At 59.3% G+C, this 57,671-nt stretch carries 53 protein-coding genes (1 of these 53 running past the window's edge); 41 read left to right on the forward strand and 12 right to left on the reverse strand.

Translation table 11 applies throughout. The features are described from left to right. The first annotated feature begins 259 nt into the window (after nt 1–259). Both LAT62_RS00875 and LAT62_RS00880 read left to right on the forward strand, forming a co-directional pair. Complete coding sequence (locus LAT62_RS00875; RefSeq protein ID WP_293377479.1) at nt 260–1,489, forward strand: argininosuccinate synthase; 1,230 nt, start codon at nt 260–262, stop codon at nt 1,487–1,489. Between the two features lie 112 nt (nt 1,490–1,601). Beyond that, on the forward strand, nt 1,602–2,540 hold the full coding sequence (locus LAT62_RS00880) for a trypsin-like serine protease (RefSeq protein ID WP_293377482.1): 939 nt from the start codon (nt 1,602–1,604) through the stop codon (nt 2,538–2,540). Nucleotides 2,541–2,542: 2 nt separating this feature from the next. Here the strand turns inward: LAT62_RS00880 and mltF are convergent, their stop codons facing one another. Further along, nucleotides 2,543–3,994, reverse strand: a complete 1,452-nt coding sequence (gene mltF / locus LAT62_RS00885; protein WP_293377485.1) for a membrane-bound lytic murein transglycosylase MltF — start codon at nt 3,992–3,994, stop codon at nt 2,543–2,545. 122 nt (nt 3,995–4,116) lie between these two features. Here mltF and purL point away from each other — a divergent pair, with 122 nt between their 5' ends. The 3 genes from purL to LAT62_RS00900 are packed head-to-tail and all read left to right on the forward strand — an operon-like array spanning nt 4,117 to nt 9,401. Further along, on the forward strand, nt 4,117–8,079 hold the full coding sequence (gene purL, locus LAT62_RS00890; RefSeq protein WP_293377488.1) for a phosphoribosylformylglycinamidine synthase: 3,963 nt from the start codon (nt 4,117–4,119) through the stop codon (nt 8,077–8,079). Nucleotides 8,080–8,083: 4 nt separating this feature from the next. Continuing rightward, on the forward strand, nt 8,084–8,431 hold the full coding sequence (locus tag LAT62_RS00895; RefSeq protein ID WP_293377491.1) for a hypothetical protein: 348 nt from the start codon (nt 8,084–8,086) through the stop codon (nt 8,429–8,431). Continuing rightward, nucleotides 8,412–9,401, forward strand: coding sequence for a tRNA-dihydrouridine synthase (locus LAT62_RS00900; protein ID WP_293377494.1), 990 nt, complete (start codon nt 8,412–8,414; stop codon nt 9,399–9,401). Before LAT62_RS00895 ends, LAT62_RS00900 begins: the two co-directional genes overlap by 20 nt. 233 nt (nt 9,402–9,634) lie before the next feature. On the opposite strand, the gene LAT62_RS00905 is transcribed toward LAT62_RS00900, so the two are convergent. The 3 genes from LAT62_RS00905 to LAT62_RS00915 are packed head-to-tail and all read right to left on the reverse strand — an operon-like array spanning nt 9,635 to nt 12,342. Continuing rightward, entirely contained in the window at nt 9,635–10,168 is a 534-nt protein-coding gene (locus LAT62_RS00905) for a TIGR02281 family clan AA aspartic protease (protein ID WP_293377497.1), read from the reverse strand. A gap of 4 nt (nt 10,169–10,172) precedes the next feature. Continuing rightward, complete coding sequence (locus LAT62_RS00910; protein WP_293377500.1) at nt 10,173–11,246, reverse strand: proline racemase family protein; 1,074 nt, start codon at nt 11,244–11,246, stop codon at nt 10,173–10,175. Beyond that, nucleotides 11,239–12,342: an alcohol dehydrogenase family protein gene (locus tag LAT62_RS00915; RefSeq protein WP_293377503.1), complete on the reverse strand. Its 1,104-nt coding sequence runs from the start codon at nt 12,340–12,342 to the stop codon at nt 11,239–11,241. Before LAT62_RS00915 ends, LAT62_RS00910 begins: the two co-directional genes overlap by 8 nt. A gap of 188 nt (nt 12,343–12,530) precedes the next feature. On the opposite strand from LAT62_RS00915, the gene LAT62_RS00920 reads away from it, so the two are divergent. From LAT62_RS00920 to LAT62_RS00930, 3 genes are read left to right on the forward strand one after another with little or no spacing between them, the layout of a single operon-like run. Next, nucleotides 12,531–12,875: a hypothetical protein gene (locus LAT62_RS00920; RefSeq protein WP_293377506.1), complete on the forward strand. Its 345-nt coding sequence runs from the start codon at nt 12,531–12,533 to the stop codon at nt 12,873–12,875. A 19-nt stretch (nt 12,876–12,894) separates the two neighbouring features. Next, nucleotides 12,895–13,734 carry an alpha/beta hydrolase gene (locus LAT62_RS00925; protein ID WP_293377866.1) on the forward strand — a complete coding sequence of 280 codons (840 nt, stop codon included), beginning with the start codon at nt 12,895–12,897 and terminating at the stop codon, nt 13,732–13,734. 58 nt (nt 13,735–13,792) lie between these two features. Then, nucleotides 13,793–14,386 (forward strand): DUF3105 domain-containing protein, encoded by a 594-nt coding sequence (locus LAT62_RS00930; protein ID WP_293377509.1) that lies wholly within the window; start codon nt 13,793–13,795, stop codon nt 14,384–14,386. Here LAT62_RS00930 and LAT62_RS00935 read toward each other — a convergent pair whose 3' ends face one another. Next, the gene (locus LAT62_RS00935; RefSeq protein WP_293377512.1) at nt 14,387–15,151 is read right to left on the reverse strand and encodes an alpha/beta hydrolase; all 765 of its coding nucleotides are present in this window, start codon (nt 15,149–15,151) and stop codon (nt 14,387–14,389) included. A gap of 280 nt (nt 15,152–15,431) precedes the next feature. Here LAT62_RS00935 and LAT62_RS00940 point away from each other — a divergent pair, with 280 nt between their 5' ends. Both LAT62_RS00940 and LAT62_RS00945 read left to right on the forward strand, forming a co-directional pair. Continuing rightward, nucleotides 15,432–15,701, forward strand: a complete 270-nt coding sequence (locus LAT62_RS00940) for a hypothetical protein (protein WP_293377515.1) — start codon at nt 15,432–15,434, stop codon at nt 15,699–15,701. Nucleotides 15,702–15,712: 11 nt separating this feature from the next. Then, nucleotides 15,713–17,986, forward strand: a complete 2,274-nt coding sequence (locus LAT62_RS00945) for a mechanosensitive ion channel domain-containing protein (RefSeq protein ID WP_293377518.1) — start codon at nt 15,713–15,715, stop codon at nt 17,984–17,986. 3 nt (nt 17,987–17,989) lie between these two features. Here LAT62_RS00945 and mgtE read toward each other — a convergent pair whose 3' ends face one another. Then, nucleotides 17,990–19,354 carry a magnesium transporter gene (gene mgtE / locus LAT62_RS00950; protein ID WP_293377521.1) on the reverse strand — a complete coding sequence of 455 codons (1,365 nt, stop codon included), beginning with the start codon at nt 19,352–19,354 and terminating at the stop codon, nt 17,990–17,992. Nucleotides 19,355–19,396: 42 nt separating this feature from the next. After that, the gene (locus tag LAT62_RS00955) at nt 19,397–20,164 is read right to left on the reverse strand and encodes an alpha/beta fold hydrolase (protein ID WP_293377524.1); all 768 of its coding nucleotides are present in this window, start codon (nt 20,162–20,164) and stop codon (nt 19,397–19,399) included. A gap of 47 nt (nt 20,165–20,211) precedes the next feature. Between LAT62_RS00955 and LAT62_RS00960 the strand changes: the two genes are divergently transcribed. Beyond that, entirely contained in the window at nt 20,212–20,472 is a 261-nt protein-coding gene (locus tag LAT62_RS00960) for a YkgJ family cysteine cluster protein (RefSeq protein ID WP_293377869.1), read from the forward strand. On the opposite strand, the gene LAT62_RS00965 is transcribed toward LAT62_RS00960, so the two are convergent. Together LAT62_RS00965 and LAT62_RS00970 are read right to left on the reverse strand one after the other, a co-directional pair. Further along, the gene (locus tag LAT62_RS00965; RefSeq protein WP_293377527.1) at nt 20,457–21,287 is read right to left on the reverse strand and encodes an HDOD domain-containing protein; all 831 of its coding nucleotides are present in this window, start codon (nt 21,285–21,287) and stop codon (nt 20,457–20,459) included. The genes LAT62_RS00960 and LAT62_RS00965 overlap by 16 nt on opposite strands. A gap of 23 nt (nt 21,288–21,310) precedes the next feature. Beyond that, nucleotides 21,311–22,198, reverse strand: a complete 888-nt coding sequence (locus LAT62_RS00970; protein ID WP_293377530.1) for a hypothetical protein — start codon at nt 22,196–22,198, stop codon at nt 21,311–21,313. A gap of 146 nt (nt 22,199–22,344) precedes the next feature. Between LAT62_RS00970 and LAT62_RS00975 the strand changes: the two genes are divergently transcribed. Next, nucleotides 22,345–22,602: a succinate dehydrogenase assembly factor 2 gene (locus tag LAT62_RS00975; protein ID WP_293377533.1), complete on the forward strand. Its 258-nt coding sequence runs from the start codon at nt 22,345–22,347 to the stop codon at nt 22,600–22,602. Beyond that, nucleotides 22,602–23,081: a hypothetical protein gene (locus LAT62_RS00980; protein WP_293377536.1), complete on the forward strand. Its 480-nt coding sequence runs from the start codon at nt 22,602–22,604 to the stop codon at nt 23,079–23,081. Before LAT62_RS00975 ends, LAT62_RS00980 begins: the two co-directional genes overlap by 1 nt. Here LAT62_RS00980 and nadB read toward each other — a convergent pair. After that, complete coding sequence (gene nadB, locus LAT62_RS00985) at nt 23,007–24,641, reverse strand: L-aspartate oxidase (RefSeq protein WP_293377539.1); 1,635 nt, start codon at nt 24,639–24,641, stop codon at nt 23,007–23,009. The genes LAT62_RS00980 and nadB overlap by 75 nt on opposite strands. 145 nt (nt 24,642–24,786) lie before the next feature. On the opposite strand from nadB, the gene LAT62_RS00990 reads away from it, so the two are divergent. From LAT62_RS00990 to acpS, 12 genes are all read left to right on the forward strand, one after another. Next, on the forward strand, nt 24,787–25,461 hold the full coding sequence (locus LAT62_RS00990) for a sigma-70 family RNA polymerase sigma factor (protein ID WP_367120511.1): 675 nt from the start codon (nt 24,787–24,789) through the stop codon (nt 25,459–25,461). A 3-nt stretch (nt 25,462–25,464) separates the two neighbouring features. Beyond that, the gene (locus LAT62_RS00995) at nt 25,465–26,001 is read left to right on the forward strand and encodes a sigma-E factor negative regulatory protein (protein WP_293377542.1); all 537 of its coding nucleotides are present in this window, start codon (nt 25,465–25,467) and stop codon (nt 25,999–26,001) included. Then, entirely contained in the window at nt 25,998–26,945 is a 948-nt protein-coding gene (locus LAT62_RS01000; RefSeq protein WP_293377545.1) for a MucB/RseB C-terminal domain-containing protein, read from the forward strand. The genes LAT62_RS00995 and LAT62_RS01000 overlap by 4 nt, the downstream gene beginning before the upstream one ends. Before the next feature lie 21 nt (nt 26,946–26,966). Continuing rightward, on the forward strand, nt 26,967–27,467 hold the full coding sequence (locus tag LAT62_RS01005) for a SoxR reducing system RseC family protein (RefSeq protein ID WP_293377548.1): 501 nt from the start codon (nt 26,967–26,969) through the stop codon (nt 27,465–27,467). A gap of 97 nt (nt 27,468–27,564) precedes the next feature. After that, a complete protein-coding gene (locus tag LAT62_RS01010) occupies nt 27,565–28,980 on the forward strand; it encodes a DegQ family serine endoprotease (protein ID WP_293377551.1) in 1,416 nt (471 codons plus the stop codon). Nucleotides 28,981–29,165: 185 nt separating this feature from the next. Then, nucleotides 29,166–30,965, forward strand: coding sequence for a translation elongation factor 4 (gene lepA, locus LAT62_RS01015; RefSeq protein WP_293377875.1), 1,800 nt, complete (start codon nt 29,166–29,168; stop codon nt 30,963–30,965). Between the two features lie 76 nt (nt 30,966–31,041). Then, the gene (gene lepB, locus LAT62_RS01020) at nt 31,042–32,052 is read left to right on the forward strand and encodes a signal peptidase I (RefSeq protein WP_293377554.1); all 1,011 of its coding nucleotides are present in this window, start codon (nt 31,042–31,044) and stop codon (nt 32,050–32,052) included. Between the two features lie 10 nt (nt 32,053–32,062). After that, nucleotides 32,063–32,449 carry a DUF4845 domain-containing protein gene (locus LAT62_RS01025; RefSeq protein ID WP_293377557.1) on the forward strand — a complete coding sequence of 129 codons (387 nt, stop codon included), beginning with the start codon at nt 32,063–32,065 and terminating at the stop codon, nt 32,447–32,449. Nucleotide 32,450: 1 nt separating this feature from the next. After that, nucleotides 32,451–33,134 carry a ribonuclease III gene (gene rnc, locus LAT62_RS01030; protein ID WP_293377560.1) on the forward strand — a complete coding sequence of 228 codons (684 nt, stop codon included), beginning with the start codon at nt 32,451–32,453 and terminating at the stop codon, nt 33,132–33,134. After that, nucleotides 33,131–34,063 carry a GTPase Era gene (era, locus tag LAT62_RS01035; protein WP_293377563.1) on the forward strand — a complete coding sequence of 311 codons (933 nt, stop codon included), beginning with the start codon at nt 33,131–33,133 and terminating at the stop codon, nt 34,061–34,063. The genes rnc and era overlap by 4 nt, the downstream gene beginning before the upstream one ends. Then, the gene (locus tag LAT62_RS01040) at nt 34,060–34,746 is read left to right on the forward strand and encodes a DNA repair protein RecO (RefSeq protein ID WP_293377566.1); all 687 of its coding nucleotides are present in this window, start codon (nt 34,060–34,062) and stop codon (nt 34,744–34,746) included. Before era ends, LAT62_RS01040 begins: the two co-directional genes overlap by 4 nt. Further along, the gene (acpS, locus tag LAT62_RS01045; RefSeq protein WP_293377569.1) at nt 34,743–35,129 is read left to right on the forward strand and encodes a holo-ACP synthase; all 387 of its coding nucleotides are present in this window, start codon (nt 34,743–34,745) and stop codon (nt 35,127–35,129) included. The genes LAT62_RS01040 and acpS overlap by 4 nt, the downstream gene beginning before the upstream one ends. 17 nt (nt 35,130–35,146) lie before the next feature. Here acpS and LAT62_RS01050 read toward each other — a convergent pair whose 3' ends face one another. Further along, entirely contained in the window at nt 35,147–37,915 is a 2,769-nt protein-coding gene (locus LAT62_RS01050) for a response regulator (RefSeq protein WP_293377572.1), read from the reverse strand. 165 nt (nt 37,916–38,080) lie between these two features. Here LAT62_RS01050 and cysM point away from each other — a divergent pair, with 165 nt between their 5' ends. Genes cysM through LAT62_RS01075 form a run of 5 tightly spaced genes read left to right on the forward strand, consistent with a single transcriptional unit; the run spans nt 38,081 to nt 42,907 of the window. Continuing rightward, entirely contained in the window at nt 38,081–38,983 is a 903-nt protein-coding gene (gene cysM / locus LAT62_RS01055; protein ID WP_293377575.1) for a cysteine synthase CysM, read from the forward strand. A gap of 18 nt (nt 38,984–39,001) precedes the next feature. After that, on the forward strand, nt 39,002–41,254 hold the full coding sequence (gene relA / locus LAT62_RS01060) for a GTP diphosphokinase (protein WP_293377578.1): 2,253 nt from the start codon (nt 39,002–39,004) through the stop codon (nt 41,252–41,254). Beyond that, complete coding sequence (gene mazG / locus LAT62_RS01065) at nt 41,251–42,087, forward strand: nucleoside triphosphate pyrophosphohydrolase (RefSeq protein WP_293377581.1); 837 nt, start codon at nt 41,251–41,253, stop codon at nt 42,085–42,087. The genes relA and mazG overlap by 4 nt, the downstream gene beginning before the upstream one ends. Before the next feature lie 59 nt (nt 42,088–42,146). Further along, entirely contained in the window at nt 42,147–42,596 is a 450-nt protein-coding gene (locus LAT62_RS01070) for a hypothetical protein (protein WP_293377584.1), read from the forward strand. After that, complete coding sequence (locus tag LAT62_RS01075; protein WP_293377587.1) at nt 42,596–42,907, forward strand: hypothetical protein; 312 nt, start codon at nt 42,596–42,598, stop codon at nt 42,905–42,907. The genes LAT62_RS01070 and LAT62_RS01075 overlap by 1 nt, the downstream gene beginning before the upstream one ends. Before the next feature lie 96 nt (nt 42,908–43,003). On the opposite strand, the gene rpsT is transcribed toward LAT62_RS01075, so the two are convergent. Continuing rightward, nucleotides 43,004–43,273, reverse strand: coding sequence for a 30S ribosomal protein S20 (rpsT, locus tag LAT62_RS01080; RefSeq protein ID WP_293377590.1), 270 nt, complete (start codon nt 43,271–43,273; stop codon nt 43,004–43,006). 221 nt (nt 43,274–43,494) lie between these two features. Here rpsT and murJ point away from each other — a divergent pair, with 221 nt between their 5' ends. The 11 genes from murJ to LAT62_RS01135 form a co-directional block, all read left to right on the forward strand. Then, a complete protein-coding gene (murJ, locus tag LAT62_RS01085; protein ID WP_293377593.1) occupies nt 43,495–45,033 on the forward strand; it encodes a murein biosynthesis integral membrane protein MurJ in 1,539 nt (512 codons plus the stop codon). A gap of 53 nt (nt 45,034–45,086) precedes the next feature. Continuing rightward, on the forward strand, nt 45,087–46,025 hold the full coding sequence (gene ribF / locus LAT62_RS01090) for a bifunctional riboflavin kinase/FAD synthetase (protein ID WP_293377596.1): 939 nt from the start codon (nt 45,087–45,089) through the stop codon (nt 46,023–46,025). A gap of 11 nt (nt 46,026–46,036) precedes the next feature. Continuing rightward, entirely contained in the window at nt 46,037–48,844 is a 2,808-nt protein-coding gene (gene ileS / locus LAT62_RS01095; RefSeq protein ID WP_293377599.1) for an isoleucine--tRNA ligase, read from the forward strand. Further along, on the forward strand, nt 48,844–49,392 hold the full coding sequence (gene lspA / locus LAT62_RS01100; RefSeq protein WP_293377602.1) for a signal peptidase II: 549 nt from the start codon (nt 48,844–48,846) through the stop codon (nt 49,390–49,392). The genes ileS and lspA overlap by 1 nt, the downstream gene beginning before the upstream one ends. Before the next feature lie 4 nt (nt 49,393–49,396). Next, nucleotides 49,397–49,843, forward strand: coding sequence for a peptidylprolyl isomerase (locus LAT62_RS01105; RefSeq protein WP_293377605.1), 447 nt, complete (start codon nt 49,397–49,399; stop codon nt 49,841–49,843). Nucleotides 49,844–49,864: 21 nt separating this feature from the next. Beyond that, nucleotides 49,865–50,851, forward strand: coding sequence for a 4-hydroxy-3-methylbut-2-enyl diphosphate reductase (gene ispH / locus LAT62_RS01110; RefSeq protein WP_293377608.1), 987 nt, complete (start codon nt 49,865–49,867; stop codon nt 50,849–50,851). 187 nt (nt 50,852–51,038) lie between these two features. Beyond that, nucleotides 51,039–51,542 carry a GspH/FimT family pseudopilin gene (locus LAT62_RS01115; RefSeq protein WP_293377611.1) on the forward strand — a complete coding sequence of 168 codons (504 nt, stop codon included), beginning with the start codon at nt 51,039–51,041 and terminating at the stop codon, nt 51,540–51,542. After that, complete coding sequence (pilV, locus tag LAT62_RS01120; RefSeq protein WP_293377614.1) at nt 51,542–52,030, forward strand: type IV pilus modification protein PilV; 489 nt, start codon at nt 51,542–51,544, stop codon at nt 52,028–52,030. Before LAT62_RS01115 ends, pilV begins: the two co-directional genes overlap by 1 nt. Beyond that, nucleotides 52,027–53,160, forward strand: coding sequence for a PilW family protein (locus LAT62_RS01125; RefSeq protein WP_293377617.1), 1,134 nt, complete (start codon nt 52,027–52,029; stop codon nt 53,158–53,160). The genes pilV and LAT62_RS01125 overlap by 4 nt, the downstream gene beginning before the upstream one ends. Before the next feature lie 19 nt (nt 53,161–53,179). Beyond that, nucleotides 53,180–53,713, forward strand: coding sequence for a PilX N-terminal domain-containing pilus assembly protein (locus LAT62_RS01130; RefSeq protein WP_293377620.1), 534 nt, complete (start codon nt 53,180–53,182; stop codon nt 53,711–53,713). Between the two features lie 17 nt (nt 53,714–53,730). Continuing rightward, a protein-coding gene (locus tag LAT62_RS01135; RefSeq protein ID WP_293377623.1) for a PilC/PilY family type IV pilus protein crosses the window boundary here: on the forward strand, nt 53,731–57,671 show its 5' portion. 700 nt of this gene lie beyond the right edge of the window; the window shows 3,941 of its 4,641 coding nt (coding positions 1–3,941); it begins with the start codon at nt 53,731–53,733; its stop codon lies beyond the right edge, outside the window.

Raw genomic sequence — 57,671 nt, forward strand, 5'->3', positions numbered from 1 at the left:
ACGTGCAAGGATGCACTAATGTCGCGGGCGCATGGATGCGCAGGAGCGACCGGCGACGACAGCCGCCCAGTCAGGGTACCCCGCAGAGGTGGCTTTGCTTCCAGCCAGACGCAAGCTTGGTGACGGTCCAATCAGCACTCAACCCTCAGGAAGCATTTGCAGGCGCACGCCCAAACAAACCATCCGTTGAGTTGCTGCGGGCGGCTCCGTACAATAACGCGTCTAATCATTGAGCAATTGAGCAGCAGGAGCCCCGCGCATGTCCGATATCAAGAAGGTTGTACTCGCCTACTCAGGAGGCCTGGACACCTCAGTCATCGCCAAATGGATTCAGGAAACCTATGACTGTGAGGTTGTCACCTTCACCGCGGACCTGGGGCAGGGCGAAGAAGTGGAGCCCGCGCGCGCCAAGGCCAAGGCGCTGGGCATCAAGGAAATCTATATCGAAGACCTGCGCGAAGAATTCGTGCGCGACTATGTATTCCCCATGTTTCGCGCCAACACCATCTATGAAGGCGAATACCTGCTCGGCACCTCCATTGCCCGTCCGCTGATTGCCAAGCGCCTGATCGAGATTGCCAATGAAACCGGCGCCGATGCCATTTCGCACGGTGCCACCGGCAAGGGCAACGACCAGGTGCGCTTTGAACTGGGCGCCTATGCACTCAAGCCTGGCGTCAAGGTAATCGCCCCCTGGCGCGAATGGGACCTGACCAGCCGCGAAAAGCTGATGGCCTACTGCGAGCAGCACGACATACCGGTCGACTTCAACAAGCAGGGCAAGAAGTCCCCCTACTCGATGGACGCCAACCTGCTGCACATCTCCTATGAAGGCGGCATTCTGGAAGACCCCTGGGCAGAAGCCGAAGAAGACATGTGGCGTTGGTCGGTCAGCCCCGAAGCCGCACCGGATCAGCCCGAGTACATCGAACTGACCTACGAGAAAGGCGATATCGTCGCCATCGACGGCAAGAAGATGTCCCCCGCCGAAGTGCTGACCTACCTGAACCAGGTGGGCGGCAAGCACGGCATCGGCCGGCTGGACATCGTCGAAAACCGCTATGTCGGCATGAAATCACGCGGCTGCTACGAAACCCCCGGCGGCACCATCATGCTGCGGGCGCATCGCGCCATCGAATCCCTGACGCTGGACCGCGAAGCCGCGCACCTGAAAGACCAGTTGATGCCCAAGTATGCCGAAGTCATCTACAACGGCTACTGGTGGAGCCCCGAGCGCCTGATGCTGCAGGAAATGATCGACGCCTCGCAGCAGACCGTGAACGGCGACGTGCGCCTCAAGCTCTACAAGGGCAATGTTATCGTTGCGGGCCGCCGCTCCGACGACAGCCTGTTTGATGAAAGCATCGCCACCTTCGAAGACGATGCCGGCGCCTACGACCAGAAAGACGCCGAAGGCTTCATCAAGCTTAACGCCCTGCGCCTGCGCATCGCCGCCAGCAAGGGCCGGAGCCCGCTGCGCTTGAAGTAAGTGCAAGGTGCTGAGGTGACGCGGGTTATCCCGGTGCGCTAGAATCTTTGCAAAAGGAAAGGCAGGCCGTTCGGATTGGTGTTCGGCCCTTGACTAGAGGATCAGCCCGTCTATGAAACGAATCGGCCTGCTGTTGTGTATCCCGGCTTTTTGGATACTGCTCTCCGGTTTCTACCTGCTGGAACCCAAGATCATCGGTGGCGAGGATGAGACCGACCCGCCGCCTTACCTGGCCTTCATGCTTGTCGAGTTCTCCAATGGAGGATTGCAGCAATGCGGTGCCAGCTATATTGCTGATCGAGTGGCGCTGACCGCCGCGCATTGCCTCTACAACTCGAGCAATGAAAAAGCCACCTCGGTACGCCTGGCCTTCAATGTGCCGGACGGTGACCTGAACAACCTGACGTCCGAGGATCTGATCGATGCGTCCTGGTTCGATATTTTCCCGGAATACGACAACTCCAGGTTTTCCTCGAACCCCACACGGGATGCGGCGCTGATCTACCTGGAGGAAGCTCCATCTGGCGCCCAGCCCATATCGATGGCCAACTCGGCACTGACCAATTCGCTGGAGCAGAATCGTTCCGATGTGGTGGCCTACGGCTGGGGTCTGACCGAAAACAACGGGTCGCCGGCCGATGTGTTGCAGACCGTCACCTTGCGCATGGACAACCGCCAAAGCTATGACAGCAGCTCAATCTGGGATCTGCTCGAAGAGTGGGTGGTTTTCGCCGGCAGCACCGATGACGGCCAGGATACCTGTCAGGGCGACAGTGGCGGCCCTCTGGTCTATTTCGATGACGGCGTGCCGGTGCTGGTCGGCATTACCAGCTTTGGCCCGCAGCAGTGTGCTTCGGATAATCAGCCCGGCGGCTATACCCGTGTCTCTCGGGTGCGCAGTTGGGCCGGGGATCTCGACCTAGGTCTGTTCGTGCTGCAGGATACGGTCCTGTCCCGGCGGGTCAATGAATCCAGCGGCGCCATGTCACTGTTGGGCCTGTTGTTGCTGGCGCCGGGTGGCATCGCCTTGCGCCGCCGGCTGCGCGACTGAACTCAGGGGCCGTGCAATTGCAGCAGGGGCGGCAATACGATGCCCGGGTTGTCCGGTTCCAGCCCGGGCAACAGTAATTCAGCTTCGTCTTCCGTGGGGAACATCCAGCGCAACAGATCATAGTAGCGTCGGATGTTCTGCACATAGACTACAGGCTCATCTCCCCGGGCGAAGCCATACCGGGTAAAGCGATAGTAGTCCGGGTCGCGCAGTAGCGGCAGGTACTCTCTCAGATCGGTCCAGTAATCCGCCTCTTCGTCCACCGCTGCAGCAATGCGCCGCGCGTCCATGACATGGCCCATGCCGACATTGTAGGCGGCCAGGGCAAACCACAGTCGATCCGGATCTTCGATATTGTCGGGTACGCGCCCATAGAGGCCGGCCAGATAACGGGCGCCGCCTCTGACGCTCTGCTCGGGATCAAGCCGGTTGGTCACACCCAGCTCGCCGGACGTGCGCAGGGTCAGCATCATGACGCCACGCACCCCGGTGGGAGATACCGCATCGGCTCGCCAGTGAGATTCCTGATAACCGACTGCGGCGAGCAGTCGCCAGTCCAGGCCGGTCTCTTCGGCTCCGGCTTCAAAAAAGTCGCGCAGTGGGGGCAGCCGGGTGTTCACATGCCGCTCAAAACGTCTGACGCCGACATAGTCGAACTCGCGCAGATGGCCGAGGTGCTGATCAAGGACGATTTCCAGTTGACCCGTGGCCTCCACGTGATCGAGGAAATTGTTGGCAGCAGCGCGCAGACTGCCATCCTTGTTGGCATAGAATTTCCAGGCAACCGGCTGAGGCGCCGAAATATCAAAGGCGTGGCGCAGGGAAGGATAGAAGGGCCGGTAGTAGGCATGGTCATTGGAGTCGATCACGGCATAGTCGGCTTCGCCATTGCCGAGTGCCTTCAGAACGGCCTCTGTGGTGCCGTTTACCACCTGAATATCCAGTGGCTGTTCTATGGCCAGTGTACGCAGCGCCCGGTACTGAGCGGTATTGGCGCGTACCGCACCCTGCAGCGCCGGGAGTTCATCAACCACCTGTAAACTGTTGCTTTTGTAGACGACCTGCTGCAGCACATCCATGTAGGGCCGTGAATACACCATGTCCGGCGGACCCTGACCGAGGTCCGGGACAACTATGCCACCCACCGCCATATCGGCCAGGCCGAGGCGCAGGGCCCGGCGCAGTTCCTCTTGAGAGTCAACCGTGTGGAATCTGAGTTCCAGGCCCAGGTGATCGGTGAATTTCCTCGCCAGGGTCATCTCCAGCGTGTCACCATGAGCATTGAAGTGCCGCGGGTCATTGGCAATCACCACCCGCAGTTCGCCGGCGCGCTCAATGGTGTCCATGTGACCAATGCGGGAAAAGCCGAACAGGAACACCGTAACGGTGATTAAACCGACGCACGCCCAGATGATGGTGCGCTTCAGTAGTCGCTGTCGAGCCAAAATATGCATGCGAACAATGAAAATCCCGGGCTGATTGAGTATGATACCGGCGCTCAGAAAGCTACCCAAAAAGTCCTTGGGAGCGTTGCACGTTTAACGCGACACCCAAAAGCTACAGAGGCTTCCAGATCATGCAGGTTCTTCGCGGGGCGCAAGCCCTCTCGTCATTCCGCCGCCAAAAACTGCTGTCGATATTGCAGGGGGTGCTGCCGGAGATCACTTCAGTGTCTGCCGATTATGCACATTTTTTACGCACAGACGAGCCATTGACGGAATCTGAACACACGGTGCTGGAACGTCTGCTGGACTATGGCCCCGCTGCAGAACCGGCAAATGAGGCTGCCAAGGCGTCTACGGAAGTATTTGTGGTGGTGCCCAGGCCGGGCACTATTTCGCCCTGGTCGTCCAAGGCAACTGACATCGCGCACAACTGCGGCTTGAGCAAAATCCAGCGAATTGAACGGGGCATTGTTTACCATGTGGCTGGCCCCAAAGCGCTTAACGACGAGCAGCGGCAGAAGCTGGGCAGCCTCTTGCATGACCGCATGGTGGAAGCCGTGTTGCCGCAGGTGGAAGACGCCGAGCTGCTGTTTGCCCGCACCGAGCCCGCACCCCTGACCGATGTCGATATTTTGGGTGGCGGACGCGAAGCGCTTGCGTCTGCCAATACCACTTTGGGTCTGGCACTCGCCGATGATGAAATCGACTATCTGGTAGAGAACTTCCACCGCCTGAAGCGCAACCCGACCGATGTCGAGCTGATGATGTTTGCGCAGGCCAACTCGGAGCACTGCCGGCACAAGATTTTCAATGCAGACTGGGAGGTCAACGGCGAGGCTCAGCCCCATTCTCTGTTCCGCATGATCAAGTACACCTATGAGTGCAACTCGGCAGGCGTCCTTTCGGCCTACAAGGACAATGCCGCCGTCATGGCGGGGTTTCGCGCCGGGCGTTTTTATCCCGACCCGGTCACTCAGGCCTATGGCTACCATGACGAGACTGTCCATATCCTGATGAAGGTGGAGACCCACAACCACCCGACGGCCATATCGCCGTTTCCGGGGGCGGCGACCGGCGCCGGTGGTGAGATTCGCGATGAAGGCGCCACCGGACAGGGTTCCAAGCCGAAAGCCGGCCTGACCGGTTTTACCGTCAGCAATCTGCGTATCCCTGGTTTTGTGCAGCCCTGGGAGGGCCAATATGGTCGTCCGACCCGCATGGAATCTCCACTCAATATCATGCTGGAGGGCCCCATCGGTGGCGCCTCCTTCAACAACGAATTCGGCCGTCCGAACCTGACCGGCTACTTCCGCACCTTTGAAGTCAGTGCACCGTCAGTCATCGGCGATCAGCTCTGGGGCTATCACAAGCCCATCATGATTGCGGGTGGTTACGGCAATATTCGCGCAGATCATGTCGACAAAGCCTGGGATGCCCTGCCGGAAAAGGCACAGTTGATCGTGCTCGGCGGGCCTGCCATGCAGATCGGCCTCGGCGGTGGTGCGGCTTCTTCCATGGCCTCCGGCGAGGGCTCGGAAAGCCTGGACTTCGCCTCCGTGCAGCGGGGCAACCCGGAAATGGAGCGCCGCTGTCAGGAAGTGATCGACCGCTGCTGGCAGTTGGGCGAGCAGAATCCGATCCTGTTCATACATGATGTCGGTGCTGGTGGCCTGTCCAACGCCTTGCCAGAGCTGGTCAATGACGGGGGTCAGGGCGCGCGCATTGATCTGCGTGCCATCCCCAATGACGAACCGGGCATGTCGCCGCTGGCGATCTGGTCCAACGAATCGCAGGAACGCTATGTGCTGGCCGTCAGCCCGGATCGACTGGATGACTTTGCTGCCCTGTGCCGCCGCGAACGATGCCCCTACGCGGTGGTCGGGGAAACCCGTGATGACGGTACGCTGGTGGTGCACGACGAGCTCTTTGCCAACAACCCGGTCGAGATGCCGCTGAATGTCCTGCTGGGCAAGCCGCCCAAGATGAAGCGCAGTTTCCAGCGTCAGGAACGTCCGCAGCAGAAGTTCAAGCCGACCGTGGATCTGGCAGAAGCTGCAGAGCGGGTGCTCAAGCTGCCAGCAGTCGCCGGCAAAAGCTTTCTGATTACCATTGGTGATCGCTCGATCACCGGCACTGTGGTGCGCGACCAGATGGTCGGGCCCTGGCAGATTCCGGTCGCCGATGCGGCTGTGACTACCACCGGTTACCAGGGCTATACCGGCGAGGCCATGGCGATGGGCGAACGCACCCCGGTTGCGGTCATTGACCCGCCGGCTGCCGGTCGTCTGGCCGTGGCTGAGGTGATTACGAACCTGGCCAGTACCCGCATCGAGAACCTGTCCGATATCCGCATGAGCGCCAACTGGATGGCTGCCGCCGGACACCCGGGTGAAGATCAGGCCCTGTACGACACAGTGCAGGCCGTGGGCATGGAGTTCTGCCCGGCGCTGGGCATCACCATTCCTGTGGGCAAGGACTCCATGTCGATGCGCACCCAGTGGGAAGACAGCAGCGGCACCAAAAAGGCAGTGTCACCGGTCTCCCTGATCATGACTGGGTTCGCCCCGGTGACCGATGTGCGCCAGACCGTGACCCCGCAACTGCGTCTCGATCAGGGCGACAGTGAACTGCTGCTGATTGACCTCGGCCATGGTCGCAATCGTCTGGGTGGCAGCGCTCTGGCGCAGGTCTACCGCAAGGTAGGCCATACCCCGGCCGATGTGGACTATGCAGAAGACCTCAAGGTGTTCTTTGGCGCTATGCAGAGCCTGCTGGCGAAGGGCCTGGTACAGGCCTATCACGACCGCTCGGATGGCGGCCTGTTTGCCACCCTGGTGGAAATGGCGTTTGCCGGTCGCACTGGTATTGATGTCAACCTGGATGCGGCTGTGCAGCGGGCCCAATACAGCAGCACCGGACTGACCGGTGTGCTGTTCAGCGAAGAACCCGGTGCGGTGCTGCAGGTTCGGCAGGCTGATCTGGAAGACGTGGAAACCGAGCTCAATCGCTGGGGTCTGGGTGACATGATCTGTCGCATCGGAACACCGAATGAAGACGACCAGATTCGCTTCTTTGCCGCGGGCGAAGAGGTGCTGGCCAACTCCCGCACCCAGTATCTGCGCTGGTGGTGGGAGACCAGCTATCGTCTGCAGGCGGAGCGTGACAATCCAGCCTGTGCCAAACAGGAGTATGACAACCTGTTGGATGCCGCCAACCCGGGCCTGCACGCCAGCCTGACCTTCGACCCGGAGGAAAATCCGCTCGACGATCTGGATCCGACCGGGCCAAGCCCACGTGTTGCCATCCTGCGCGAGCAGGGTGTCAACGGGCAGGTGGAAATGGCCGCCGCTTTCGAACGTGCCGGTTTTGCGCCAGTGGATGTGCATATGAGCGACATCCTGGCCGGTCGTGTCGACCTGCAGTCCTTCAGCGGCCTGGTAGCCTGTGGTGGCTTCTCCTATGGCGACGTGCTGGGGGCCGGTGAAGGCTGGGCCAAATCCATCCTATTCAATGAGCGGGCCCGTGAAGCGTTCAAGGCCTTCTTTGCGCGGCCGGACAGCTTTGCCCTGGGGGTCTGCAATGGGTGCCAGATGCTCTCCAACCTGCGTGAGCTGATCCCCGGTACCGATCACTGGCCACACTTTGTGCGCAACGAGAGTGAGCAGTTCGAAGCCCGGGCCTGTCTGGTGCGGGTGGACGAGAGCCCGTCCGTGTTGCTGCGAGACATGGCCGGCTCCCGCCTGCCGATCGCTGTAGCGCACGGGGAAGGGCGCGCCGAGTTCAGGGCTGAGCAGAGTGCTGAAAAAGCGCTGGAATCCGGGCTGGTGGCGCTGCGTTATGTCGACAACTATGGCAAGACCACAGAGACCTATCCCTGTAATCCCAACGGGTCACCGCTCGGGATTACCGGCCTGTGTTCTGCCGATGGCCGGGTTACCATCATGATGCCGCACCCGGAGCGGGTGTTCCGCACGGTAACCAATTCCTGGGCACCGGATGAATGGGGCGAAGACGGCGCCTGGATGCGCATGTTCCGCAATGCGCGCCTGTGGGTGGCAGAGCAACAGGGCGTCGCGACCGCCTCGGAGGCTTAAGATCATGCTGGCCACGCTGGTTATTCTCATCGTGGTGTTGATGGCGTTTGGCGGCTTTATCTGGTTCTTTGCCCGTATCGAACGCAATCCCATCTACCGCACCAGCCGCGAGAGCATGTTGGAGCTGCTGGAGCGGGTAGAGCGAGGCGAGGCCAATGATATCGAATGGCGCACTTTTTTGTCCGTACCGATTCGTCACGACGACTATCTGGATGAACTGCGACTGCGCTGTGAATATCTGGATGATCGCTACAGCCGGCAGATCCGAGGGCAGTTGCTCAGTCGCCAGGGCCGAGAAGAGTTGGCCAAGGTGATCGAGCAACTGAAGCAGTATGATCACAAGGAATTCTGAGCCAAACGGTCGTCTGCTGCTGGCACCCATGGAGGGCGTCATGGATGCCACCATGCGCGACCTGATTACCCGCAATGGCGGCTTCGATCTCTGTGTCACCGAGTTTCTGCGTGTGGTTGATGAGCTGCTGCCACCCCGCGTGTTCCTTCGTCTCTGTCCCGAACTGCAACAGGCTGCTCGCACCCCGGCCGGCACGCCGGTGCGACTGCAACTGCTGGGTAACAACCCGGAGGCCATGGCGGCCAATGCCGCGCGGGCGGTTGAGCTGGGCTCCCCAGGTGTGGATATCAATTTCGGCTGTCCGGCGCGCACGGTCAACAAGAGCCGGGGTGGTGCTATTCTGCTGACCGAGCCGGAGACGCTCTATAGGGTAGTCCGTGCGGTGCGTGATGCCGTGCCGGGGCGACATCCTGTAACCGCCAAGATGCGTCTGGGGTTTGAAGATCGGGCCCGTCTGGTCGACAACACCCGGGCACTGCTGGACGCCGGAGCCGCCGAGATTGTGGTGCATGCCCGCACCAAGGTGGATGGCTACAAGCCGCCGGCCTACTGGGACCAGATCGGCCGGGTGGCGGAGATAGCCAGCACCCGCGGGGTACCTGTGGTGGCCAATGGCGAGGTCTGGTCACGCGCGGATTATGACCGCTGTCGCGCTGAAAGCGGGGTAGCGGATGTGATGCTGGGGCGCGGGGCGCTGGCTTTGCCCAATCTGGCGGCGGTAATTGCCCGGGGCGACACTCCCTGGAGCTGGTCGCGGACGCTGGAGGCGGTTATTGAGCTGGGCAGCATGGATATCGAAGCCGGGCGCGAGCGCTATATGCCAAGCAGAACCAAGCAGTGGTTGAAGTACCTCGAGCGGGCCTATCCCGAAGCCCGCGACTGTTTCGAGCGGGTCAAGCGGGTGCGCACCGCAGCCGAGATGCAGGAGCAGTTGTGTGCGGGCAGGCGCCGTTCGATATGTGCCGCTTGAAAACGCGGTAAGTTAGGGATCAGGCGTCCGGCAACCGCACCATCGGAGGCTAATTTCAATGGGCGGCTATCGCCGCCGAGCGCAGGCAAGCCAGCGCCTACAAAAGTGCCGCCCTGTAGGCGCGCGCCTTGGCCGCGCTTGGGGCCGGAAGGCCCCCTTAGTAGGGGTGGCGCGATAAGAGTCGCCTGGCGCCTGATCGCCAACTTGCCCTGCTGACAGCCTACAACGGAGGCTCATCTCCGAAAACGCAAGGTCAGTTCCTGCCCCTCGCGGCGCCAGTCGAGTCTGTCCAGGGCGCTCATGCCGAGCAGGATGGCGTCGCTGTCATAGCCTGGTAGTATCTGCGCCGCCACGCCATCCAGCTCGATATCACCCAAACCCACCGTGTTCAGCTCGGTCTGGTAGGCTGTCACTATCCCGTTGGCCGTTCGCACCTGAACCGGGTTGCCCCGCTGCAACCCGAGATCCTCAGCGATGCTGGCCGGTATGGCCACCTGGGTGGCGCCGGTATCCAGCATGAAAGTCACCGACTGACCATTGATGGTGCCATTCAGCAGATAATGCCCGCCCCGTGACGGCTGCAGCGTGATCTCGATGGCCTCCGCCGTATGCACGGATTCGATCTGGCGATTCGGATTGAGCAGGTTGTCCAGTTGCTCCTGAAAGGCGAGCACCATCAGGCCGGCAAAAGCAAACCAGGCCAGCAGCCCCATAACCCATCCGACGCGGCGGGTCGGGTTGGGATTGCTGTTCGCCGGGCCGTTCATGAGATCAGGCTCCACTGCGCTTGAAATGGGGTGCATCGCTGGGCAGCAGATGCGCTAGATCGGAGATGTCGACCAGCGGGTCGTCCAGATCCACCGACACGGTAGAATGGGCGAGTGTCCAGGCGCGGCCCGTAATATGACTGTCCAGCGCACGGTGACTGCCCACAGTGGCTTCGCCGATAACGGTACCGCGAAACCGGCTGTTGCGCGGTGAAATGGTCTCCAGATACTCCCCGTCGCGAATGTCTCCTTTCTCGTACATCAAAGCCAGACGCGCGGACGTGCCCGTGCCGGTCGGGCTGCGGCAGATCACACCCGGGTGCACATAGGTGGCCGAGCGGGACTCGTAGCCACCGGGCTCGATCTCGTGCACCGGGCTGGTGAAATGCGCAAAGGGCAGCGGGCCGCAATCACCGAGATCCGGGTGAATCTGTCGAAACTCGGGGCGCACGGCGCGCACAAAGGCATCGCCGAACGCGGCCAGCGCGATCTGCTCCTCGGCCACTATGTCGAAACCGAGTGCGGTGGCATCCACCAGCGCAAAAAAGGCGCCGCTCCAAACCAGGTCATAGCGCACCACACCGTAGTTCGGCACCGTGATGCTGAGGTCTCGCGCGGCCACATAGGCCGGCTCGCCCTGGGTGGTGATCGACTCTACCCGGCCGTTGCGATTGAAGGCCTTGATGCGGGCCAGGCCGGCCGGGGATTCCAGCACCAGATCTTGCTCGCCGTCCTGAATGGGCACAATGCCACTTTCAAGCACGGCGGTTGCCGTGCAGATAGTATTGGAGCCAGAGTAGAGCGGATAACCCATGGCCTCCATGATGATATAGCCCGCTTGGGCTTCCGGATGCGAAGGTTCGACGATCAGGTCGACCGACATGGCCGGATCACCATAGGGCTCCGACAGCAGCAGGCGACGCAGGCCGTCGCCATGATCCTGCAAATAACGCATCTTCTCCAGCACACTGGTGCCCGGAAGGGGCCCTATGCCGTCGATGACGATGCGACTGACATCACCACCGGACTGGGTATCAATCAGCTCAAGCGAGCGCATGCGCCCGGTGCGTTCAGGCATGGGGCGCCCCTTTTTCTTCCCATTGGCTGTCCGGTACCACGACCAGTTTGCCGATATAACGCTTGCTCATGAAGGTCTCCTGAGCCCGGTGGAAGTCGGACAACTTGAATGTCCGATCCAGCAGAGGCCTGATGCGCCCCTGTTGAATATAGTCCACCAGGCGCCGGAATGAAGTCCGGGTGCCTTGTGACGAGCCATGCAGTTCCAACTGTTTCAGATACATGGTGCGCAGGTCCAGATCGACTACGGCACCGCCGATGGCCCCTGCAGTGCTGTAGCGGCCTTCCGGCTTCAGGATGCGCAGCAGATCATTGAACAGGGAGCCGGCCACCAGATCGGCCACTACATCGACGGGTTGGCCGTTGACCATGCGCTCGACGGCGCTGACCAGGTCAGGCTCGTCACGCAGCACCACTTCTTCTGCGCCAATGTCCTTCAGAGCCTGTTCCTTGCCCTTGCTGGTCACGGCATAGGGAATGGCGCCGCGCACCCGGGCCAGTTGAATGATGGCCGAACCCACCCCCCCGGAGGCACCGGTAACCAGCACCCGCTCCCCTTCGGTGAGTCGCGAGCGCTCCAGCATCTGCTCTGCGGTCAGGTAGGCACAGCAGAAGGTGGCCAGCTCGGCATCGCTGATCTCACTGGTCACGTGATAGGCGTTTTCTGCCGGCACGGCGGTGTATTCGGCGTAGCCGCCGTCCCGACCGTGGCCGATATAGTCGATATCGGCCAGACTGTCATCACCTTCCGGTCGGTTGTAGATACTGAAATCGACAATCACCCGCTCACCGACGCGGCTTTCCGGCACGCCGTCGCCCACGGCGATGATCTCACCCACGGTGTCGGTGCCTTGGATGCGCGGGAATTCAAGCGTTGAGCGGCCCCGTCGCCAGGTGGACACGGCGGTGGGATCGGTATCGCTGCCATAGGCGCCTTCGCGAACCCAGACATCGGTGTTGTTCATGCCACAGGCACTGACCCGGATCAGTACCTCTCCCGCTGCCGGCCGGGGAACCGGCACGTCCTTCCGGTAGACCAGCTTGTCAAGGCCCCCGTGGCCGACCAGTTGCACGGCTTTCATGGTGTCTGGAATCATCGTCAGGCCCTCTTTTTCGCCCCTCTTGATGGGTGCTTTTTCGCTCCGGATGACTTTAGAAACTAGTGCCGATCGCTGTGCGGTTCAAGACTTTTCTGTGCTTTGCATGCCCGGCTTCCCGGGAAGGGTGTGCGGGTGCGTCTTGAGTCGCCTTCTGGCATCATTGACCCCCTGAAATGCTTTCGGAGGTGTCTATCAAAAGCTTTATTGGTCGCTTTCACGAAATCCGGGATCGCTCGCGCGCTGAACAGGATGTATTGCTCGAACAGGCGCGCTATGAAGTGTTTGTCAACCAGCGGCGCACCGGGCAGGTGGCGCTCTATCTGTTGGCAGGTCTGGCCGTGGGCTTTGTCATTACCATTGGTGGCTGGTGGCAGTTGCGCCTGCAGAATCCCATGTGGGGGTTCGCCTGCCTTGCTGCCGGCATCGGAGTGGCTTCATTGATTTACCGGACATTGTATCGGGGCCTGCTGCAAAAAGGCCTCAGTGAAGTACTCCGGCAGGAAGCCAGGCGTTCAATGTCCCGGTCGTGACCGGGGAGGACCTACCGTGATGATGCTCAAGTCTGCCCTGATCACCATTTTGGCTGCCTATGGTCTGATTGTGGGCACCATGTGGGTATTCCAGGGCAATCTCTTGCACCTGCCCAGCGGCGATCTGGGGCGCAGCCCGCAGGATATCGGCCTTGCCTATGACGACTTGGAATTGCACACCGCTGATGGTGAAACGCTGCATGCCTGGTGGCTGCCCCATGATTCGCCGCGTGGCACTGTGTTGTTTTTCCATGGCAATGCGGGCAATATCTCGCACCGGCTGGATTCCCTGCGCATATTCCACGATCTCGGCCAGCAGGTGTTGATCATCGACTACCGGGGTTACGGCCAGAGTACCGGCAGTCCGAGTGAAGAGGGTCTGTATGAAGACGCTCGGACCGCCTGGCAGTGGTTACAGGAGGAGCAGGGATTGGACAGTTCGGAAATCACCCTGTTCGGACGGTCTCTGGGCGCTGCGGTGGCGGCCTGGCTGGGTGCTGATTTGGGAGAGGAGTCGTCTCCCGGTGGCGTTATCCTGGAATCAGCATTTACGTCAGTGCCGGATATGGCCGCTCGTATATATCCCTTTTTACCCGTGCGCACGCTGGCCCGCTATGACTATGCGACGGAAGAGTACGTACAACAGCTTCATGCTCCGGTTCTGGTCGTCCACAGCACACAGGACGACATAGTGCCGTTCAGCCATGGTGAGGCTGTCTATCAGGCTGCCAATGAGGGTGCAGCCTCGTCGGTCGATTTTCTCGAGATCAGCGGAGACCACAATACGGGCTTCATGACTTCGGGATCGGTCTATAGACAAGGTCTGGATGACTGGCTGACGCGTATCCGGGAACCTTGAGCTCTGATAGAGGTCAGAGGCTCCTTGAAATCAACAGGTCATTCAGAGGATTAAATAGATGGGGCAGGAAAGAAACCGCCAACTCAAGCAGCAACGAGAGCAGCAGCGAAAGAAGCGCACCATTCTGATTGGCGGCGGTGTCGTTGCTGTGGTTGCTGTTGTGGCGGCTTTTATTCTGTTTTTCCCCAGTGAGCCCGATAGCTGGGAGCAACTGGTCGAAGAAGGACAGGTGGCCATGGCTCAGGTGGAGACGCCGGAAAACCAGGGCGCCAACCATGTGCCTGCAGGTACACGTGTGCCGTATGAAAGCCGTTTTCCAACCTCCGGCCCGCACTGGCCATCGCCAACCCGGCCCGGACACTATGAAACGCCACAGCCCAATGAAGCGCTCGTGCATGCCATAGAGCATGGCAACATCGTCGTGTACTACGATGAATTGAGCGAAGAAGATGAAGCCCGTTTGCGTGAATGGACTGGCTTTTACACCGGCGCCTGGTCAGCAGTGATCGCCACCCCGGAGGAAGGGCTGGGGCGCGGTGTGGTACTGACCGCTTGGGACCATCGAATGCGCCTCGACGAATTTGACGCCGCACCCATGGCCGCCTTTATCGAGGCCTTCCGCGGTCGCGGCCCGGAAAACCCGGTACGCTGATCAATAGAGCTGCCGGTTCATGAAGTCGATGGCGGCGCGGGTAGCGTCGCCACTGAACACCAGACTGGTAGCATGGCCGCGCAGGCGCATCCGATACAGTTCACTGTGTACACCGGCCTGCTGCAGGTCGTGATGGAAATCGGCACTGTGATCCGGCGGAACCAGTCGGTCCCATGTGCCGTGAAAGTGAAAGAACGGCGGCGCATTGCCATGCACATGGACCACCGGCGAGGCCTCGGCATAGCGCTCGGGCATCTGCTCCAGGGTACCACCCAAAAACTGTTCTACCAGCCGCCCCTCACTGAATTTGCGCAGATCACTGGGCGTGCCACCTGCCACCACGGCTGCAGGACGAAGCTCACTGCCCCCGTGCGGCGTGTCCAGAACCGAGTCGGTGCCGGCGACCAACGCTGCAAGACTCACCAGGTGAGCACCGGACGAAAACCCCATCATGCCGATACGGTCGCTGTCGATTGACAGGTCGTCCGCATGGTCCTGTAGCCAGCGCATAGCCAACTGTATGTCCCGGACCGGCTCAGGGTAGGGGTGCCTCGGGGCGAAGCGATAATCGATATTCATCACCACATAGCCCGCTGCCGAGAACAGGCGCGCTGTCCGGTTCATGTCATTGCGGGACCGGCCTTCCCAGCCACCCCCATGAACCAGCAGCAACGCAGGCATTAGCGCATCAGGATCATCGGCTGGTTCGGGTCGGTAAAGGTCGGCAAAAAGTGCCTGTGGCCAATCTTCCGGGCTGAACTGCATGGCCTCTTCCACCGGTACGGCTGGCAGTGTCGCCGGTGGGCCTGATGTATTTTCTGCTTCCCCCTTATTGACGTGCTGAGCACAGCCAACGAGCAGTATCAGGGCGGAAAGCATTGGCAAGACAAGTGGTGTCCTGTAACTGGGGGGCATCTGAGCTCCATCGACAAGAAATGGCAATACAGGCCAGTCTACGATTCATTTCAACGGGCGGATTGGTACTTGCACACGATTCGAAAGTGGCCTAGGTTACAAGTCGTCAAGCCCGCAACAGGAACAACCCATGATCACCACGCTGGCCTTTGTCGCCCTGCATCTGTTACTGGCAGCCATCATCGGCTTTCTGACCGTTAAAGCCGCTCCGGGCGAGGGCTGGAATCACCGCCTTGGTGTGCTTCTGGGGGTGGCAGTATCAACCCTGCCTCCGGTCGGCTGGATACAGTGGTGGCTCTTTCGCAACACTCGCCCGGCTTACGGTGAAAGCTGCATGCTGCAGTCACTCGCAGGTATCGGCTATCTGCTGCTCACCGCCTATGGATTGGAAATAATTTAAGGAGACGCGTCTTGTCTGCAGTACTTCTGTGGCGCTCCAAAGGTGCCTTTGTCAGTATCCTGGCATCCCTGATTCTGGGTCTTTTCCTGCTTACGCTTCCGGCTGCAGGTTCCGAGCATCCGCCCCGAGAACTACTGGCGGACCTGCTCGAAGATGAAGAAACGCGTGCCCGACTGATTGAATCACTGCGCAGCGCAGCTGTTGATGATGGGTTGGCAGAGCCCGAAGAGCAGGCTCCAACCTTCTCGCGGGTGCTGGCCAATACCACTCAGGGGGTGGCACAGAATCTGGTAGGGCAGTTCGGAGAGGCGCTTGAAGCTCTGGAGGCTCTCGGGTCTGAAGAAACAGGACCGGACTACGCGGCGCTGACCGCCAATGCCATCAATCTGCTGGTGGTGATTGTCGGCACGCTGGCTGTCTTTCTGCTGCTGCGGCGCCTGGCACGCCCCCTGTTTAATCGAGCCAGTCGCTGGGCCACGACAGAAGGGCCACGCAGCCGGTTGATTCGGCAGACGATAGCGGTTCTGTTGGCCGCTACGGTTGATATTCTGGTGGTTATTCTGGCTTGGCTCAGTGGTTATGCTGTGGCCCTGTTGATTGTGGGTGATACAGGTGCAATTGCCACGCGTGAGACCCTGTTTCTCAATGCATTCCTGATGGTCGAGGTTTTCAAGGCGTTGATTCGGGTGGTTTTTGCGTCCCGCAACGATGGGCTGCGCCTGCTGCCGATGCAGGGCGAGGATGCAGCCTACTGGAACGCCTGGCTGGCTCGTCTGACCAGCTTTATCGGCTACGGCGTGTTGCTGGTGGTACCCATGGTCAATGCAGACCTGTCGACTGCAGTGGGCCAGATTATCACCTTTATCATCATGCTGGTCGCCTTCCTGTATGCGCTGGCCATTATTCGCCAGAACCGTGATAGCGTGGCGGGCAAGCTCAGGTCTGCAGCCGAAACGGCAACGTCGAACTACATGAAGTTCAGCTTCAGTCTGCTGGCTCGGAGCTGGCACTGGGCGGCAATCGCCTATTTTGCCGGGCTGGCACTGGTGACACTGGTCAGGCCGGAAGATGCCTTGCCCGTTGTGTTGCGTGCCACACTGCAGATGGTGCTCGCCGTGGGCGTAGGTGTTTTCCTGTCGGTCGTACTGGGCCAGTTGATCGGCAACCAGTTGCACATGACGGATGAGATGAAGCAGAAATTTCCGCTGCTCGAAGAGCGGCTGAACGATTTTATTCCGACGGTGCTCAAGGTTGTTCGACTGGTGATACTGGTCGTCGTGGTCGCGTTCATTCTGGACGCATGGGGCCTGTTCAGCCTGGCCGCATGGCTGGGATCGGAAGCGGGTACCAATTTCGTGCTCAAGGCAGTAACGGTTGCCTTGATCCTGGTCATTGCCAAATCCATATGGATACTGCTGGCCAGCTGGATTGAGCACCGACTCAACCCGGAGGTAGGTACCGGTGAACCCACCCCGCGTGAGAAGACCCTGCTGACGATTTTCCGCAATGCACTGATGGTCGCGCTGATCATCATGACGCTGATGATTGTGCTGGCCGAAATCGGTATCAACATCGGTCCGTTGATCGCCGGCGCCGGTGTGCTGGGGCTGGCCATTGGCTTTGGCGCGCAGAAACTGGTACAGGACATCATCACCGGTGTCTTTATCCAGATGGAGAATGCGATCAATGCCGGTGATGTGGTGTCAGCCGGCGGTATTACCGGGGTGGCCGAAAAGCTGACCATTCGCTCACTCGGACTGCGGGACCTGTCCGGCACCTACCATGTCATTCCATTCTCCTCGGTGGAGGCGGTGTCGAACTTCATGCGCGACTTCGGTTTTCATGTGGGCGAATACGGCGTGGCTTACCGTGAAGACACCGACGAGGTGATTCACCACCTGCGTGAAGCCTATGAAGAACTGAAAAAGGATCTGCGCAGCAACCCGGATACCGAGCACCAGTTGCTTGAGGAAGAGCTTGAAGTCCACGGCGTCACGGCGCTGGCCGACAGTGCGGTCAATGTGCGGGTACGCATCAAGACCTGGCCCGGGGTTCAGTGGGCTGTCGGGCGTGCCTACAATCGCCTGGTGAAGAAGCACTTCGACGCGGCCGGTATCGAAATACCCTTCCCGCACACCACCCTGTACTTCGGGCAGAACAAGGACGGTAGCGCCCCGCCGGCACCTATTCGCATCGAACAGGAAATGCCGGAAGGGCAGGATCCCATCGAGGTGGATCAGGCTGACACAAACCCTAAACACAAAGGGGATTTTGACGAGGACTGATCCTTACATCAGAGACGACAGGAACAGGGTGGCCAGGCCCAGATAGACGGTCACCCCTGTGATGTCGGTGATGGTGGTCAGCACGGGCCCGGTCATCATGGCCGGGTCCTTGCCCATCTTCTTGATCAGAAATGGCATGGTCCCCCCGATGACGCCAGCCAGCAGTACATTGAGCCCCAGTGCGAAGCCGGCTACCAGGCCAAGTACGATGCTGCCCTGCAATACATAGGCAATTATGCAGAAAAGCGTGCCCAGCACGGCCCCATTGACCGCCCCGATGGCCAGCTCCTTGTTGACTGCCTGCCAGAAATCGCGCAACCGGGCTTCGCCCAGCGCAATGCTGCGGATCGATACCGACAACGCCTGAATGCCTACATTGCCGCCCATGTCGGTGATCATCGGGAGAAATGCGGCGAGTATGGCGACGGCGACGATGGTTTCCTCGAACGTACTGATGACCGCAACGGCCCCCAGATTGAGAAAAATATTGGCCGCCATCCAGGGCAAACGCTTGCGTATGGCCTGGCGGGGCGGCGTAAAGAAGGATTCGTCCGGAGAGCCCGCGCTCAGGGCAACAAACTCGTCTGCCACTTCATGAGCCAGAAGGTCCATGGCCTGGCCGATGCTGATGATGCCCACCAGAACGTCCTCGTCGTCGACTACCGGGAACATCTTCAGGCGCCGAGAACGGATGCGGCGAGCCGCCTCCAGCGCCGGCTCACCGGTGCGCACGGCGAATATATCCTTGGCCATGGCCTTCATCATTGTAGTTTTGGGATCACTGGTCATCAGTTCACGCAATGACATGACCCCCAGCAACTTGCCGGTTTCCGGTGTAACGACAAAGATGTAAGCGGTCCGGTCGGTGATTTCCTGCGCTTCGCGCACGGCTTCCATGGCTTCGGCGACAGTGGCCTCAGGACCGATGGCAAGAAATGAGGGGCTCATGACCGAGCCGGCAGTGCCTGCAGGATAGCTGGCCAGAGACTCAATCTGGGCGCGCAGATCGGTGTCCAGTTGACCCAGAAGCCGCTGCTTCAGCTCTTCCCCGAGTTCTGGCAGAAGCTGGGCAATGGCTTCCGGCTCCATTTCCGAAAGCAAAGTGCCGGCAAAGTCCTCCTCGAACTGGCCCAGAATACGGGCGGTATACTCTCCAGGCAGGTAGGTTGCAATGCGCCCCGCCTGAGCGGGGGTGATGGCCCGCAGATATTGTTCGGCGGCTTCCGGCGGTGCTTCCTTGACCAGACGGGCCAGGCGCAAAGAGGAGACTCGCCGCGATTTCTTTACAGCGGTTTCGATGGCACCCAGTTCAAGGTTTTTGCGGACTTCTTCTGCCTCTTCCTGCAGGCGACTGGCAACCAGTAGCATAATGCTGCTTCCTCTCTTGGAGGTATGAATTGGGGGTCAGGTTCAGGCAGTGTTGATGAATTCCTTTATCCAGCGTGCCACAAGTTCCGGTTTTTCGGCATGCAGCCAGTGGCCGGCACCCGCGACTACCCGGCCGCGGGCGGAGGGAAACAGGCGGGTAATCAGGGCCTGATCCTCACTGGTGACATAATCAGACTCACCGCCCACCAGAAACTGGCAGGGGCCGTTATAGCTGCCCGAGTCCACCGGGAAGTCGGTCAGGTCCTGGTAATGTCTTTGCAGGGCCTGCCAGTTCAGCCGCCAGTCAAACCCGTGGTCGGTGCGCTCGAGGTTTTTCAGGATAAAGGTTCTGACCGCCGTGGCGGTGATATGGGGTCGCAGGATGTCTTCCGCCTCTTGCCGCGTGCTGGCGCCGGCATCGGCTACCGCCTGCAATCCGGCAAACACATCCTGATGACGGGCCTGGTAGGCTTTCGGTGCTATGTCGACAACCGTCAGACTGGACACCCGGTCGGGAGCCTGCAGGGCTATTGTCATGGCGATCTTGCCGCCCATCGAGTGCCCCACCAGGTGAGCCTGCTCCAGTTCAAGCCGGTCCATCAGCGTCAGCACATCGGCGGCCATGCTGGTATAGGTGCAGTCGTCGTCATGGTGTGGCGAACGCCCGTGATTGCGCATGTCGGGCAGGATCAGGTGGAAGTCTTCGCGCAGCAGGCGACTGACGCCCCCCCAGTTCATCCCGTCCCCGAACAGACCGTGGATGATAATGACAGGAGTACCATTCCCCTGAGTTCGATAGTAGAGTTCCATGCAATTACCGTGTTCCTGAAGTCAATCTGGTTATGTCGTCTGCTACTATGATTTGCCGCGATGGCTGTGGCGCCTGTTGCATTGCGCCAACCATCTCATCGCCTCTGCCGGGTATGCCGGACGGCAAGCCAGCCGGAGTACCCTGTATTCACCTGCTGGAAGATTGGCGCTGCGCGCTGTTTGGCAGTGCGAATCGTCCCCAGGTATGCAGCGATTTTGCGCCTGATCCGGTCGTTTGCGGCAACGACCGCTGGGAAGCGCTGCGACTTATCGGTGAGCTTGAAATCGCCACTCAAAACAGACCCTGATTGGCCTGAACCGCTTCGTGTATCTGCTTGATTTCAGCGGCCTCCCGGTCGGTGGGCAGGCCCAGCCGCTTTAGTGCCGGCACCTCTTCCCAGTTGGCACGGCCAAAATAGTTCTGCTTGTCGGCAAACAACAGCAGGTTGGCTACAGTAACCAGATCAGCGTGAGTCACCGTGCCCAGGTCTTTGCTGTAATCCCGGTAGGTTTCGGGAACTGTGACCAGTTCCATCGGGAAGCCCCAGCGTTCGAGAATGATCTTGCCCATGCGGGTATGCAGATGACCAGAGAGCTTGTCGAGATGGATGCCGTCCAGTTGTACACTGTCGGTTTCTTCGGCATACACCAGCACCGGCAGGACACCAATGCGATGCAGCAGTGCCGCCAGTGAGGCTTCGTCTTCAGAGATATCGCAGCGCCCTGACAGAATGGCGGCATAGAGTGCCACCTGTGAGGTGATCTGCCAGTTGCGCCGCATCCGCTCTTCAATCATGTCCGACGTGGCCTGAAACATCTGCTCCATCGCCAGGCCAATCGCCAGATTGGCTGTATAGTCCATGCCCAATCGCCCAACCGCCTGTTGCAGATCGCGAATCTCCTGGGTGGCCCGAAACAGTGGCGAGTTGGCGACACGCAGAATACGCGCCGCCACAGCCGTATCCTGACTGATGACGGTGGACAGTTGGGCTACCGTAGCCTCCGAATCTTCAGCGACCTCACGCACGCGCAAGGCAATTTCGGGCAGTGTGGGCAGCGTCAGTTCGTCATTGCGCAGCTTTTGAACAATGTCATCGCGAACCGTTTCAACAATGTTGGCCATAACGTGAAAGTCTCTGTATTGAATTATTGCGCCTCATTGACCGGGTTGACCCAGTCGCCGAGATCCACTGGCTGATCCTGCAGGCTGACCTTGACAGCCTGCAATGACAATACTGCCAGACCGGTCCAGCCCTTTTCTGTGGGCACACTGCAGGCCATCTCACCTACTGATTTTTCCGCTTCGTCATGGAGCCGGCTGAGGGGCTCCGGCAGAGGCCCCAGACCGGAGAGACGCCGCAGTGCCTTTTTGCTGCTACCCTTGTAATGCAGGCGCGCCACAACTTCCTGTCCAGTGTAGCAGCCTTTGGAAAAGCTGACGCCACCGAGATAGTCCCAACTGATGGTCTGTGGCAGAAACTGTTCACTGGTTGCCGGTTCTATCCAGACCAGTCCGGCCGCCATCTCCAGTCTTTGCCAGTGAGCCTCCGGCAGCCAGTTAGCCTGCTCTTCCAGCAAGCCCAGGCGCGCCTCATAAGCCTCTGACGGCAAGGGGTCCAGCCACTCGAGACTCTGCCCTGAACCAAGATGCATCCGGACCCGGTGCGGCTCAACCAGGGCCGTTCCGGAAGACAATGCAGCGTCGTTGGCGTCAACTGTGGCCAGCCCGTGCCAGTGCAGGCTCTGGTCCTCCAGCCGGGTTTTGAAAAAGGCGGCATATTTGGACAGCCGCTCGATAGTGGGTGCCACCATGGCGTGAGGCATCACCAGCCAGAAGCGTTCGTCGTCCAGACAGAGCAGATAAAAGTTGGCATACAGCCGCCCTTTGGCTGTGCAGAAACCACCCAGTACCCAGGCACCAGGCGCCAGGCTCTGTGCATCTGCAGTACACTGGCCCTGCAGGAACCGGCGGCTGTCGGGGCCGGTGACGGAGAGAATGCCGCGCTCTGCGAGCGGCATGACGGTCGCTGTCATGTGATTGTGTCGCTCCTGTAGCGGTTGAGGGCGTTCGAAAATCACCCTTGGAGTTAACTGGCTTGCAGCGTTGCGCTGCATTAGAATAGCAGACAGGACAAACAGGTTGGGAGTCGCTCCCGACTTTTCAATAGGATAACCAGTCTATGACTGAACAGGCCAAGCTGAACAGGCTCTTCTGGCACAGTCGACGAGGGATGCGTGAACTGGATTTGCTGCTTGTGCCATTCGTCCAGGAAGCCTACCCGTCTCTGACCTCTGAAGATCAGCTGCTTTACGAGGCGTTTCTGAAGCTTGAAGATCAGGATCTCTACAACCTGCTGATGCGTCGTGTCGAGGCCACAGAGCCAGGACTGGTGCGCATCATCTCTCTGGTGCTGGGGCATTCCGGTAACTCAGCGTGATGTTTCGGTCTGAACCGATAGCTGACCTGCCTCCCTGGATATGTCGCGCAGGACAACAGCGTCGCTACTGGTTGGTTTTTCTCTGGGCCCTGCTGGCCATGTTGCTGTGTCTGCAGTGGGTGCCCGGCGCTGACTGGAGGCTCTGGTGGCGCGACTTCACGGGATTCGAGGCACTTGCCCTGCTGGCGCTCGGGCTATGGTGTTCCCTGCAGTTGCGGGCACCTGCACGGCAGTGGTGGATCGGGTGTCGTGAGGCCAGACTGTTGCTGATGCTTGCAGAGCCCATGCCCGCAAAGGACAGTGCCGCAGAGCTGCCCGTCCGTGCGGCAGTGGTGTTGCCCGGTCTGATCATACTGACGCTGCACCCGGACTCGCGCCGGGTCTGGGTGTTTTCGGACGAGTGTTCAGAGGCGGCCTGGCGACGACTCAGTCTGTGCGCGCGTTTTGCCCGGCAGGATGGTGTTGCGCGCCTCGGCTGAGGTCTCGGGATAATCCAGAGTGTAATGCAGCCCCCGGCTCTCCCGCCGCCGAATCGCCGATTCGATCATGGCCTCGGCTATCGCCACCAGGTTGCGCAACTCCAGCAGGTCATTGGACACCCGATAATTGCTGTAGAACTCGTGAATTTCATCCTGTAGCAGATTTACCCGGTGTCGTGCTCTGAGCAGTCGTTTGCTGGTGCGCACTATACCCACATAGTCCCACATGAAGCGCCGCACCTCGTCCCAGTTGTGGGCAATCACCACGTCTTCATCCGAATCGGTGACCCGGCTTTCATCCCAGGGAGGAATGTCAGGCATGGCGACGGGTTCAGGGTGGTCGGTAATATGCTGGGCTGCTGCCCGCCCATAGACCAGGCATTCCAGCAAGGAATTGCTGGCCAGCCGGTTGGCACCGTGCAGTCCGGTATGGGCACATTCGCCAATGGCATAAAGGTGATCCAGGTCTGTTCTGCCCTGCAGGTCGCTGACAATGCCTCCGCAGGTGTAGTGCGCTGCAGGCACCACCGGAATCGGTGTCGTCGTAATATCGATGCCGTAGTCCATGCAGCGTTTCTGAATGGTCGGAAAGTGCTCCGAGATAAAGTCGGCGGAGCGATGACTGATGTCCAGGTAGAGGTGGTCTGCCCCCAGTCGTTTCATCTCATGGTCGATGGCTCTCGCGACTATGTCCCGCGGGGCCAGTTCCGCGCGCTCATCAAAGTGGTGCATGAAGGGCTCACCGTCTGGCAGCAGCAAACGCCCGCCCTCGCCACGCACAGCTTCCGAAATCAGAAAGGACTTGGCATGTGGATGATAGAGGCAAGTGGGGTGAAACTGGTTGAATTCCATGTTGGCCAAACGGCAGCCGGCACGCCAGGCCATGGCGATGCCGTCGCCGGTTGAGCCATCCGGGTTGCTGGTATACAGATACACCTTGCTGGCGCCACCCGTCGCGAGCACGGTATGGCGGGCGCGGCAACTGATGACTTCATCCTGCTGCCGGTTATACAGGTAGGCGCCCAGGCAGCGGTTGCGCTCTGCAGGTGCCTGCAGGCCCAGTTTTTCAGTGGTTACCAGATCGACTGCGGTGTGCCACGAGAGCACCGTGATGTGTTCGGCCGCGAGCACCTGGCTGGCCAATGCAGTGGCAATCGCCTGGCCGGTTGCATCCGCAGCATGCAGAATGCGGCGATGGCTGTGCCCGCCTTCCCGCGTCAGGTGGTAGCCCAGTGCAGATTCCGCGTCTTCGGTAAACGGCACACCCTGATCGACCAGCCAGCGAATGGCCGCACTGCTCTGTTCGACGGTATAGCGCACGGCCGCCGGGTCACACAGCCCGGCACCGGCGCGCTCCGTATCGAGCATGTGCTGCTCCACGGAGTCGCCGGCTTCCAGCACAGCGGCAACGCCACCTTGCGCCCACTCGGTACTGCCTGCTTTCAGATCACCCTTGCTGACCAGGGCGACGCGCAAATCCGCAGGCAACGTCAACGCCAGGGTCATGCCGGCAGCACCTGTGCCGATTATCAGTACGTCATAGTCCAGCTCGTGCGTCATCAGGGTCTGTTTCTCTCCTTCCGAATTCGGGTAGTATAACCATCGATTACCAAGTGACACGAATTCCTGATCGTGTCTGGGGGAACTTTTGCGCGTTACCCGGTCGAAGTCAAAACCACGGACCCGTTCAACCGGAGGCGCCGACGTGAACCCGGCCGCAGTTACCCATACCGCAGATCTTGTGAATTCCGCTGCTGATGCAGCTGCGCCGGCTGCCGCCAGCGAGGCACCGGCCGTGACCGACCGCATACTGGTGGCCCGGGTGCAGGCCGGCGAGCGACGCGCCTTCGATCTTCTGGTGCTGCGTTACCAGCAGCGGATTGCTGCATTGGCCTGGCGCTATACACAGAACAGCCAGGATGTCTCGGATATCACCCAGGAAGCCTTTATCCGCGCCTATCGTGCACTGCGGGATTTTCGTGGTGACAGTGAATTCTATACCTGGCTGTATCGGATTACCGTCAATGTGGCCAAGAATCATCTGGCTGCACAGGGTCGCCGGCCATTCACCACCGATATTGATGACCCGACGCAGGTGTGGCCGGATCGAATGCAGGTTGAGCCCGGGCCGGCTGCCGAGCATGAGGGCAGCGAACTGGCTCGTGTTGTGCAGCGTGCCTTTGCCGATCTGCCGGAAGATCTGCGTGAGGCCCTGCGTCTGCGTGAATTTGAGGGATGCAGCTATGAAGCCATTGCCGACCTCATGGAAACACCTGTCGGCACGGTGCGCTCGCGAATTTTCCGCGCGCGTGATGCCATAGATCGACGGGTTCAGGCCTGGCGTGCCGGCGAAACCGTTGCACTCGATGAGCGGGATTGATGGATGAATAGCATGAAAATGACCGAACAGAGTACAGAACAGCGTGAACGCCTGTCGGCCTTGATGGACGACGGACTGACTGAATTGCAGGCACGTCAGTTACTGCGCGACCTGCAGGAGAGCGAGCCCTGTCGTGAGGTTTGGCAGGCCTATCATGCCAATCAGGCCGCTCTGCACGGTGCGCCCCAGGTGGATGTACTGGCGGGTGTGAATGCGGCGCTTGATGCCGAAGAGGCAAAGGCGAGCTATGTATCTGAGGTGCGTCATTCGCGCTGGATAGGTTTTGCGCAGGGTGCACTGGCGGCCGGTGTATGTCTGGCGGGTATTCTGGCGCTGTGGCCTCTTGCGGGTCAGTCGCCACAGTCCGGCCCTGACACTGTCACGACCCAGTTGCCGCCAGCAGACGCAACCGCATATCTGCCGCGTATGGACAGCTACTGGTCGCGCCATGCGCAGTTTGCCACGGTGCGCACCGGTGGCCGCTGGGACGAAACGGAACGCAGTCACGGCGATGACCATGGCCAGGAGTCCTCATTGTGAAAGACCGTCTTTGGCGGCTCGGCCTCCACCTGTTGACAGCTATTTTGCTGGTACCCGGGGTGCAGGCTGCGCCTGATGCCGGCACCTGGGCTGAGACGCTGCTGCAGAACTCGCGCCAGGCGGATTACAACGGCACCATCATGGTGTTGCAAGGTAACGAGCAGCAGGCTTACCGGCTCTGGCACGAGGGAGGTGACGGTGAATTTCGGGAACGTATGCGTCTTCTCGACGGCCCCGAGATGGAAATAACGCGCACGCCTGACCGCCTGACCTGCGTGCACGCGCCGGGCTCAGAAGTGCCAGCCGAGCATGATATGCCGGCGTCACCTTTTGGTAGCCTGCTGCAGATCGAGCCTGAGCAGTTGCAGAAGAATTATCGACTCACCGAGGAGGGCGAGCAGCGACTGGCTGGGCGGCAGGCGCGGGTATATCTGCTCGGCAGCCGCTCCGATTCGCCTCGGCTACACCACCGGGTATGGGTAGATACGGCCACCGGCGTCGCGTTGCGCCACAGTCGTTACGGCCATGACGGCACTTTGCTGACGGATGTTCGCTTTGTCAGCTTTGAGCCGGAACTGGGTGATGCCCCGGCGGAGATCCGGTCCTCTTTCCCGCAGGCCTTCTGGCACCAGTTTGAGGAGTCCGGAGCCCGCCAGCGCGCCGGAGCAGATGATGTCTGGCAACTGGATCCGATACCTGACGGTTTCGTGCGACAGGTAGAAGAAGAGCAGGATGGAGAGTGGTATCAACTCTGGTCTGATGGCCTGGTCGAGTTCTCCCTGATGGTAGAGCCCATAGTGGGAGTAGCCCCCGAACCCATGACCGAGCAGCGCGGCAGCACTCTGCTGATGAGTGCTGTCCACGGCGACTGGCTGGTGGTGCTGGTTGGCGATGTTCCGGAACCTCTGGCGCGCAGCATACTGTCCGATATAAGCTGGCAATAACTTGAAGGTTCAGAGTCGGGTATGTTGGAAGAAGAGGCGACTGTCTTCTCGGTAGATACAGAGTGGGTGTGGGTGGAAACGCTGCGCAACAGCGCCTGCGGGCGCTGCGCGGCGCGTGCCGGTTGCGGTCAGCCGCTGATGGCACGGGTGCTCGGAGCAGGCCGGTCGGCGGCGCATTCCCGCCTGCCTGTAGCGTGGCCTGAATCAGGGTTGCGTCCTTCGGTCGGCACCAGAGTGGTCATCGGCATTCCCGAATCCAGCTTTCTTCGGTTGGCTTTCATGCTTTATCTTCTGCCTGTACTGGCCCTGCTGTTCGGTGCACTGGGCGCGCATCTTCTCAGCGGCCAGGATATGGTAGCGATGCTGGCTGCGGTTGCCGCTTTTGCGTTGTCGTTGCTGTGGGTCAGGCGCTGGCAGCACGGCTGGCAGCGTGATCCGCGTTGGCAACCTCGTCTGTTGCGCCTGGTACCTGACCCTGGCCCTGGTAACAACCACCCTGCCGAAGCGGTAAAAGTACTGTAAAACGGCATTCTGCCCGTTTTACAGGGTCGTAAACAGTCACACTAATAAGACATCGGTGACAGCTGATGTTAAACGGTTTGAACAGCGGAGACATGGTATGCGACTGAGGTTTGCGGGTTGGAGTCCGGTTTGGGCAAGTGTGCTGATCATGATGTTGCTGGCTGGCGCCGCCCAGGCACAGCAACTGCCTGATTTTTCCGAGCTGGTGCGCGACCAGTCCGCCAAAGTGGTAAGGGTTGAGGCGGATACGGAGCGCCAGCGCAGCCAGCAGATGCGGGAGCCAGAAGGTCGCGAGATGCCAGACCTGTTCCGTGACTTCTTTGGTGACCAGATACCGGGCATGCCTCAGCAGCCGCAGCCCCGGCGCTCTCAGGGGTCGGGTTTCATCATTTCTGAAGACGGTTATATTGTCACCAACCATCATGTGATCAATAACGCCACGGAAGTGCGGGTGCGCACCAGCGACCATCGAATCTTCCGTGCAGAAATTGTGGGCAAGGACGAGTCGTCAGACATTGCCGTGCTGAAGGTTGATGCCGAGGGCCTGCCTGCGGTAACCATCGGTGATTCGGATGCATTGAACGTCGGTGAGTGGGTGCTGGCCATAGGTGCACCGTTCGGCATGGATTATTCCGTTACCGCCGGCATTGTGTCGGCCAAAGGGCGCAGTCTGGGTGAGCGCTATGTGCCGTTCATTCAGTCCGACGTGGCTATCAATCCCGGTAATTCCGGTGGCCCGCTGTTCAACATAGAGGGGGAAGTGGTGGGCATCAATTCCCAGATCTACACCCGGTCCGGCGGGTTCATGGGGCTGTCATTTGCCATTCCCTCCAATCTGGTGATGGACATCGTCGATCAGTTGCAGACTGAAGGCAGAGTCTCGCGCGGCTGGCTGGGAATTGCGATGGATGACAGCTACAACGACGACCCTGACCTCGCAGAATCCTTTGGTCTGGATCGGGCGATCGGCGCTCTGGTGGTGCATGTGTACGATGATACCCCTGCCCGGGAAGCCGGCCTGCGGCCGGGTGACCTGATACTTGAATTCGATGGTCGGGAAGTGAATCGCTACTCCGATCTCGCACCCATGGTGGGTGCTACCCGACCGGGCACTGAGGTCGATCTGCTCGTGTTGCGCAGCGGAGAAGAAATAACCTTGCCCCTGGAAGTCGGAAGTCTGCCCCATGACGAAGGCATGGTAATTGGCCAGGCGCCGTCCGATGAGCCGGATATGGAAGCCGCGAATCCGCTCAACATCATCGTGCGTGACCTCAATCGCGAGGAAGCCCGCGAGATTGCCGATGGCGGAGTCTATGTGACGGATGTCCTTTCCGGGCCGGCTGCAGATGCCGGATTGCGGGAGGGCGATATCATCACTATGGTGCATGGCCAGTTCGTGACATCGGTGGAAGAGTTCGAACAGGTCATGGCCAACCTGCCGGAAGGCCGCCGTATCGCATTGCGGATTGTTCGTGATGGCACAACACGGTTTATCTCCATCGGTCTGAGCTGATCAGGTCAGCCGCTATGGCCGGGCACCGCAATGGGCGCCCGGCCATAGCCATTTGCCCCCCAATTGATTAGAATCCATGCCCGTTTCATTTCACCCGCTCAGCCGCCCGGCGAGACCCTGTTTCGACGGTACAGACGGTGCGCGGCTGCAAGCATGACAAAGGCCCTGATTTCGTGAGCGAACAACTGAGTGATCTTTCCCATATCCGCAATTTCAGCATCATTGCCCACATCGATCATGGCAAATCGACGCTGGCGGATCGATTCATTCAGGTCTGCGGAGGTCTGACCCAGCGGGAAATGGCCGAGCAGGTGCTCGACAGCATGGATATCGAGCGGGAGCGCGGCATTACCATCAAGGCCCAGAGTGTGACGCTCAACTACAAGGCGCGCGATGGCAAGACTTATCAGCTCAACTTCATCGACACGCCCGGGCATGTTGACTTCAGCTATGAAGTCTCACGTTCGCTGTTTGCCTGTGAGGGTGCTCTGCTGGTGGTGGATGCCGCCCAGGGTGTGGAAGCCCAGTCAGTTGCCAACTGCTATACCGCCATCGAGCAGGACCTCGAAGTCATCCCCATTCTGAACAAGATTGATCTGCCCCAGGCCGAGCCCGAGCGCGTTGCCGAAGAGATCGAGACTGTCATTGGCCTGGAGGCGATGAATGCCGTGCGCTGCAGTGCGAAGAGCGGTGAAGGCGTGGAAGACGTGCTGGAAGAACTGGTCAGGCGAGTGCCTCCGCCGACGGGCAATATAGACGGCCCGCTGCAGGCGCTGATCATCGACTCCTGGTTTGACAACTATCTGGGCGTGGTCTCGCTGGTGCGTATCCGCCACGGTCGGCTGCGCAAAGGAGACAAGATCCTGATCAAGAGCACCGGCAAGGCCCATGGCGTCGATGAGGTCGGTTATTTCGATCCCAAGCGGCACAACTGCGCCGAACTCAAGGCGGGCGAGGTGGGTTATATCGTTGCCGGCATCAAGGACATTCACGGCGCGCCCGTGGGTGACACCATTACCTCTTCCAAGACGCCGGAAGTGGCCCAGTTACCCGGTTTCCAGAAGGTTAAGCCGCAGGTCTATGCAGGTCTTTTTACCGTAAACTCGGATGATTACGAAGATTTTCGCGACGCGCTGGAAAAGCTGAGCCTCAATGACGCGTCCCTGTTTTATGAGCCGGAAAGTTCGGATGCCCTGGGTTTCGGTTTCCGTTGTGGTTTCCTGGGGATGCTCCACATGGAGATTATTCAGGAGCGTCTGGAGCGCGAGTACAACCTGGATCTTATCACCACGGCGCCGACGGTAGTCTTCGAGGTGGTCAAGTCCGATGGCAGCATAGTCCATGTGGACAACCCGTCCCGGTTGCCCGACCCGGGTGCCATTGAAGAGATTCGCGAGCCCATTGTGCGCGCCAATATACTGGTACCGCAGGAACATCTGGGCAATGTCATTACCCTGTGCACGGAAAAACGGGGTATACAGGTGGATATGCAGTTCACTGGCAGTCAGGTGAATGTGATTTACGACATGCCGATGCACGAAGTGGTGCTGGATTTCTTTGACCGCCTGAAGTCTGTCAGTCGCGGGTTTGCGTCACTGGACTTCAGCTTCGACCGCTACGAAGCCGCACCCATGGTGCGACTGGATATTCTGGTCAACGGCGACAAGGTCGACGCGCTGGCAGTCATCATGCACCGTGATCAGGTTCACAGTCGCGGACGGGCACTCTGTGAGAAGATGAAAGAACTGATACCCCGGCAAATGTTCGATGTGGCTATTCAGGCTGCCATAGGGCGCCAGGTGGTCTCGCGCAGCACCGTCAAGGCGCTGCGCAAGAATGTGACCGCGAAATGCTACGGCGGTGACGTGACACGTAAAAAGAAACTGCTGGAAAAGCAGAAGCAGGGCAAGAAGCGGATGAAGCAGGTTGGCAATGTGGAAATACCACAGGATGCGTTTCTGGCTGTTCTGAAGGCAGACGGCTGAGCTTTTCCGGTAACGAATCGAGACAGAGAGGGACAAGGTGTATCAACTGGCTACCTTAGCGTTAACGGTACTGGCTGTGTTCTGGCTGGTTGATGTTTTTGTCCTGGAGCGCCGGCGTCTGGCCATGGCTGCGGAGCAGGTACGCGCCGGCGCAGACGCCAGCGCGGTCGCCCCGCTACTGAAAAGCAGACCCTGGAGTTACCCGACCCAGTTGCTGGGCGCTCCGTTGATCATTCTGGTGCTCTGGCTGGCCATTCAGGACAGCCGGGACCTTGCGCTGCTGCTGATTATCGGCACGCTCTATGCGGGCTTGATCACCTTGCTGGACAGGTTGCTGATGCGGCGCCATCGCAAGGCTATAGCGGTGGCCTCCGACGATGAGGATACCGGGCGACTGGCACGCACCGACAGCAGCATTGTCGAATACTCGAAGAGCTTTTTTCCGGTATTGGCGCTGGTCGTGGTATTGCGCTCCTTTCTCTTCGAGCCTTATCAGATTCCCTCCGAATCCATGCGGCCTACACTGCTCGTCGGTGATTTTCTGCTGGTGAACAAGCATTCCTACGGGGTCCGTTTGCCGGTAGCCAAGACAGTGCTCTTTCCGGTTGATGAGCCGGCGCATGGCGATGTGATGGTGTTCAAGCCCCCGCACCGCGAAAACCAGAACTACATCAAGCGGGTGATGGCCAAGGGCGGCGACCATGTCCGCTACGACTATCAATCCCGAGATTTCTGGGTCAACGGTGAGCTGGTCGTGCGCGACCGCATCGAGCAGCGTACCGAACGGGGTCGCTCCATCAGTCTCTATGAAGAAACGCATGGTGAGCACACCTACGAAATCTATCAGTTCGACAACTCGCCCACCCCGAACTGGCCGCCTCTGGACATGCAGGTACCCGAGGGGCATTATTTTGTGGTGGGTGACAATCGCGACAACTCACTGGATTCGCGGTTCTGGCAGCAGCAATATGGCACCAGCCCGTTTGTTGACGGTCGGGAACTGCAGGGCAAGGCTGTGTTGCGCTGGATGTTCTGGCCCAGCCTGTTTACCGTGCCGTCTTTCAGCCGGTTTGGCCTGATACATTGAGGCAAAATGCATGAATTCTGAGCCAATGCGCGCGCATCAACCCGGATTGCCTGGCCGTCAGCGTGGAGCGGGCAAGCTGATACTGCTGTTGATCCTGGTTGTGGTCCTATTTTTTGTCATGCTGGCGGTGCGTCTGGTGCCCGTCTATGTTGAGTTCATGTATGCGCGCTCTATCGTCGAGAACACGCTGGAGGGCACCAGCGGTGAGTTTGACCGGCGCGAATTCCTGGACAGTTTTCAGCGTCGGGCGCGGGTGAATCAGGTCAACCTGGACAACAGTGTCTTCACCTTCTCCGGCCGCAATCCGGTGACCATCACCCTGGAGTATGAGCGTCGTGTACCCGTGATGTTCAATGTGGACGCTGTAGCTTCATTCAACGAGCAGTACACCTACTGATATGAACACCAATGATTTTGCACGCATTCAGCAGCGGCTGGGCTATGAGTTCAATGACCGTGGCTTGCTGCTGCAGGCATTGACGCATCGCAGCCATGGTGTGGACAACAATGAACGTCTGGAGTTTCTGGGAGATGCCATCCTCAACTGCACGATTGCCCAGGCACTGTTCGAGCAGTTTCCGAAAGCCAGCGAAGGTGAACTGAGTCGCTACCGTGCTGCTCAGGTCAGAGGGGAAACACTGGCCGATATCGCGCGCGAATTCGATCTCGGTCCCTGGTTGCGACTCGGTCCCGGGGAATTGAAAAGTGGCGGACACCGCCGGGCTTCCATTCTGGCCGACACTGTGGAAGCGCTGATCGGGGCGATCAGCCTGGATGGTGGCATGGCCATCGCACAGGCACGCGTGCTGGCCTGGTGGCAGAGCCGGCTCGAGAACACCGACCCGGAACAGATGATGAAGGACCCGAAGACCCGCCTGCAGGAATACCAGCAGGGCCAGGGATCACCACTGCCTCGATATGAGGTGGTTGATATTTCCGGTCAGGCCCATAATCAGACATTCACCGTCAGTTGCACGGTAGACCAGCTTGCAGACTCGGTGCTTGCCTCCGATACAAGTCGTCGTGGCGCAGAACAGGCCGCAGCACGTAAAACTCTTCGCCAATTGGGGCAGCAAACATGAACGAGCCTGATCAGGGCACTATAGAAGCAACCGGCAACGAGCAGTCGCACTGCGGTTATGTGGCCATTGTCGGCCGCCCCAATGTGGGCAAGTCGACGCTGATGAATCACCTGTTGGGCCAGAAGCTCAGCATTACCTCACGCAAGCCGCAGACCACGCGGCACAGCATTCTGGGCATCCTGACCGAAGGCGAGTACCAGATCATCTTTGTCGATACGCCCGGCATTCATGACCCGGGCAATCGGGCCATGAATCAGTTCATGAACCGGTCGGCCCTTTCCAGTCTGCGCGATGTGGACCTGGTGCTGTTTCTGGTTGACCGGACACACTGGACCGAGGAAGACGAGCTGGTGTTGCGGCACCTGGAGTCAGTGCGCTGCCCGGTTGCTCTGGTGATCAACAAGGTGGATCAGCTTGACGATCGAGGCGTGCTGTTGCCGTATATCGAGAAACTGCAACCGAGACGGGAGTTCGCCGAAGTATTCCCCATTTCAGCCTTGCATGAGCAGAACCTGGAGCCTGTCCGGGCCTGGTTGCTGGCCAACATGCCGGCAGGAACACATCTGTTTCCGGATGATCAGATCACTGATCGCACGATGCGGTTCATGACCGCCGAGATCATTCGGGAAAAGCTGATGCGCCAGTTGGGAGAAGAATTGCCCTATGCCGCAACGGTTGAAATCGAGTCCTGGGAGCAGGATGGTGGCCTGACAAGAATTCATGCCCTCATTCTGGTGGAGCGGGATGGACAGAAGCGCATCGTGATCGGCTCCGGCGGAAGCCGGCTGAAGCAGATCGGGACCGACGCGCGCAAGGATATCGAACGGTTGCTGGACGCCAAGGTGATGCTGAATCTCTGGGTCAAGGTCAAGGCGGGCTGGTCTGATGATGAACGGGCACTGCGCAGCCTGGGTTATCGGGACGAATGATCGGGCTGCCGCCGGTCAATGCTTTCGTTTTGCAACGTACCCCGTATCGGGAAGAAAGCTGGTTGCTGCGTCTGCTGACCGCCGAGCAGGGCCAGGTGACGGCGCACTTTCGTGGCAGCGACCCGGTTTATCTGTATCAACCCTATCATGCCGAGCTTCAGGGCCGTGATGAGTGGCAGCAATGCCGGCATCTGGAAATGGCTGGCCCGCTGCTGCGACTGCAGGGCAGGGCGGCTTATCTGGCGCTCTACATCAATGAGCTGTGCGGCCGGCTGGTACCGCGCTGGGTCAACGCCGAAGACCTGTTCGGCACCTATTACGCGACCCTGAAGGCCCTGCAGGCAGGAGAGCCGGCAGAGCCACTTTTGCGCTATTTCGAGCGCCGGCTGCTGGCTGAGCTGGGTTTTGCGGTAGACTTTGCCGAAGATACCAATGGCGATCCGATACAGGCCGACCGACACTATCGGTTCGACGGTCACAACCGATTCATCTTCTCGACACAGGGGCCTTTCCCCGGACAGAGCCTGCTCGGCATCGACCGGAATCACTATGCCGACCAGGAGGTGCGCCGCGTGGCCAAAGCTGTTTTCCGGCAGGCACTGAAGGCGCAACTCGGCGAGCAGGCGCTGAGCAGCCGCGACCTGTTCAGGGCCGCTTTCAGGCAGGAGGATCATTCCGCATGATCATCGGTATTGGAACGGACATAGTGCGCATTGCGCGCATGGAAGGTGCCTGGCAGCGTCATGGCGAGCGCATGGCTGAGCGCATCCTGACACCGGGTGAGCGCCAGAAGTTCGCAAAACTGAACCAGCCTGTTCGCTTTCTCGCCAAACGCTGGGCCGCCAAGGAAGCCATTGCCAAGGCGCTGGGAACCGGCATTCGGGGCGGCGTCGGGTTTCAGAGCATGGAAATCGGCAACAATGATCTGGGTCGACCGGAGGTCACCCTGCTGGGCGGGGCCGCCGATCGGCTGCAGCAGCTGGGTGGTGGGCAATGCTGGCTGACCCTGTCCGATGAGGCGGAATTTGCTGTGGCTTTTGCTGTGATCGATCTTGGCGACGCCTGAAGGAAGGCATCAGAGCGCTATAGCGCCGGATTGCTGGCTTCTTCCAGCCATTGCTCCCAGTTTTCCTGTTCACTCCACTGCAGCACCCGGTCCATGGCCGCCTGGACTTTGGCCAGGGCGCCGGGAATTTGGTCCGTTTCCTGCTGTTTGAGCAGGCTTTCAAGCTCGTGCAGCGTGGCTTCCAGTTCCATGACACCGCAATAGCGGGTGACCCCGTGGAGTGAATGAACCCGCTCCAGCAGCATATCCTGATCGGTACCCAGCAAGGACGCCAGATGCCACTGGCTCTCATAAAGCTGGTCCAGCAAGCCCTGGAACATCTCGCGAGCCAACGTGCCTTTGCCTCCGGCCCGGCGCAAGCCAATAGCAAAATCGACCGGCAGATTGGCATCGGCGCCTGCTTCAGGTGCCGGTTCGACATCGTCACCCGCGGGCTGCGGCAACGAGGGTGCCTGATGTCGGGCGCCGGCCTGCAGGTCCGTGCCGGTCCAGTGCAGAATGGACTGAATAAGCTGCTGTTCACTGATGGGTTTGGTGATGTAGTCATCAAAGCCCGAGCGCATCAGATCATCCTGTTCCTGCGGCAAGGCATGGGCCGTCAAGGCAATGACAGGCAGGTGCTTGTCTGCGGTTTCGTGGCGCCTGATTTCCCGGGTTGCCGTAATGCCGTCCATCACGGGCATCTGTATGTCCATGAACACCAGGTCATAATGGTGTTGGCTGATGTGGGCCATGGCGTCACTGCCGTCTTCTGCTTCGTCTGGCTGAATGCCATAGTCACTGAGAAACGCTTCGAGCAGTTTTCGGTTGGTCTCATTGTCGTCCACCAGCAGTATGCGGGGCAGGCGAGCGGGTGTGTCGGCCTGCATCTGGCTGTCGGCTTTCAGAACCTGTTCACACAGGGAGCGCAACCGCCGTTGCCGCACCGGTTTGGTCAGCATGCCGCTGGCCAGTTGCTCCAGTTCACGCAGGGCATCACTTTGGTCATTGTGTCGGGTCATGATCAGTACCGGGGTGTCCTGCTCCCGGGCCTGTTGCGTCAGTGTGTGCAGCCATTCCGCCTGCTCCGGCCGCCAAGTCAGCAACAGTATTTGTCCCGCAACAGCAGGCTCTGTCGTCAGGTCGGGCAGGGTACCGGTCTCCAGACTGTCCACTGTCATGCCCCAGCGTTCAAGATGATGGCGCAGCGCCAGAGCAGGCAATTCTTCCGGCTCCCAGAGCCAGGTGCGTACCCCGGTCATGACGGTCGCTGAAGACTGTTCCTGCTCGGTACTGGCAGCCTGCTCGAAATCGATCAGCACCGCGAAGGTGGCGCCTTCTCCTTCAACACTGTCCACCTCGATCTTGCCGGACATTTGCTGCACCAGACGCTGACAGATGATCAGGCCAAGTCCGGTACCGCCAAAACGTCTGGAGGTTGAAGCATCTGCCTGGCTGAAGGCCCGAAACAGGGTTTTCTGCTTGTCTCTGGAAATGCCGGGGCCGGTGTCGGTTACGGCCAGACGCACCCGATGGTGGGTGGAAGACTGGCCTTCGGAGGCGACGCGCACCACCACATGGCCTTCGTCTGTGAATTTGACGGCATTATTGACCAGATTGGTGATCACCTGGCGCAGACGCAATGGATCGCCAACCACCTGTTGCGGTACATCGTCATAGACCATGATGGCCAGTTCGAGCGACTTCTCATGGGCAATGGGGGCCATCATGTCGAGGACATCTTCCACCAGTTCGCGCAGATTGATCTGCCGCCGTTCCAGTTCCAGCTTGCCAGCGTCCAGTTTCAGGAAATCGAGAATGTCGTTGATGATCACCAGCAGACTCTCTGACGACTGGCGAATGGTGGTGACATAGTCGCGCTGTTTCTGGTCCAGTGAGGTGCGATCCAGCAGCTTTATGAAGCCGATCACGCCATTCAGCGGGGTGCGGATTTCATGGCTCATGTTGGCCAGAAACTGGGTTTTGGCCTCATTGGCTTCCATGGCTTCGCGGCGTGCCGAGCTCAACTGGATATTCTGGATCTCGAGGGTTTCCAGTGTTTCCCGCAGATCCTGCGTTGCCTGATCGACACTCTGCTGCATTTCATCCCGTGCGTTTTCCAGATCCTCGGCCAGGCGGTTTACCCCTTCACCAAGGGCGCGCAGGTCGCCACCGCGCGCCAGTTCCGTGCGCTGATCCAGACGACCCTCTGACAGATCACGCAGGGTGTCGAGGACCTGGTAAAAGGGTCGGGTGATCGGGCGACCCAGGGCAAGCACAAGCAGCCAGATAAGGCCCACACCACCAACGGAAATCAGTGCGCCCAGAGAGATCAGTCGATAATTGTTGAGCGTCAGGTCATTGGTTGAAAAGTCGATCTGCAGCCAGCCCTGTGGCGCCGTGGCGTCGGCATCAATATACAGTGGCGCGATCAGGCGGTGCCAGTTGCCGTCCTGAAAGCGGGTCAGGGTATTGGGCAGTGCGTCAGTGTTCTGGTCGGCCAGCTCGACCTGGGCACCCCGTCCGAGCGTGACGCTGCCATCCTGGTGCAGTATCTGCACCGCACGTGCCTGCGGCACATTGAGAATGTCCTGCGCCGCGCGCTCCAGCAGCTGTTGATCTTCCAGGCGCAACGCCGCGATCACCGAGGGCGTGACGGCCTGGGTCAGAACTTGGGTCTGGGTGCGGAACTGCTGCTGTGACTGCCAGATCTGGGTGAGCGCAAAGTAGACGGCCAGCAGCAGGGCAAACACCAGGGCCGGAATCAGAGCCAGCTGGAGGAGTCGGCGGTGCAGGCTGGATTGCATGATTTATGGCTACCGGTGGTGCTCTCGACATAGGGAGAGTAAAGCCGGGCGTGGCCAGCGTCAATTTCCTGAACTAGATTACCCATGTGCAGCCATAGTCGGTACACTACGCTCCCAGAAAAACGCACCCTGAAAATGCATGATTGATCTGACAGCGAGGGCAGCATGGCCTCTGACGATTTCCCGACCATTGCAGACTTTGTAGGCAACACACCGCTGGTGAAGCTGCAGCGCCTGCCGGGCGATACCAGCAATGTCATTCTGGGCAAGCTGGAAGGGAATAATCCCGCAGGGTCCGTCAAGGACAGGCCAGCCGTGTCGATGATCCGGCAGGCCCAGGCACGAGGCGACATCAAGCCGGGTGACACGCTGATTGAAGCCACCAGTGGCAATACCGGAATCGCCCTGGCCATGGCTGCAGCCATCATGGGGTATCGCATGAAGCTGATCATGCCGGATCACATGAGTGCAGAGCGCAAGGCGTCTATGGCTGCCTTTGGTGCCGAATTGATTCTGGTGAGCCAGGAAGAAGGCATGGAAGGTGCAAGAGATCTGGCCGACACGCTGCAGGCTCGGGGCGAAGGCCTGGTGCTGAACCAGTTCGGGAATCTGGACAACCCGCGTGCCCACTATGAGGGCACAGGCCCAGAAATCTGGGCGCAGACGCAGGGCAAGGTAACTCATTTTGTCAGTTCCATGGGTACCACGGGCACCATCATGGGGGTGTCGAGATATCTCAAGGAGCAGAATCCGGATGTCTGTATCGTAGGGTTGCAGCCGGCTGACGGCGCACAGATACCGGGTATCCGGCGCTGGCCGGAAGCCTATCTGCCGTCGATCTTCGAGCGGCAGCGGGTGGACGAAATTATTGATATACCGCAGCAGGCGGCCGAAGACACCATGCGGCGGCTGGCCAGTGAAGAAGGCATATTCTGCGGTGTGTCCTCCGGGGGCTCGGTCTGGGCAGCGCTGGAGTTGTCAAAAAGGCTTGAGAACGCAGTGATCGTCGCCATCATCTGCGACCGCGGCGACCGTTACCTCTCGACCGGGGTATTCGCGTCGCGCTGACGCTGTACGAGGTCTGAAATGGTTAAAGTCAGAGACGAACAGCCGGTATCCATGGACGGTACAGTCAATCTTGAAGCCTGGATGCAGCGGCTGAGAGATCGCACTGTATTGCTCGATGAAGATGAGTTGCTGCGTGCCTGTCGCATAGCCCGGCGGGCCGAAGAAGAAGCTCTGGGCGCAGAACACATTTGGTCGGATGTCACCAGCAGTTTCCGCACCGGTCTGGAAATGGCCGAGATACTGGCCGGCCTGAACATGGACCAGGAGACGCTGGAAGCCGCCGTCCTGTATCGCAGTGTGCGCGAGGGCAAGCTGCAGCTTGAAACCGTGCGTGACCAGTTTGGCCCGCAGGTGGCCAACCTGGTAGAAGGCGTGCTGCGCATGGCGGCCATCCAGCAGAAGCATCGCGGTACGCGCAAGGCGGTGCTCGGCCAGAGTGGCTCTCAGGCGGAAAATGTGCGTCGCATGCTGGTGGCCATGATCAACGACGTGCGTGTGGCACTGATCAAGATTGCCGAACGGACCTGCGCCATCCGGGCGGTGAAGAACAGTCCGGCCGCCAAGCGTCACCGGGTGGCTCGCGAGGTGTTCGATGTCTATGCCCCGCTGGCGCACCGGCTGGGGGTCGGCCATGTCAAATGGGAACTGGAAGACCTCTCGTTCCGCTATCTGTACCCCACGGAATACAAGAAAATTGCACGCCTGCTGGATGAAAAGCGGTTGGCGCGCGAAGCCTATGTCCGGGAAGTCATTGCCACCCTGCAGCAGAAACTGGATGAAGCCAGCATTCAGGGCAAGGTGAATGGCCGGGTCAAGCACATCTATTCGATCTGGCGCAAGATGCAGCGCAAGAACATCAGTTTCTCCCAGGTGTATGATATCCGTGCCGTGCGCATCATGGTGCCCGAGGTGCGTGACTGTTACAGCGTGCTGGGTATCGTGCACTCCACCTGGCGCAATATTCCCAAGGAATTTGACGACTACATCGCCTCACCCAAGCCCAATGGGTACCGCTCGCTGCATACGGCGGTGATCGGGCCGGAGGGCAAGGTGGTGGAAATCCAGATCCGCACCGAACAGATGCATGAAGATGCGGAGTTGGGTGTGTGTGCACATTGGCGCTACAAGGGCACCGACGTACGTTCGGCCAGCCAGGGCTATGAAGACAAGATGGCCTGGTTGCGCCAGGTTCTGGAGTGGCATGACGAGCTGGCTGAAGTGGACCAGGGTGTTGATGATGTGCAACGCGAGGTCATCAATGACCGCATCTATGTGCTGACCCCGGAAGGCCACATCGTGGATATGCCCTCCGGTGCCACGCCGGTCGACTTCGCCTATAGAGTGCATACCGAAATTGGCCATGCCTGCCGGGGCGCCAAGGTCAATGGCCGCATGGTGCCGCTCAATCACACACTGCAGATTGGTGACCAAGTGGAAGTACTGACCGGGGCCAACAGCCACCCCAGCCGGGACTGGCTGAACAGCGATCTCGGTTACGTCAACACCTCCCGTGCGCGCGCCAAGGTGGCCGCCTGGTTCAAGGCCCAGGACAGAGAGCAAAATATCGCCGATGGGCGGCAGGCACTGCAGCGAGAAATCAAGCGCTTTGGCCTGCAGGTGCCGGACTATGCACAGTTGGCCACCGCCATGAAGCAGAATTCTGCCGAGGACCTGTTTGCTGCTATCGGCGCCGGTGATCTGCGCCTGATGCAGGTTGTGCATGCGCTCGAGCGCGAGCAGCGACCGGAGCCGGAAATCAGGGAGCTGCCGACCTCGCGGCCCAGGGATACCGGTTCGGTTGACAGTGACCTTTATATCCAGGGCGTGGGCAACCTGTTGACCACTATGGCCAAATGCTGCAAGCCGGTGCCGGGAGACGCCATTGTTGGCTATGTCACCCAAGGTCGAGGGGTGTCGATTCATCGCGAGGATTGCGTGAACCTGCTGCAACTGCGCAGCACGGAGCCGGAGCGCATCATTGAAGTCAGCTGGGGGCGTGAGGTCCATCATGCTTATCCGGTGGATGTCATTATCGAGGCCCATGACCGGACTGGCCTGCTGCGCGATATCATGATGGTGCTGGCCAACTCGCACGTGAATGTACTGGCTGCGAATACCCTGTCCGACAAGCAGGAGACCACCGCCCGCATCAGGCTGACGCTGGAGATCGACGGCCTGCAGCGCCTCAGTCGGGTCTTCAGTCAGATCGAGAAGATTCCCAATGTCGTGGAATGCCGACGCCTGTCTGATCAGGCCAGTGGTGCCACATGAGTGAGGCGCAGCGTTTTCAGCTTGATGATCTGCTGACTCTGATGGCGCGCCTGCGTGATCCGGATGACGGCTGCCCCTGGGATCTGAAACAGACGTTTGCCACCATCGTACCGCACACGCTGGAAGAGGTGTACGAGGTTGTCGACACCATAGAGCGTGAGGATTGGACGCATTTGCGCGAAGAGCTGGGCGACCTGCTGTTTCAGGTGGTCTTCTATGCCCGGCTTGCCGAAGAGCGGGGCGATTTCAGTTTCCAGGATGTTGTTCATGACATCACCGCCAAATTGCTGCGGCGCCATCCGCATGTGTTTCCCGACGGCACCCTGGAAAGTCGTCGCGGTGCAGATGCCGTGAGCACGCAGCAGGTAGCCGCCAACTGGGAGCGTATCAAGGCGGAAGAAAAATCGTCTGCAGAGGCAATACCCGCCAGCGTGCTGGGCGATGTGCCGCTGGCGCTGCCGGGGATGGCCCGCGCGACCAAATTGCAGAAGAAAGCCTCCCGAGTCGGCTTTGACTGGAACCATGTCGACCCGGTGTGGTCCATGCTGGAGTCGGAACTGACGGAACTGCGCGAAGCAAGCGCCAGTGGCGATATCGACCATATGGAAGCCGAACTGGGTGACATATTGTTTGCCACCGTGAATCTGGCGCGGCATCTGAAACTGGACCCGGAGCGCGCGCTGCGCCGCACCAACGACAAGTTCACCCGGCGCTTTCAGTATATCGAGCAGGCGCTGCAGGCTCAGGGAAAAGCACCGCAGGAAGCCAGTCTCGAAGAGATGGATGCCCTGTGGCAGGCCGCCAAGAAGGGTGGCAGTGAGACGCCTCGCTGAGCCTGACCGAATTCAATTCTTTACCAGACACCACCAGAAAAAAGGAGCGATCCATCCTGATGTCCAGAAAGCTGTCGTATCGTGGCACACTTGCCGTAATGTTCATGGCGATCCTGCCGGGTGCGGCCATAGCGCACGAGTGTACGACGACGCATCCGCTGATCTCCTCCGAGGGCGATGGGTTGATGCTGTTTCAGACCATTGTCGAAGACTGGGATGTATTGCGCGACCGCATCAAGGCGACCGGCGCGGTTACCCTGATTGACGCCCTGGAGGCAAACGCCGAAGATGTGGTATCGGAGGCGGTCAGCCTGACGCGTTCCGCGCAGGTCGAACAGCGCGTTGTCGATGCTGACGGCCGGACCTGGGAGTTTTTCTGGGGGCTGGCCGATCACCATGGAGACTGCACGGAAGTGCAGGTGCAGATACGCTGGGCGACCGGAGCCTGGACACCTGACTTGTCCGGTGAGTTCTGGCTGCCGGTACAGCATGCACTGGAGGAAGATTGATGCAGACTGAAACTCAGCTCAAGTGCATACTTGGGCTCTATTTTCTGGGGGCGTTCACCCTGGTGCTATGGATTCCGGCAGGCCTCTGGTCCTGGTGGCTCTATCGCAAGACCGGACATCACGTGGCCAAGGCCGGCACCCGCATGTTCTGGCAGAGCTGGATTGTGTGGATTGTCGGCTTTCTGATCTTTCCGTTTTTCCTCACGCCGCTGATGATTATGGTGCCGGCCCTGATCGTCTTCGGCTGGGCGGGCTGGATCATCTACCGATGTGCCCGTTTGCTCGGCGACCTGTATGTAACGCCCATGTAGAGCAGCAGAAAGCACCTTATGTCAGGCACAAAAAAACCAGCCAGAGGCTGGTTTTTTTGTGCCCGGTCAGGCTACCCCAAAGGGCTAAGCCTTCAATCAGGCCTCTTTAAGAGCCTTGATACGACCAGACAGGCGACTCATGGTGCGCGAAGCCTTGTTCTTGGAGATCAGACCCTTGCGAGCCATGCCGTCCAGTTTGGGCTGTGCAGCAGACAAGGCTTTCTTGGCTGCCTCGTAGTCACCGGCATTGATCTGCGCAACTACTTTCTTCACGTACGTGCGTACCATAGAGCGCATGCTGGCGTTATGGGCACGCCGCTTCACGGTCTGGCGTGCACGTTTACGAGAACCAGGATTGTTTGCCACGGTTGAGCGCTCCTATCTTTTACCAATTCAGGATAAATGTGGGTATCAGGGCGCGCGATTTTAAGCGCGAGGCCCATGCTTGTCAAACCAAACTGCATTCCAGTAAAGGCGGCTTTGCAGTAGACTGCCCTCCTATAACGATGCCGGATCCGGCCATGGCAGGTCGGATGCTGCTGATGTGTTGGTCAGTTAACCCCGGGGCAAGGAAACACTGATTCAGTATGGCCAATTCGCGACTGCTCAAGAGTTCACTGATCGTCAGTGCCGGAACCATGGTGTCGCGCGTGCTGGGGTTGGTGCGTGATGTCGTCATGGCCAATCTGCTGGGTGCCACCCATTCGGCAGATGCCTTCTATGTGGCCTTCAAGATCCCCAATTTCTTTCGCCGCCTGTTTGCCGAAGGTGCTTTTGCACAGGCGTTTGTGCCGGTTCTATCCGAGTACAAGGAAAACGGTGGGCTGGCGGCCGTGCAGGATCTGGCCAACCGGGTGTTGGCCATACTGGGTGCTTCGCTGTTCACGCTGTGTGTGCTCGCCTGGTTTGCCGCACCCGGCATTGCGTGGGTGTTTGCCTCCGGCTTTCATCAGTATCCGGACAAGCTGGCGCTCACGGCCGACCTGATCCGCTGGACCTTCCCTTATCTGGGTTTTATCTCGCTGGTGGCTTTTGCCGGCGGCATTCTCAATACCTATGGCCGCTATGCCGTGCCGGCGCTCACTCCGGTACTGCTCAATCTGAGTCTGATCGGTGCAGCCCTCTGGCTCACGCCCTGGGCGGAGACACCAGCCCATGCGCTGGCCTTCGGTGTACTGATCGCCGGTGTATCGCAGTTGCTGTTTCAAGTGCCGTTCCTGTGGCGCCTGTCGCTGCTGCCCAGACCGGTGTGGGATACGCAGCATCCGGGGGTGCGCAAGATTCTTCTCCTGATGGCGCCGGCCATGCTGGCGGTCAGTGTCAGTCAGATCAATCTGTTGCTGGATACGGTGTTGGCCTCCTGGCTCGAAGGCGGCAGTGTGGCCTGGCTGTACTATTCCGATCGGCTGACCGAACTGCCGCTGGGGGTGATCGGGATTGCCATCGGCACAGTGGTGCTGCCGAGTCTGTCCGCTCTCTCTGCAAAAGATGACCGACAGGCCTTCCGTGACGGCCTGGCCTGGGCGGTGCGCACGGTATTGCTGTTGGGTGTGCCTGCGGCCGTGGCGCTCTGGGTATTGGCTACGCCCATCCTGAGTACATTGTTTTTCCATGGTGCCATGACGCCCTATGATGTGATGCAGAGCACGGCCAGCCTGCAGGCCTATACCCTCGGCCTGACGGCCTTCATGCTGGTCAAGGTGCTGGCACCCGGGTTTTTCAGCCGCCAGGACATGAAAACACCAGTCAAGATCGCCACCGCAGCGCTGCTGGCCAATATGGTGTTCAACCTGATCCTGATCTGGCCGCTGGCGCATGTGGGTCTGGCCCTGGCGACCTCGATCTCGGCCTGGCTGAACGCCGGCTTGCTGGCCTGGATGCTGACCCGCCAGGGCTACTTCGAGCCGCTGGCCTTGTTGCGTCATCGACGCACGCTGGCCATTGGCGCATCGGCACTTCTGATGGCACTGGTGCTGAGCTGGCTGGCGCCGGCTGCGGAATGGTGGCTGATGGCCGACCTGCAGCAGCGCACAGTGCAACTGGCCGCGCTGATTGGTGTGGGGCTGCTGGTTTACGTGGCCGGCCTGGGGCTGCTGGGGTGGCGTCCGTCTCATCTGTCGCGCTAGCCGCAGCAGCCGGTCATCGTTATAATACGGCACCCTTTGGCAATGAGCGTGCCGTGAAGTTACTGCGAGGACAACAGCCCCGACTGGCGCCCGAGCGAGAAACGGTGGTGACCGTGGGCAATTTCGATGGCGTTCATCTGGGCCACCGGCAATTGCTCCAGGGGCTTCTGGACTACGGGCAGAGCCATCAACTGGATACTGCCGTCGTTCTCTTTGAGCCGCAACCGCGTGAATTCTTCATGGGTGATGCGGCGCCGCCCCGGTTGTATGCCTTGCGCGACAAGGTCGTGGCCTTGCGCGACATGGGCATGGACTGGGTCTGGGTCATGCGCTTCGATGGCCGGCTGGCCGCCGAAGAGCCGGAAGACTTTGTGCTGCAGCGGCTTTGCGGCCACCTGAGGGCGCGCCACATTGTTGTCGGCGATGATTTCAGATTTGGTGCCCGCCGCCGCGGTGACCTTGAGCTGTTGCAGTCAATGGGACCGGAGCGCGGTTTCACAGCTGTGGGTACCCGGTCCTTTATCGCTGCCGATCAGCGGGTCAGCAGCACGGCTATCCGGGAGGCGCTGCAGGCCGGAGATTTCGCCACGGCAGAGATGTTGCTCGGGCATCCCTACCGGATGTCGGGCCGGGTGATCTACGGGCAGCAACTGGGCCGGCAGCTCGGTTTCCCCACGGCCAATATTGCCATCGGCCACCACAGACGTGCCGTCAATGGTGTCTATCGGGTGTGGGCACGACTGGAGACAGATGGCGAACGCCTGCCAGCCATTGCCAATGTGGGCATCAAGCCGAGTTTTGCCCATCTGGGGCCATTGCTCGAAGTACATCTGCTGCAGCACAATCTGCACTTGTACGGGCGTCCACTGACCGTTGAGTTTATCGAAAAAGTGCGCGACGCCCGCAAGTTCGCATCGCTGGACCAATTGAAGACACAGATACATCAAGACATCGCAACTGCCCGCGCCGCGTTTGCCGGGCCAGAGGACTGAATAACAAGGCCATGACTGACTATAAAGCCACGCTGAATTTGCCGGAAACCGATTTCCCCATGCGCGGCAGCCTGCCGCAGCGTGAACCTGAGCGCCTGCAACAGTGGGAAGCCACGGGTCTTTACCAGAAGATTCGGGACTTTTCTGCCGGGCGGCCCAAGTTCATTCTGCATGACGGCCCTCCGTATGCGAACGGTGATATCCATATCGGTCATGCCGTGAACAAGGTGTTGAAGGACATCATCGTCAAGTCGAAAACCTTTGCCGGTTACGACGCCCCCTATGTGCCCGGCTGGGACTGTCATGGCCTGCCCATCGAGCACAAGGTCGAGACCATGATCGGGCGAGCCGGAGACAAGGTGGATCACAAGACTTTCCGCCGCAAATGTCGCGAGTATGCCCTGAAGCAGATTGACGGGCAGCGCACCTCGTTCAAGCGCCTGGGCATTTTCGGCGACTGGGACAATCCTTATCTGACGCTGGATATCAAGGTCGAGGCCGACATCATTCGGGCGCTGGGCAGGATTATCGAGAATGGCCACCTGCACAAGGGCTACAAACCGGTCTACTGGAGTGTGGTGGGCGAATCGGCGCTGGCCGAGGCCGAAGTGGAATACAAGGAAAAGACCTCGCAGTCCATTGATGTCGGTTATCCGGTGGTGGATCTGGAGGCACTCGGCAAGGCGTTTGGTGTCTCCACGCCGGAGGCCGCCAAGGTGGTGATCTGGACCACCACACCCTGGACCATTCCCTGTAGCCTGGCCGTCAGTCTGGGGCGCGAGCTGGAATATGCCCTGGTAGCAGCCAATGGCAGCCATTACGTGCTGGCCAGCGAGTTGGTCGAAGGCCTGGCCGAGCGGTATGGTTGGAGCCAGTACGAGATTGTGGCTACGGCTCGCGGCGATCAACTGGACCGTCTCGGCCTCAAGCATCCTTTCTATGGCTATGACGTGCCGGTACTGGTGGGCGATCACGTCACCCTGGATGCCGGTACCGGCTGCGTGCATACCGCCCCCGACCATGGCATGGACGACTTCCTGATCTGCCAGAAATACGGCATTGATACCATCAACCCCATGACTGATGGCGGCCTGTATCGGGATCATATCGAAGGCTTTGCCGGCGTCCATGTGTACAAGGTCGACCCGCTGGTGATCGAGCGCCTGCAGGCCCATGATGCGTTACTGGCGCATACCGAGATTCAGCACCAGTATGCCCATTGCTGGCGCACCAAGACACCACTGATCTACCGCGCCACGCCGCAGTGGTTCGTGTCCATGACCAAAAACGATCTGAGAAAGAATGCTCAGGAAGCAATCCCCGGCATCCGCTGGGTACCGTCTTGGGGTCAGCAGCGCATGGAAGGCATGATCGACCAGAGCCCGGACTGGTGTATCTCCCGCCAGCGTACCTGGGGAGTGCCCATCGCACTGTTCATGCACAATACCACGGGTGAGATTCATCCGCGTACGCCCGAGCTGATCGAGCAGGTGGCGCAGCGGGTCGAAGTCGATGGCATGGAGGCCTGGTGGGACCTGGACCCGGCCGAACTGCTGGGCGACGAGGCCGCAGACTATGACAAGGTCACCGACACGCTGGATGTCTGGTTTGATTCCGGTGTCACGCACCACAGCGTGCTGCGCAAGCGCCCGGAACTGGGCCAGTATCCGGCCGACATGTATCTGGAAGGCTCGGACCAGCATCGCGGCTGGTTCCAGTCTTCCCTGAAGACCGGGATCGCAATCAATGGCGAAGCGCCCTACAAGCAGGTGCTGACGCACGGTTTCACCGTTGATCCGAATGGCCACAAGATGTCCAAGTCACTGGGCAATGTGGTGGACCCGAAAGAGATCAACAACAAGATGGGCGCCGATGTGCTGCGCCTGTGGATCGCCTCGACCGATTACAGTGGCGAGATGACCTGCTCCGAGGACATCATCAAGCGTACCGGTGATTCCTACCGGCGGATCCGCAACACCAGCCGCTTCATGCTGGCCAACATGAACGGCTTTGACCCGGCCGCGCACAGCGTGGCGCTGGATGACATGCTGGCGCTGGACCGCTGGATGGTGCACCGGGCCGCGCAGCTGCAGGACGAGATTTGCCGCCACTATGACAACTACCTGTTCCTGAACGTCTATCAGCGGGTGCATAACTTCTGTGTGCTGGAGCTGGGTGGTTTCTATCTGGACATCATCAAGGATCGGCAGTACACCACGCAGGCCGATTCACTGGCCCGGCGCAGTGCGCAGTCCGCGCTGTATCATATCTTCAACGCCATGGTGCGCTGGATTGCGCCGATTCTCAGTTTCACGGTCGAAGAACTGTGGGAACACATGCCGGGCGAGAAGGCCGAATCGGTCTTCCTCAATACGTGGTATGACGGCGTGCGCCTGCTGGAAGACGACACCGAGTGGGGTGACGACTTCTGGGAAGTGGCCATCAAGGCGAAAGAGGGCACCAACAAGGTGCTGGAGCAGATGCGTTCCGAAGGCATGAAGGGCGGCAGCCTGGGTGCCGAGGTAACGCTCTACTGCACCGATGACATGCGCACTGTGCTGGAACAGTTGGGTGACGAGCTGCGCTTTGTGCTGATCACCTCGCAGGCGGCCGTCAAGCCGCTTGGCGATGCACCGGCAGAGGCACAGGACTCCGGCGTGGAAGGCCTGAAGGTGGTGGCCACCATTTCCGACAAGCCGAAATGTGTGCGCTGCTGGCATCACAGAGACGACGTCGGCGCAGACTCGGACCACCCGGACATCTGCGGGCGCTGTGTCACCAATGTGGCCGGCGATGGCGAACAGAGGCTCTACGCCTGATGGCAGCAAAGGGTTCGCTGATGCAGCGCTTCGGCCTGCAGCCGCGCCAGGCGCGCTGGCTGTTGATTACGCTGGCGGTGCTGGTGCTTGATCAGTGGACCAAACATCTGGTGGCCGCTCACATTGTGTTCGGTGAGCGGATCACGGTGATCCCGGGCTTCTTTGATCTGATTTATACGGTCAACCCGGGGGCAGCGTTCAGCCTGCTGGCGGACGCCGGTGGCTGGCAGCGCTGGTTCTTTACCGTGGTTGCCGTGGTGGTCAGTCTGGTGCTGCTGATCTGGTTGCTGCGCTTGCCACGTAATGCTCGCTGGATGCCGGTTACCCTGACGCTGATTCTCGGTGGCGCCATCGGCAATGTTGTAGACCGGATCCTGTATGGCCACGTGGCCGATTTCCTGCTGTTCTACTGGCAGGGCTATCATTTTCCGGCGTTCAATGTGGCGGATATCGCCATCAGCATTGGTGCCGTCATGCTGCTGGTGGATGCCTTCTGGCTGGCTCCGCGCCAGCAACACCAGGAGCAACAGAGCAAGGGCAGATCATAAGGTCATGAAGATCGAGGCGAATCATCAGGTCACCCTGCATTTCGAGCTGGCGCTGCCGGACGGTGAGATTGTGGACAGCAATTTCGCAAGCGACCCGGCTACCCTGATTATCGGCGACGAGAATCTGCCCCCCGGGTTCGAGCAGCGGCTGATCGGACTGCAGGCCGGTGAAGAAGCTTCCTTTGAAGTGCCGCCGGACGACGCCTTCGGCCCGCGCCGCGAGGACAATATGCAGAGCTTCAAACGCCATCAATTCGGGTCGGATTATCCGCTAGAGCCGGGTGTCGTCGTGTCTTTTGCCGATGCCGCCGGGGCCGAGCTGCCCGGCGTGGTTGTATCGCTGGACGGGGACTATGTTAAGGTGGACTTCAACCATCCGCTGGCCGGCAAGACCCTGACCTTTCGCGTTCGCATTGTCGCGGTCAACCCGGCCCCGGCGGCGGCTGACTGAATGAACCCGGAGCATAGGACCATGTCTGTACAGACCCACAAGCCCGACAGCGGCCCGCAAGCGGTCAAGCTGGCAAATCCACGGGGGTTTTGTGCCGGTGTCGACCGGGCCATTGATATCGTCGACCGGGCGCTGGAAATCTATGGTGCGCCGGTGTATGTGCGTCATGAAGTGGTGCACAACCGCTATGTGGTGGACAAGCTGCGCAGCCAGGGCGCCATCTTTGTCGACGAACTCGATGAGGTGCCGGCCGATCAACTGGTCATTTTCTCCGCTCATGGCGTGTCAAAAGCCGTGCAGGAAGAGGCCGCACGCCGCCAGTTGCGGGTGTTCGACGCGACCTGCCCATTGGTGACCAAGGTACACCTTGAGGTGATGAAATACAGCCGTGACGGCATGGAGTGCGTGCTGATCGGCCATGCCGGTCATCCGGAAGTCGAAGGCACCATGGGCCAGTTCAATGCCCGTGAAGGCGGTGCCATGTATCTGGTGGAAACCGTTGAAGACGTGGCCACGCTGCAGGTCGATAACCCGGAACGCCTGGCCTATGTCACCCAGACAACCCTGTCCATGGATGACACCGCACAGGTGATTGACGCCCTGCGGGAGCGGTTTCCGGCTATTCAGGGCCCGCGCAAGAATGATATCTGCTATGCCACCCAGAACCGGCAGGATGCCGTCAAGGCGCTGGCCGAGGCCTGTGATTTGGTGCTTGTTGTGGGCTCCCCCAACAGCTCCAATTCCAACCGCCTGCGGGAACTGGCAGAACGCATGGGTTGTAGGGCGTATCTGATCGACGAAGCATCACAGATTCAGGACGCCTGGCTGGCTGACCGGCCGGTGGTCGGTATCACGGCCGGAGCCTCTGCCCCGGAAGTGCTGGTACAGGCGGTGGTGCAGCACCTGCAGGATATGGGTGCCGCCCGGGTGGAAACACTGGACGGCACACCGGAAAATGTCACCTTCAGCCTGCCTCGGGAACTGCGTATCGACGCGCGCAACATCTGAGGGCCACCCCGCTGAGCGCAGAATGCTGTGAATGAGTTCACAGTTCGGGTGCCCCTTGACCGTTTATACACGGATTTCGACCGCCCACGCTTTTCCGCTCTGGTGATCTACTGCTGACCCATTTACTCTTTCACCTGTAAAAATGGCGTATGATGCCTGCGCAGACGTTAACAACAGGATGGGCTAGATGAGTAAGCAGCCATACAGCCGAGGCTTCAATATTATCGAGCTGATGATTACCGTCGCACTTGTCGGCATTGTCGCTCTGATCGCCATACCGAATCTGACCACTTTGGTCGAGAACCAGCGGGTACGTGCCGCCGCCAATGACCTGGCAACCGCCGTATCCCTGGCACGCAGCGAAGCAGTACGCGATGCAGCCAATATGCGAGTGTTGGCGCGTGATGATGGCGGACTGGACTTCGACAACGGCTGGTGTGTGGTAAACACGAATGATAACTGCACCAATAATTCGGTTGTCCGGCTCTACGACCCGCCAGGCAATGTCACTGTTGCCGTGCAGGATGTCGGGGGCTCTCAGGTGGAGTTTGATCGTCAGGGTGCTCGGGTAGCGAACAATACACCGAGATTCACTTTTCGGCCGCCCAACTGCGCTGCAGGCCAGCCTCGGGCACGGCAGGTTGACATCCGACCCTCCGGGCGGCCCATGGTGACGGAGGTAGATTGCTGATGAGATCAATAAAGTATTCACAATCTTCTTCCCGGCAGCATGGTGTGTCGCTGATCGAGGTACTGGTCGCTGTGGTGATTCTCGCCGTCGGCCTGCTGGGCCTGGCCGCCATGCTGGGTAATGCCATGCAGAGCAACCAGCATGCCCAGGGGCGCACTCAGGCTGTTTTTCTCGCCTCCGACATGATGGAGCGCCTGCGCGCCAATCGGAACAATCTGGATGACTATGCGCCGCTGGACTTTATGGGTAATGGCGTGGCCTGCGATTCCGGTTGGCAGCCTGATAATAGCGAAAGTATCGCGCAGAATGACATTGACGAATGGAGAAATTCGCTTCGTTGCCTGCTGCCGGCCGGCAATGGGCGAATTCAGCGAGATGGCGATACGGTTACCGTCACAGTGCGCTGGGTCGAGGTGGATGACCGGCACGGTGACCCCAACGACCCGGATCAAGCCACAGAGAGCATCACACTGGTGAGTGAGTTATGAGCAAGCGCAGGCAAATGTTGACCGGCAGGCAGCGTGCATCTGGCCTGTCACTGATTGAAATTCTCGTTGCCCTGGGTCTCGGCCTGGTGCTGATTGCCGGTGCCACCAACCTGTTTATCGGGTCCAGCCAGACGTTCAGAGCCAACGAGAGCTATTCACGCATGCAGGAGGAGAGCCGGTTTGCTTTCAACCGGTTGCAGCGTGATGGCCGCAGTGCCGGGTTCCGGAGCTGTTCCTCCAATCGGGTCAATCTGCTGAACAATGCCGGTTCCGGAGACCTGGACGAGCAATTGTGGTTTGATCTGCCGGTTATGGGTTGGGAATTCGATGATACCGGGCCGGACAGTGACGACGTATTCGAGATCGAAAACTTTGATTTGCCAGCGGACGGAGACAGTTGGAGCAACGGGGCAGGCGGGCTTCACCCTTCCCTGGTCGGCAATGTGGTCCGGGGCACCGATGTGCTGGTGCTCTCCGGAACCCGCAGACTGGGTGTGAATGTTGCTGGTGTCACCATCAACCCCAACAATGTGACGATTGATCTGGGGGCTGCTGCAAATATTGGCCAGAACGACCTGTTCATGATATCGGATACCGATTGCTCTGCAGGCAACCTGGTGCAGAAGAGGAATCAGGCGAACGATCGGATCACCATCAGTGCCGGTGGCAACAACCCGGGCAATTCTCAGGCCAGTCTGACCTACACCCCAAACCTCGGCATAGAAATCTTGCAGATCCAGACTCGTGCCTACTTTGTCGGCATGTCTGACGGTGAACCGGCATTGTTTACTCAGCGTCTGGAACCCAACGGCGGAGCGGCTCAGGAACTGATTCGTGGCGTCGAGAACATGCAGGTTCTCTATGGGGTGGCGGGTGGTTCCAATGCCGTGTCTGCGACTCAATACGTGCCAGCCGACAACGTGAACGACTGGTCCGACGTGGTCAGTGTGCGCCTGGCACTCTTGTTGCGCTCGCCGGACAATAGCAATCCGGATACCAATACCCGCACATACAATCTGCTCGGACTTGAAGTGGACCCGACGCCGGATACCGCTGCTGGGCCGGGCGGAGACAGGCGCCTCCGGGTTTTGGCTACTCAGACCATCGGCCTGCGCAACCGGTTGCGATAACTCGAGGGGAGAGCAATAGATGAGTGTTGATCGTTACAGTTACTCTCGGTTGTCGTCCCGCCGTCAGAGCGGCGCCGCTCTGCTGGTGGCTCTGGTGCTGCTGGTCGCAGTCACCTTGCTGGGTGTCAGCGCCATGCAGGGCACGATTCTGCAGGAGCGGATGTCAGCCAATCAGCGTGATGTTGAAGAGGCCTTCAATGCTGCCGAGATTGCCTTGCGCACCGGTGAACGCGAGTTGCTGGCCAATCCTTTCGATTTTCTGGGTGTCGGCAGCCTCGACAATCCGGGCGAGTGGCCGGCCGATGACAACCAATGGACTGATGACGCTGTTGGTTTTGAGCAGCTGGATGTCGGAGATATGCCGGCGGCCATGGCAACCGGCAATTATGCGGAAATGCCTCGCTATCACATTGCCGAACGTGGCGTGGTCTGTGCAACAGGGCAGGATGCCAGTGCCGAGTGTGACGAAATCTTCACCATCACGGCTCAGGGAACTGGGCGAACCACAAACACCTTTGTCGTATTGCAGTCGACTGTAAGAATTCGCGAATAATCTGGGAGGCAACTGTAATGCGGAGACTCAAGACTAAGATCCTGCAATTGGCGGCAGGTCTGAGCTGCTCCATTCTGCTGGCCACGTCCGCTCAGGCCAACCTGGCTCAGTCACCTCTGTTCCTGACTCAGGCCATTGCGCCCTTGGTCATGTTGAACATGTCCAACGACAATCAGCTTTTTTTCCAGGCTTACCCGGAATATGCCGACCTGACGGGTGATGGCAATATCGAGTTTACCTACACGCACAGCTTCGAGTATTACGGCTATTTCGATCCCAATCAGTGTTACAGCTACGATACAACCAACAATCGCTACTCGCCTGCAGGGGCCGCCATTGATGGGTATTGTGACAATGTTTCCGGCGGTGATTGGAGCGGCAATTTCCTCAATTGGGTGTCGATGGCTCGGATAGATGTGGTGCGCAAGATTCTCTATGGTGGCTATCGCTCGACAGATGATACCGACCTGACGGTGCTTGAGCGCAGCTACCTGCCCAATGACGCCCATAGTTGGGTCAGATATTACAATGGTGATGATCTAAGCAAACTGACACCCTACGGCACAACTGCCGACAGAGTGCGCACCGAAGACGATGGCCCACTTGCGTTCAACAGTTCGACCAGTTTCCAGATACCCTCCGGCTCGCGTAACGCGACCGGAGACCGACAAACCCTGACGTTGACGGGCTGGAATAATCAGGGTGATATCCAGATCGGTGACCAGATCCGGGTTTTGAGTACCCCTACTGGAGCGGCCAATGCTGCCACTCTGGAGGCAGTGGTCTACAGTCGGAGCTACAACAATAATCAGATCAGTGTACAGATTACCAATGTGACGCCTGCCAGTCGGGTGGGGGACACGCTGTCCAACTGGCGGATCGAAAACCTGTCGCGTGTCGGCGTCAGTTTCTGCAACACCACGGCCACTGACACGACTCGCTCGCAGAATGTCACCGACCCTCCGCTGATCAGAGCGGCCAGAGGGGACTACAGCCTGTGGACGGCCAACGAACGCTGGCAGTGCCAGTGGTCTGACGAAGAGAATCGCACCGGCACCAACTCCATGCAGGTTGGGGGTGTCAATTTCAGTAACGGCAACTACATGACAGCCTCCGGGTTGCGCGGCAACTCGGACAATCCGGTTCGCTCGGAAGTGGGTCTTGGCCAGCAAAACTATGTGGCTCGCGTTGAGGTCTGTAACGAATCTCCGGTAAACGGAGAAGCCTGCACCGAATACCCCAATGGTGAATTCAAACCGACCGGCCTGCTGCAGGAATATGGCGCTTCGGGAGACATCGATTTCGGACTGTTGACCGGCACCTATGACAAGAACCTGTCTGGCGGCACCTTGCGCAAGAATATCAAAACCTTCTCCGACGAGGTGGATGAAGACACCGGACAATTCGTTCAGCCGCTTGATGGAGATGGGGACGCAATCGGCTCCATTGTCGGCTCGATGAATGCGTTGCGTATTTATGGGTATAACCACGACACCGGTGTCTATACCGGAGCGGGCGATGACTGCGGAGTCGGTGTCAACAAAAGTGATATGGAAGACGGCAAGTGCATGAACTGGGGTAACCCTCAGGCCGAAATGTTTCTGGAAGCCGTGCGTTACTTTGCCGGAGAAGACCCGACATCGGCTTTTGAAGTCACCGACGACAGAATCAGTGGCCTGACCAGTGAAGATTGGGATGACCCGCTGAGCAATGACAATTGGTGTGCCAATTTGAACCTGGTGAACTTCAATGCCAGTTATTCCTCTTTCGATGGTGAAGAGCTTGATGGAATTTCTGATCTGAACACCAATGAGAGTGTTGACTACTGGACCAATCGGGTTGGTGAGGGTGAAGGGCTGCATGCGACAAATACGACAGCGTTTTTTGGCGGCGGCAATGCATTGTGTACCGCCAAGTCTCTCGGGTTTTTGGCAGACGTTACCGGCTTGTGTCCGGAAGCGCCCAATCAGGACGGCACCTACCATATTGCTGGCCTGGCGCACTATGCGTGGGCAGAAAGTATTCGAAATGATCTGCAGGATGCCAATGATGATCCGGCAGACGTTCACGTACGAACCCATGGTGTGGCGCTGGCCTCGGCCATTCCCCGTATAGACATCCCCCGCCCGGGCGAGACCGAACCAGCCGTGACCATACTGCCTGCCTGTGAAAACCAGGGAGACGGAGGGTTGCGCTGTGCCTTGACGGATTTCCGGGTAATCGATCTGGACACGGAGAACGGCACAGGCTCTTTCTTCATCCAGTGGGATGTCCACGAGTGGGGCAGTGACTTTGATATGGATATCAACGGTACCCTGTCCTACGAGATTACTGATGATGAGATTACCGTGACCACCCGGACCTGGGCAGACTCCAGTGGTCGATCAACCGGTTTTGGTTATATTACCAGTGGTACAGAGAAGGATGGCTATCATGCGCATTCCGGCATCAATAGCTATACCTATGAAGATCCGACCGGCGCAACTGACTGCGAGGATGGCTGCAGTGTCAATGACGATCCAACCAGCTACACCTATGAGCTGAGTGGTGACGGGCCAGCTCAGTTGCTGCGCGAGCCCCTTTACTATGCGGCCAAGTGGGGCGGCTATGACAAGAGCCGCGATTTCCCGAGTGATGTGTCCTCCTGGGACCGCAATGGCGATGGCCTGCCAGACAACTACTATTTTGCCATCGACCCTGCACGACTGGCCGAAAACCTGTCGCAGGTGTTCAGGGATATAGTGGAAACTTCAGATTCAGCAACTGCCGTGGCCACCAACTCTTCGCGCCTGGATACCGACACCAAAGTGTTTCAGGCCCAGTTCGACAGTGGCGGCTGGTTTGGTGACCTGCTGGCATTCGACTTTGTTGATCAGGACATGATGTGGAGTGCGGCGACGGAGTTACGTGAAAGGGCCAGTGCGACCAGAAGGATTCTGACCATGATCGATGGTGACGCGGAGTTTCTGGGTGCCACCATTCCCGCGGCGATGGATGTGGATGGCCTGGGGGATCAACGTATGGACTGGCTCTATGGTCAGCAGGTCCCCGGATTACGTGACCGTACCTTCAATTCACAGCGGGAAATTTTGGGTGACATCGTCAACTCGAATCCTCAGTTTGTTGGCAGAGCCAACTATGGTAACCGCTTGATCGGTGGCGCGGAGGGGAACAGCTATTCGATGTTTCGTGCCAACGAGGATTACCGTGACCGACCGGACATGGTTTACGTTGGTGCCAATGACGGCATGCTGCATGGCTTCAGTGTAGACAGTGGCGAAGAGTGGTTCGCGTATGTGCCTTCAGAGCTGTTGACTGAAGAGATGCCCGGTGAGGATTATGCGCCACTGGCCTACCTGTCGGATCCTGACTACGAGCACCGTTATTTTGTCGATGGCACGCCCATCGTTCGTGATGCTTATCTGGTGGATGAATTCAATAATGCTGCTTGGCACACGGTACTGGTTGGCACCATGGGTAACGGCGGTCGCACCGTATTCGCACTGGATGTCACCAAACCACAGGATGATTTCGACACGGACAATGTGCTCTGGGAGTTCACTCACGATGAACTGGGCTATGGTGTCACCGATCCTGAAATAGTGCGTCTGCCCAGCGGTGAATGGGCAGCGGTGTTTGGTAACGGTTATGGCACTGACAGCGGAGAGTCCGGTGTGTTTATTGTCAACCTGAGTGATCCTGAAGACTATACCTTTATCAGTAGCGAAAACGGCACCCCTGGGACACAGAATGCCATGGCGCCGGCAATGGTCACTGACTGGGGCAACAACAACCGGGTGGCCAGTCGCGGTTACGTCGGTGATCTGCAGGGGCGTCTCTACCGGATCGAATTCGATGATGATGATCTGGACGAGGCCACACTGACCCAGATTTTCCGAACACAAAACGGTAAGCCGATCACCGTCAAGCCGGTAGGTCAGCCACACCCGAGCCAGAC

It is taken from the genome of Natronospirillum sp. (assembly GCF_022565775.1).
Classification (GTDB): Bacteria; Pseudomonadota; Gammaproteobacteria; order Pseudomonadales; family Natronospirillaceae; genus Natronospirillum.

Excerpts from the sequence above, each read along its gene's own strand:
- LAT62_RS00875 (WP_293377479.1), top strand. The coding sequence starts at position 260 with ATGTCCGATATCAAGAAGGTTGTACTCGCCTACTCAGGAGGCCTGGAC.
- LAT62_RS00880 (WP_293377482.1), top strand. The coding sequence starts at position 1,602 with ATGAAACGAATCGGCCTGCTGTTGTGTATCCCGGCTTTTTGGATACTG.
- mltF (WP_293377485.1), bottom strand. The coding sequence starts at position 3,994 with ATGCATATTTTGGCTCGACAGCGACTACTGAAGCGCACCATCATCTGG.
- purL (WP_293377488.1), top strand. The coding sequence starts at position 4,117 with ATGCAGGTTCTTCGCGGGGCGCAAGCCCTCTCGTCATTCCGCCGCCAA.
- LAT62_RS00895 (WP_293377491.1), top strand. The coding sequence starts at position 8,084 with ATGCTGGCCACGCTGGTTATTCTCATCGTGGTGTTGATGGCGTTTGGC.
- LAT62_RS00900 (WP_293377494.1), top strand. The coding sequence starts at position 8,412 with ATGATCACAAGGAATTCTGAGCCAAACGGTCGTCTGCTGCTGGCACCC.
- LAT62_RS00905 (WP_293377497.1), bottom strand. The coding sequence starts at position 10,168 with ATGAACGGCCCGGCGAACAGCAATCCCAACCCGACCCGCCGCGTCGGA.
- LAT62_RS00910 (WP_293377500.1), bottom strand. The coding sequence starts at position 11,246 with ATGCCTGAACGCACCGGGCGCATGCGCTCGCTTGAGCTGATTGATACC.
- LAT62_RS00915 (WP_293377503.1), bottom strand. The coding sequence starts at position 12,342 with ATGATTCCAGACACCATGAAAGCCGTGCAACTGGTCGGCCACGGGGGC.
- LAT62_RS00925 (WP_293377866.1), top strand. The coding sequence starts at position 12,895 with ATGATGCTCAAGTCTGCCCTGATCACCATTTTGGCTGCCTATGGTCTG.
- LAT62_RS00930 (WP_293377509.1), top strand. The coding sequence starts at position 13,793 with ATGGGGCAGGAAAGAAACCGCCAACTCAAGCAGCAACGAGAGCAGCAG.
- LAT62_RS00935 (WP_293377512.1), bottom strand. The coding sequence starts at position 15,151 with ATGCAGTTCAGCCCGGAAGATTGGCCACAGGCACTTTTTGCCGACCTT.
- LAT62_RS00940 (WP_293377515.1), top strand. The coding sequence starts at position 15,432 with ATGATCACCACGCTGGCCTTTGTCGCCCTGCATCTGTTACTGGCAGCC.
- mgtE (WP_293377521.1), bottom strand. The coding sequence starts at position 19,354 with ATGCTACTGGTTGCCAGTCGCCTGCAGGAAGAGGCAGAAGAAGTCCGC.
- LAT62_RS00955 (WP_293377524.1), bottom strand. The coding sequence starts at position 20,164 with ATGGAACTCTACTATCGAACTCAGGGGAATGGTACTCCTGTCATTATC.
- LAT62_RS00960 (WP_293377869.1), top strand. The coding sequence starts at position 20,212 with ATGATTTGCCGCGATGGCTGTGGCGCCTGTTGCATTGCGCCAACCATC.
- LAT62_RS00965 (WP_293377527.1), bottom strand. The coding sequence starts at position 21,287 with ATGGCCAACATTGTTGAAACGGTTCGCGATGACATTGTTCAAAAGCTG.
- LAT62_RS00970 (WP_293377530.1), bottom strand. The coding sequence starts at position 22,198 with ATGACAGCGACCGTCATGCCGCTCGCAGAGCGCGGCATTCTCTCCGTC.
- LAT62_RS00975 (WP_293377533.1), top strand. The coding sequence starts at position 22,345 with ATGACTGAACAGGCCAAGCTGAACAGGCTCTTCTGGCACAGTCGACGA.
- LAT62_RS00980 (WP_293377536.1), top strand. The coding sequence starts at position 22,602 with ATGTTTCGGTCTGAACCGATAGCTGACCTGCCTCCCTGGATATGTCGC.
- nadB (WP_293377539.1), bottom strand. The coding sequence starts at position 24,641 with ATGACGCACGAGCTGGACTATGACGTACTGATAATCGGCACAGGTGCT.
- LAT62_RS00995 (WP_293377542.1), top strand. The coding sequence starts at position 25,465 with ATGAATAGCATGAAAATGACCGAACAGAGTACAGAACAGCGTGAACGC.
- LAT62_RS01005 (WP_293377548.1), top strand. The coding sequence starts at position 26,967 with ATGTTGGAAGAAGAGGCGACTGTCTTCTCGGTAGATACAGAGTGGGTG.
- LAT62_RS01010 (WP_293377551.1), top strand. The coding sequence starts at position 27,565 with ATGCGACTGAGGTTTGCGGGTTGGAGTCCGGTTTGGGCAAGTGTGCTG.
- LAT62_RS01025 (WP_293377557.1), top strand. The coding sequence starts at position 32,063 with ATGAATTCTGAGCCAATGCGCGCGCATCAACCCGGATTGCCTGGCCGT.
- rnc (WP_293377560.1), top strand. The coding sequence starts at position 32,451 with ATGAACACCAATGATTTTGCACGCATTCAGCAGCGGCTGGGCTATGAG.
- era (WP_293377563.1), top strand. The coding sequence starts at position 33,131 with ATGAACGAGCCTGATCAGGGCACTATAGAAGCAACCGGCAACGAGCAG.
- LAT62_RS01040 (WP_293377566.1), top strand. The coding sequence starts at position 34,060 with ATGATCGGGCTGCCGCCGGTCAATGCTTTCGTTTTGCAACGTACCCCG.
- acpS (WP_293377569.1), top strand. The coding sequence starts at position 34,743 with ATGATCATCGGTATTGGAACGGACATAGTGCGCATTGCGCGCATGGAA.
- LAT62_RS01050 (WP_293377572.1), bottom strand. The coding sequence starts at position 37,915 with ATGCAATCCAGCCTGCACCGCCGACTCCTCCAGCTGGCTCTGATTCCG.
- cysM (WP_293377575.1), top strand. The coding sequence starts at position 38,081 with ATGGCCTCTGACGATTTCCCGACCATTGCAGACTTTGTAGGCAACACA.
- relA (WP_293377578.1), top strand. The coding sequence starts at position 39,002 with ATGGTTAAAGTCAGAGACGAACAGCCGGTATCCATGGACGGTACAGTC.
- mazG (WP_293377581.1), top strand. The coding sequence starts at position 41,251 with ATGAGTGAGGCGCAGCGTTTTCAGCTTGATGATCTGCTGACTCTGATG.
- LAT62_RS01070 (WP_293377584.1), top strand. The coding sequence starts at position 42,147 with ATGTCCAGAAAGCTGTCGTATCGTGGCACACTTGCCGTAATGTTCATG.
- LAT62_RS01075 (WP_293377587.1), top strand. The coding sequence starts at position 42,596 with ATGCAGACTGAAACTCAGCTCAAGTGCATACTTGGGCTCTATTTTCTG.
- murJ (WP_293377593.1), top strand. The coding sequence starts at position 43,495 with ATGGCCAATTCGCGACTGCTCAAGAGTTCACTGATCGTCAGTGCCGGA.
- ileS (WP_293377599.1), top strand. The coding sequence starts at position 46,037 with ATGACTGACTATAAAGCCACGCTGAATTTGCCGGAAACCGATTTCCCC.
- lspA (WP_293377602.1), top strand. The coding sequence starts at position 48,844 with ATGGCAGCAAAGGGTTCGCTGATGCAGCGCTTCGGCCTGCAGCCGCGC.
- LAT62_RS01105 (WP_293377605.1), top strand. The coding sequence starts at position 49,397 with ATGAAGATCGAGGCGAATCATCAGGTCACCCTGCATTTCGAGCTGGCG.
- ispH (WP_293377608.1), top strand. The coding sequence starts at position 49,865 with ATGTCTGTACAGACCCACAAGCCCGACAGCGGCCCGCAAGCGGTCAAG.
- LAT62_RS01115 (WP_293377611.1), top strand. The coding sequence starts at position 51,039 with ATGAGTAAGCAGCCATACAGCCGAGGCTTCAATATTATCGAGCTGATG.
- pilV (WP_293377614.1), top strand. The coding sequence starts at position 51,542 with ATGAGATCAATAAAGTATTCACAATCTTCTTCCCGGCAGCATGGTGTG.
- LAT62_RS01125 (WP_293377617.1), top strand. The coding sequence starts at position 52,027 with ATGAGCAAGCGCAGGCAAATGTTGACCGGCAGGCAGCGTGCATCTGGC.
- LAT62_RS01130 (WP_293377620.1), top strand. The coding sequence starts at position 53,180 with ATGAGTGTTGATCGTTACAGTTACTCTCGGTTGTCGTCCCGCCGTCAG.